Annotated in this window: 56 protein-coding genes (1 of these 56 cut by a window edge); 21 read left to right on the forward strand and 35 right to left on the reverse strand. The window is 46.0% G+C overall.

Going from position 1 to position 57,671, the window contains the following annotated elements:
- The first annotated feature begins 488 nt into the window (after positions 1-488).
- The 14 genes from B0D95_RS18435 (at position 489) to B0D95_RS20600 (ending at position 17,987) form a co-directional block, all read left to right on the forward strand.
- Positions 489-956, forward strand: a complete 468-nt coding sequence (locus B0D95_RS18435; protein WP_078045229.1) for a RadC family protein — start codon at positions 489-491, stop codon at positions 954-956.
- 106 nt (positions 957-1,062) lie between these two features.
- Positions 1,063-1,485, forward strand: coding sequence for an antirestriction protein (locus B0D95_RS18440; RefSeq protein ID WP_078045230.1), 423 nt, complete (start codon positions 1,063-1,065; stop codon positions 1,483-1,485).
- A gap of 8 nt (positions 1,486-1,493) precedes the next feature.
- Positions 1,494-1,772: a hypothetical protein gene (locus B0D95_RS18445; protein ID WP_078045231.1), complete on the forward strand. Its 279-nt coding sequence runs from the start codon at positions 1,494-1,496 to the stop codon at positions 1,770-1,772.
- Positions 1,773-1,860: 88 nt separating this feature from the next.
- The gene (locus B0D95_RS20705; RefSeq protein ID WP_210403649.1) at positions 1,861-3,093 is read left to right on the forward strand and encodes a hypothetical protein; all 1,233 of its coding nucleotides are present in this window, start codon (positions 1,861-1,863) and stop codon (positions 3,091-3,093) included.
- Between the two features lie 250 nt (positions 3,094-3,343).
- A complete protein-coding gene (locus tag B0D95_RS18455) occupies positions 3,344-3,892 on the forward strand; it encodes a DUF3275 family protein (RefSeq protein ID WP_078045232.1) in 549 nt (182 codons plus the stop codon).
- A gap of 2 nt (positions 3,893-3,894) precedes the next feature.
- The gene (locus B0D95_RS18460) at positions 3,895-5,007 is read left to right on the forward strand and encodes a DUF6094 domain-containing protein (protein WP_078045233.1); all 1,113 of its coding nucleotides are present in this window, start codon (positions 3,895-3,897) and stop codon (positions 5,005-5,007) included.
- Positions 5,008-5,017: 10 nt separating this feature from the next.
- On the forward strand, positions 5,018-5,671 hold the full coding sequence (locus B0D95_RS18465) for a hypothetical protein (RefSeq protein ID WP_078045234.1): 654 nt from the start codon (positions 5,018-5,020) through the stop codon (positions 5,669-5,671).
- Positions 5,672-5,766: 95 nt separating this feature from the next.
- Positions 5,767-8,106, forward strand: a complete 2,340-nt coding sequence (locus tag B0D95_RS18470) for an SNF2-related protein (RefSeq protein ID WP_078045235.1) — start codon at positions 5,767-5,769, stop codon at positions 8,104-8,106.
- Positions 8,107-8,449: 343 nt separating this feature from the next.
- Positions 8,450-8,560, forward strand: a complete 111-nt coding sequence (locus B0D95_RS21165) for a helix-turn-helix domain-containing protein (RefSeq protein WP_371453695.1) — start codon at positions 8,450-8,452, stop codon at positions 8,558-8,560.
- An 11-nt stretch (positions 8,561-8,571) separates the two neighbouring features.
- Complete coding sequence (locus tag B0D95_RS18480) at positions 8,572-11,811, forward strand: helicase-related protein (RefSeq protein ID WP_078045237.1); 3,240 nt, start codon at positions 8,572-8,574, stop codon at positions 11,809-11,811.
- On the forward strand, positions 11,804-12,631 hold the full coding sequence (locus B0D95_RS18485; RefSeq protein ID WP_078045238.1) for a DUF4391 domain-containing protein: 828 nt from the start codon (positions 11,804-11,806) through the stop codon (positions 12,629-12,631). Before B0D95_RS18480 ends, B0D95_RS18485 begins: the two co-directional genes overlap by 8 nt.
- Positions 12,632-12,668: 37 nt before the next feature.
- The gene (locus tag B0D95_RS18490; protein WP_078045239.1) at positions 12,669-14,738 is read left to right on the forward strand and encodes a site-specific DNA-methyltransferase; all 2,070 of its coding nucleotides are present in this window, start codon (positions 12,669-12,671) and stop codon (positions 14,736-14,738) included.
- Position 14,739: 1 nt separating this feature from the next.
- Positions 14,740-17,772 (forward strand): type III restriction-modification system endonuclease, encoded by a 3,033-nt coding sequence (locus B0D95_RS18495; protein WP_078045240.1) that lies wholly within the window; start codon positions 14,740-14,742, stop codon positions 17,770-17,772.
- Positions 17,773-17,831: 59 nt separating this feature from the next.
- Positions 17,832-17,987 carry a hypothetical protein gene (locus B0D95_RS20600; protein ID WP_168172374.1) on the forward strand — a complete coding sequence of 52 codons (156 nt, stop codon included), beginning with the start codon at positions 17,832-17,834 and terminating at the stop codon, positions 17,985-17,987.
- Between the two features lie 286 nt (positions 17,988-18,273).
- On the opposite strand, the gene B0D95_RS18500 is transcribed toward B0D95_RS20600, so the two are convergent.
- Together B0D95_RS18500 and B0D95_RS18505 are read right to left on the reverse strand one after the other, a co-directional pair.
- Positions 18,274-19,533 (reverse strand): Y-family DNA polymerase, encoded by a 1,260-nt coding sequence (locus B0D95_RS18500; protein ID WP_078045241.1) that lies wholly within the window; start codon positions 19,531-19,533, stop codon positions 18,274-18,276.
- Entirely contained in the window at positions 19,521-19,946 is a 426-nt protein-coding gene (locus B0D95_RS18505; protein ID WP_078045242.1) for a LexA family transcriptional regulator, read from the reverse strand. Before B0D95_RS18505 ends, B0D95_RS18500 begins: the two co-directional genes overlap by 13 nt.
- Positions 19,947-20,194: 248 nt before the next feature.
- Between B0D95_RS18505 and B0D95_RS18510 the strand changes: the two genes are divergently transcribed.
- On the forward strand, positions 20,195-20,680 hold the full coding sequence (locus B0D95_RS18510; protein WP_078045243.1) for an SOS response-associated peptidase: 486 nt from the start codon (positions 20,195-20,197) through the stop codon (positions 20,678-20,680).
- Here the strand turns inward: B0D95_RS18510 and B0D95_RS21170 are convergent.
- The 7 genes from B0D95_RS21170 to B0D95_RS18545 form a co-directional block, all read right to left on the reverse strand.
- Complete coding sequence (locus B0D95_RS21170) at positions 20,614-20,886, reverse strand: carbon storage regulator (protein ID WP_078045244.1); 273 nt, start codon at positions 20,884-20,886, stop codon at positions 20,614-20,616. The two genes, B0D95_RS18510 and B0D95_RS21170, sit on opposite strands and share 67 nt — an antisense overlap.
- A 145-nt stretch (positions 20,887-21,031) precedes the next feature.
- On the reverse strand, positions 21,032-22,465 hold the full coding sequence (locus B0D95_RS18520; protein WP_078045245.1) for a hypothetical protein: 1,434 nt from the start codon (positions 22,463-22,465) through the stop codon (positions 21,032-21,034).
- Positions 22,462-27,447: an AAA domain-containing protein gene (locus B0D95_RS18525; protein WP_078045246.1), complete on the reverse strand. Its 4,986-nt coding sequence runs from the start codon at positions 27,445-27,447 to the stop codon at positions 22,462-22,464. Before B0D95_RS18525 ends, B0D95_RS18520 begins: the two co-directional genes overlap by 4 nt.
- Positions 27,448-27,737: 290 nt before the next feature.
- Entirely contained in the window at positions 27,738-29,663 is a 1,926-nt protein-coding gene (locus B0D95_RS18530) for a UvrD-helicase domain-containing protein (RefSeq protein ID WP_078045247.1), read from the reverse strand.
- A gap of 8 nt (positions 29,664-29,671) precedes the next feature.
- On the reverse strand, positions 29,672-31,825 hold the full coding sequence (locus tag B0D95_RS18535) for an ATP-dependent endonuclease (protein WP_078045248.1): 2,154 nt from the start codon (positions 31,823-31,825) through the stop codon (positions 29,672-29,674).
- Between the two features lie 76 nt (positions 31,826-31,901).
- A complete protein-coding gene (locus B0D95_RS18540) occupies positions 31,902-33,122 on the reverse strand; it encodes a hypothetical protein (protein ID WP_078045249.1) in 1,221 nt (406 codons plus the stop codon).
- Between the two features lie 118 nt (positions 33,123-33,240).
- Entirely contained in the window at positions 33,241-33,720 is a 480-nt protein-coding gene (locus B0D95_RS18545; protein WP_149867950.1) for a thermonuclease family protein, read from the reverse strand.
- Between the two features lie 340 nt (positions 33,721-34,060).
- Between B0D95_RS18545 and B0D95_RS18550 the strand changes: the two genes are divergently transcribed.
- Positions 34,061-34,273, forward strand: coding sequence for a hypothetical protein (locus B0D95_RS18550; RefSeq protein ID WP_078045251.1), 213 nt, complete (start codon positions 34,061-34,063; stop codon positions 34,271-34,273).
- Between the two features lie 108 nt (positions 34,274-34,381).
- Entirely contained in the window at positions 34,382-34,603 is a 222-nt protein-coding gene (locus tag B0D95_RS18555; protein ID WP_078045252.1) for a hypothetical protein, read from the forward strand.
- 68 nt (positions 34,604-34,671) lie between these two features.
- On the opposite strand, the gene B0D95_RS18560 is transcribed toward B0D95_RS18555, so the two are convergent.
- Genes B0D95_RS18560 through B0D95_RS18570 form a run of 3 tightly spaced genes read right to left on the reverse strand, consistent with a single transcriptional unit; the run spans position 34,672 to position 36,148 of the window.
- Complete coding sequence (locus tag B0D95_RS18560) at positions 34,672-35,424, reverse strand: hypothetical protein (RefSeq protein WP_078045253.1); 753 nt, start codon at positions 35,422-35,424, stop codon at positions 34,672-34,674.
- 50 nt (positions 35,425-35,474) lie between these two features.
- A complete protein-coding gene (locus B0D95_RS18565) occupies positions 35,475-35,891 on the reverse strand; it encodes a type II toxin-antitoxin system VapC family toxin (protein WP_078045254.1) in 417 nt (138 codons plus the stop codon).
- The gene (locus tag B0D95_RS18570; RefSeq protein WP_078045255.1) at positions 35,891-36,148 is read right to left on the reverse strand and encodes a type II toxin-antitoxin system prevent-host-death family antitoxin; all 258 of its coding nucleotides are present in this window, start codon (positions 36,146-36,148) and stop codon (positions 35,891-35,893) included. Before B0D95_RS18570 ends, B0D95_RS18565 begins: the two co-directional genes overlap by 1 nt.
- Before the next feature lie 72 nt (positions 36,149-36,220).
- On the opposite strand from B0D95_RS18570, the gene B0D95_RS18575 reads away from it, so the two are divergent.
- Both B0D95_RS18575 and aroA read left to right on the forward strand, forming a co-directional pair.
- Positions 36,221-36,487 carry a hypothetical protein gene (locus B0D95_RS18575; RefSeq protein WP_078045256.1) on the forward strand — a complete coding sequence of 89 codons (267 nt, stop codon included), beginning with the start codon at positions 36,221-36,223 and terminating at the stop codon, positions 36,485-36,487.
- Positions 36,474-37,760: a 3-phosphoshikimate 1-carboxyvinyltransferase gene (gene aroA, locus B0D95_RS18580; protein WP_078045257.1), complete on the forward strand. Its 1,287-nt coding sequence runs from the start codon at positions 36,474-36,476 to the stop codon at positions 37,758-37,760. Before B0D95_RS18575 ends, aroA begins: the two co-directional genes overlap by 14 nt.
- Here aroA and B0D95_RS18585 read toward each other — a convergent pair.
- Both B0D95_RS18585 and B0D95_RS18590 read right to left on the reverse strand, forming a co-directional pair.
- Entirely contained in the window at positions 37,757-38,194 is a 438-nt protein-coding gene (locus tag B0D95_RS18585; protein ID WP_149867951.1) for a hypothetical protein, read from the reverse strand. The two genes, aroA and B0D95_RS18585, sit on opposite strands and share 4 nt — an antisense overlap.
- Positions 38,195-38,263: 69 nt before the next feature.
- Positions 38,264-38,560, reverse strand: coding sequence for a carbon storage regulator (locus B0D95_RS18590; RefSeq protein WP_078045259.1), 297 nt, complete (start codon positions 38,558-38,560; stop codon positions 38,264-38,266).
- A 225-nt stretch (positions 38,561-38,785) separates the two neighbouring features.
- On the opposite strand from B0D95_RS18590, the gene B0D95_RS18595 reads away from it, so the two are divergent.
- Positions 38,786-39,022 (forward strand): hypothetical protein, encoded by a 237-nt coding sequence (locus B0D95_RS18595; RefSeq protein WP_078045260.1) that lies wholly within the window; start codon positions 38,786-38,788, stop codon positions 39,020-39,022.
- Positions 39,023-39,063: 41 nt separating this feature from the next.
- Here B0D95_RS18595 and B0D95_RS18600 read toward each other — a convergent pair whose 3' ends face one another.
- The 21 genes from B0D95_RS18600 to traD all read right to left on the reverse strand — a co-directional run bounded on the left by B0D95_RS18600 (position 39,064) and on the right by traD (position 57,118).
- Entirely contained in the window at positions 39,064-40,740 is a 1,677-nt protein-coding gene (locus B0D95_RS18600) for a conjugal transfer protein TraG N-terminal domain-containing protein (protein WP_078045261.1), read from the reverse strand.
- Positions 40,741-40,749: 9 nt separating this feature from the next.
- Complete coding sequence (locus tag B0D95_RS18605) at positions 40,750-41,124, reverse strand: hypothetical protein (protein ID WP_078045262.1); 375 nt, start codon at positions 41,122-41,124, stop codon at positions 40,750-40,752.
- Positions 41,117-42,490, reverse strand: coding sequence for an integrating conjugative element protein (locus tag B0D95_RS18610; RefSeq protein ID WP_078045263.1), 1,374 nt, complete (start codon positions 42,488-42,490; stop codon positions 41,117-41,119). Before B0D95_RS18610 ends, B0D95_RS18605 begins: the two co-directional genes overlap by 8 nt.
- Before the next feature lie 29 nt (positions 42,491-42,519).
- A complete protein-coding gene (locus tag B0D95_RS18615; protein ID WP_078045264.1) occupies positions 42,520-43,476 on the reverse strand; it encodes a TraU family protein in 957 nt (318 codons plus the stop codon).
- Complete coding sequence (locus B0D95_RS18620; RefSeq protein ID WP_078045265.1) at positions 43,476-43,922, reverse strand: DUF1525 domain-containing protein; 447 nt, start codon at positions 43,920-43,922, stop codon at positions 43,476-43,478. Before B0D95_RS18620 ends, B0D95_RS18615 begins: the two co-directional genes overlap by 1 nt.
- Positions 43,906-44,109, reverse strand: coding sequence for a hypothetical protein (locus B0D95_RS20605; protein WP_078045266.1), 204 nt, complete (start codon positions 44,107-44,109; stop codon positions 43,906-43,908). Before B0D95_RS20605 ends, B0D95_RS18620 begins: the two co-directional genes overlap by 17 nt.
- A gap of 9 nt (positions 44,110-44,118) precedes the next feature.
- Positions 44,119-46,953, reverse strand: coding sequence for a conjugative transfer ATPase (locus tag B0D95_RS18630; protein WP_078045267.1), 2,835 nt, complete (start codon positions 46,951-46,953; stop codon positions 44,119-44,121).
- The gene (locus B0D95_RS18635; RefSeq protein WP_078045268.1) at positions 46,950-47,441 is read right to left on the reverse strand and encodes a TIGR03751 family conjugal transfer lipoprotein; all 492 of its coding nucleotides are present in this window, start codon (positions 47,439-47,441) and stop codon (positions 46,950-46,952) included. Before B0D95_RS18635 ends, B0D95_RS18630 begins: the two co-directional genes overlap by 4 nt.
- Positions 47,422-48,894, reverse strand: coding sequence for a TIGR03752 family integrating conjugative element protein (locus tag B0D95_RS18640; protein ID WP_168172483.1), 1,473 nt, complete (start codon positions 48,892-48,894; stop codon positions 47,422-47,424). Before B0D95_RS18640 ends, B0D95_RS18635 begins: the two co-directional genes overlap by 20 nt.
- Position 48,895: 1 nt before the next feature.
- Complete coding sequence (locus B0D95_RS18645) at positions 48,896-49,645, reverse strand: TIGR03749 family integrating conjugative element protein (protein ID WP_246841655.1); 750 nt, start codon at positions 49,643-49,645, stop codon at positions 48,896-48,898.
- A 65-nt stretch (positions 49,646-49,710) separates the two neighbouring features.
- A complete protein-coding gene (locus B0D95_RS18650; RefSeq protein ID WP_168172484.1) occupies positions 49,711-50,355 on the reverse strand; it encodes a PFL_4703 family integrating conjugative element protein in 645 nt (214 codons plus the stop codon).
- Positions 50,348-50,704 (reverse strand): DUF3487 family protein, encoded by a 357-nt coding sequence (locus B0D95_RS18655; RefSeq protein ID WP_168172485.1) that lies wholly within the window; start codon positions 50,702-50,704, stop codon positions 50,348-50,350. Before B0D95_RS18655 ends, B0D95_RS18650 begins: the two co-directional genes overlap by 8 nt.
- A 38-nt stretch (positions 50,705-50,742) precedes the next feature.
- Complete coding sequence (locus B0D95_RS18660) at positions 50,743-51,156, reverse strand: hypothetical protein (protein ID WP_078045273.1); 414 nt, start codon at positions 51,154-51,156, stop codon at positions 50,743-50,745.
- A gap of 15 nt (positions 51,157-51,171) precedes the next feature.
- Positions 51,172-51,408: a hypothetical protein gene (locus B0D95_RS18665; RefSeq protein ID WP_078045274.1), complete on the reverse strand. Its 237-nt coding sequence runs from the start codon at positions 51,406-51,408 to the stop codon at positions 51,172-51,174.
- Between the two features lie 2 nt (positions 51,409-51,410).
- Positions 51,411-51,707: an RAQPRD family integrative conjugative element protein gene (locus B0D95_RS18670; protein WP_078045275.1), complete on the reverse strand. Its 297-nt coding sequence runs from the start codon at positions 51,705-51,707 to the stop codon at positions 51,411-51,413.
- Positions 51,704-52,192 (reverse strand): PFL_4695 family integrating conjugative element protein, encoded by a 489-nt coding sequence (locus tag B0D95_RS18675; RefSeq protein WP_168172486.1) that lies wholly within the window; start codon positions 52,190-52,192, stop codon positions 51,704-51,706. Before B0D95_RS18675 ends, B0D95_RS18670 begins: the two co-directional genes overlap by 4 nt.
- Positions 52,193-52,209: 17 nt before the next feature.
- The gene (locus tag B0D95_RS18680) at positions 52,210-52,806 is read right to left on the reverse strand and encodes a transglycosylase SLT domain-containing protein (RefSeq protein ID WP_078045277.1); all 597 of its coding nucleotides are present in this window, start codon (positions 52,804-52,806) and stop codon (positions 52,210-52,212) included.
- Positions 52,803-53,573 carry a hypothetical protein gene (locus B0D95_RS18685; protein WP_078045278.1) on the reverse strand — a complete coding sequence of 257 codons (771 nt, stop codon included), beginning with the start codon at positions 53,571-53,573 and terminating at the stop codon, positions 52,803-52,805. The genes B0D95_RS18680 and B0D95_RS18685 overlap by 4 nt, the downstream gene beginning before the upstream one ends.
- Positions 53,573-54,274, reverse strand: coding sequence for a hypothetical protein (locus B0D95_RS18690; RefSeq protein ID WP_078045279.1), 702 nt, complete (start codon positions 54,272-54,274; stop codon positions 53,573-53,575). The genes B0D95_RS18685 and B0D95_RS18690 overlap by 1 nt, the downstream gene beginning before the upstream one ends.
- Before the next feature lie 22 nt (positions 54,275-54,296).
- The gene (locus tag B0D95_RS18695; RefSeq protein WP_078045280.1) at positions 54,297-55,001 is read right to left on the reverse strand and encodes a DUF4400 domain-containing protein; all 705 of its coding nucleotides are present in this window, start codon (positions 54,999-55,001) and stop codon (positions 54,297-54,299) included.
- Positions 54,998-57,118 carry a type IV conjugative transfer system coupling protein TraD gene (gene traD / locus B0D95_RS18700; RefSeq protein ID WP_078045281.1) on the reverse strand — a complete coding sequence of 707 codons (2,121 nt, stop codon included), beginning with the start codon at positions 57,116-57,118 and terminating at the stop codon, positions 54,998-55,000. The genes B0D95_RS18695 and traD overlap by 4 nt, the downstream gene beginning before the upstream one ends.
- 276 nt (positions 57,119-57,394) lie before the next feature.
- Here traD and B0D95_RS18705 point away from each other — a divergent pair, with 276 nt between their 5' ends.
- Positions 57,395-57,671 carry the 5' portion of a hypothetical protein gene (locus B0D95_RS18705; RefSeq protein ID WP_078045282.1) on the forward strand. The gene runs 131 nt beyond the window's last position, so only the first 277 of its 408 coding nucleotides appear in the window; it begins with the start codon at positions 57,395-57,397; the stop codon falls past the right edge of the window.

A 57,671-nucleotide genomic window follows, 5' to 3' on the forward strand; every position in this document is an offset into this window, starting at 1 on the left:
GCTGCTCTTTGTCACGATTCGTAAGCAGTGCTTTGACACAGCAATGTCGCTGTAAAAACGCTGCGTTGCTCTATCAGAGCATTGCTCACAGTCAATCAAACTTGCGCTCGTCCGCATCAAAATAGACGAAATCGTTGTGCAGATTTGACTGTGCTCGATTGTTAGGTTTGTGGCGATCCGACCCATCAATACAAACACAGCACTGCGCAGGGATGCGCAATCCCATTTTGAAATGCTATCCATTAATTGTTTGCCTGGCAGAAAATTAATGCATCGTTTTTCAGTTTAAGTACGGCGTCTTTCGCCGATCTTAATCACGATCATCCACAAGTGCGGCGATACCTCGTGTATCTGTGATGATCTCGCCGAAAGGCGGCACTTACCTTCAATCGGGGTTTACTCCCCGTTCAATTAGTTGGCCCGTTGGGAAAATCTATTCCCAGCGGGAGTCGGTTTTCTTCACGGGCTTTTTTTTGTGGAGAAAAACGATGGGCAGCCAACCAACATTTAATTATTCAACCGCTGACGAAGTCATTGATGCCGCAAAGCACATTATGGAATCCATGATGGAGCAGCGCGACACATTGTTAACCAGTCCGGACCTAGTCAGGCAGTATCTAATGATGCGATTGGGCAGAGCAGAGCGTGAAATATTTTGCGTTATATTTCTGGACAATCAAAATCGTTTAATTGCTGCAGACGATTTGTTTATGGGAACGATCGACGGCGCAAGTGTGTATCCAAGAGAGGTGCTTAAAGCAGCACTTAAATATAACGCGGCAGCCGTTTTGCTGGCACACAATCACCCAAGCGGGGTTGTTGAGCCAAGCCAAGCGGATCAGCGAATTACACAGCGATTGCAAGCTGCTTTGGAATTCATTGATGTTCGTGTGTTGGATCACTTTGTTGTTTCGGGCACTGAATCCACATCGTTTGCAGAGCGCGGTTTGTTGTAGTTTCAATCCAGGCTTCGGCCACCTTACCCCAGCGGGAATTAATCATTCCCGCACGGGCATGATGATTTTTCAATGGGTTTTAATTTTTATTCAAAGGAGAATCATCATGAGTACAGAAGTTGCTTCAACTTCATCAATAGTCGCCACTGTAGTTCCTGGTCATTTGCGCGCAGCTACTTTGCCCAAGAAATTCCCTGGCATTTTTTTAGTGTTTGAATCTCTTGTGTATCGTTACTTGGAAGTGTTTACAGATGACTACAAAGGCGGATACTGGGAATTTGTTGATTTGAGCAATGGTGGTTTTTACATGTCACTGAATTCAAATGCCCGGTTCTATTTGTCCATAGCCAGCAATGGTTTTGAAGGCGAGATGACGGCGGATGCAGCAAGCCTGGTAGTAAACATGTTTGCCATTGGCCAATTGGCTAACGAGCATAAAACAGACTATCTCATCGAGTTGTATCACCTGCTGCGTGAATTTGTGGGTGAGCATCCTGAAGCCAATCGAATCCTTTGTGCCATCGATTGAGGTGAAGTATGAGTGATCGTGTGCAGATCGAGGTTCGTGCGTGCTTTATTAATCAAAATACGGGTGATGTGGTTGAAACGACATCACCTGACCCAGCCTTAACGCCAAACTTGTTTGGTGTTTACATGCGTCCAAGCAATGGCGATCAAGACTGGGTTTGGTGTGCAGATTTTGCCACCTATGGGTATTTTGAATTTTTTATCGATGCTTTTATATTGAAGTATCACAATGATGGTTCTGGATTAGATTTGGACTTGAGCAAAATCAGTAACCATATTCATCGTTAAATATTTTTTTACTAATCCGCCCGGTGGGAATTCATTTCCCACCGGGAGTGGATTCTTCCGGGCTTTCTTATTTTCTCGGGAGAATGTTATGACTCATACAATTCGTGCTCAATATGACCTGATTGCCGATAAAGAAGCGTTGGCTTCAGATTTCGGAGCAATGTTGGATTGGCTTGAGCAATGGGATATGAAGCCCTGCAGTAGTGTTTATTTTGGTGAAGAGGTCAATGCTTTACTGGTGCGTAACTGGATTGCATTTCGTAATTCGTTGACTAATACACTAAATCAATATGAACGTAGCTTTCTTGAAGATTGCGCGCGTGAAGCATGTGAACCAGAGGATTTTTATGAGATCCAGGATTGCATGGATGAGATCACGGATGGTCAGCTAATGGCTCTTGGCCGTTTGTTTTATCCAAATATCGACGAGAGTGCAAAAGTATCTAAACAGATTACTTCCATCGCGGTTAAATGGTGTGTCGAAGATGTTCAATCTATTCGGCCTGACTTAACGGATGAGCAAGCTGGTGCAGTTTTACAAGCGGCTGATCGTTGCCACAATGCTGAGGTTGGCATTAATTGGGATGTACTGCGATTTCATGTGGATGAACTATTTCCGGAGGAGGACAGTGACCAGGCAGAAGAGTTATTGCCCGAGTCTACTGAAGTAAATAGTAAGTATGCTGATTCAATAATTGCGGGTAACCCTTCCAATTATGATGCCATTGAAGTTCATGGAGTTCGCAATATCAACGTCGCAGATGATCCTGATGGGACACATTACGAAGTTGATGATGAGAATCCTGAGCTTTATAGCGTGTATTTGCATTGTGTTGGAGGCGGCATCGAGTGTGTTGGTGATTTTTCATCGAATGCTCTCGCCGAGGAATATGCAAGCGAGCTTTCCGTGCTCTATTCATGGAAGGTCTTGCACTTTGCGCTAGTCGTTATCGATGATGAGGATGAATCGGCGGAAGAGTTATTGCCCGTGTCTTCTGAAGCGAGCACTGGGAGTGAATTTTCTCCTAACGATCTCCCAGTGTTCCGTTGCCTCCGGGGTTTCCATACCGAGCAATTTGTCACTGTTGATTGGGATTTAATTTACTCAATAGACCCTTTAGAAAGTTGTAGCGGCCAGGTAGCTTGTATTTTTACTGACAGCTACGACGATCTGGAAGGTGCGGCTATAAGTGGTGCGGTGTATTTTGGAAGCCAGCCAATTTGTAGTCGTGCAGAATTGGAGGGAGCATTGATTGGTCATGAGATGACTCTCAAGGCGACTGGTGTAAATTCAATTCTGTATTTTGTTAGAACGACTTAATTATTTTTGCCCCCGATTGCTTTTGCATAGGGGGCTTTATTCCAGAGTTTTTTTAATCCTACGAGAAGGCTGCGGAATAACGATTTAAGTACAGTCTCGCGCTGCCCTTAGAAAGCTGCACACAGATCTGCAATGCAGCGAGGCGAAAGCCTGATCCTACCTTGACCCCATTGGGAATAATCATTCCCAATGGGCGTGGTTTTTCTTACTGGGGTTTTTCTTTTTTCATCCCTAGCTAGGAGAAAACACCATGATTTCTGTACCCGGAAAAATCAACATTCGCTCAGTGCCCGGTCGCTTCGGTTCTTTTAACGTTGGCACCTTGGACTGTTCGCTTGGCTCATTCACCGTAAAAGACGCCACAATCGAAGAATTCGAGGAGGGTATTTATGAAGGTGATTTTGTTATCGAGAAAATCAAACCCAACAGCTACTTTTCAGGTGGCCGGATGGTGGTTGAAATTCGCGCGGCACTCAGTGCAATCATGATTGCGAAACATGCGATTCCTTCGCCTGCGCAACATGAGTCTTTAGAGCAAGATCCTTTGATAGAAGATTACAACGGTAATGAGCCTGAACCTGTTCCGCCTCCAGCAATACCTTTCGAGGTAAATGCTCTGGGTGAAGTGGATGATGACGAAGGGCTCGCTAAATTATTTGGCGCGCTTTGGCCTGTAGGTTCCGTTGTAAAACTTGATCCTACGGTGGGTCGTGCTTCATTGCGGCAGCAGTGTGATTACCTGAAACAATCAGGCTACAAGTATGACGCGCCTAATCTTACCTGGAAAAAAGGAGTGTAATTATGGCTCTTATTTTCCAGCGACTGGCACGCAACTTTATTAAGAATGGCTACTTTCCAACGGATGAGGCTTCAATCAGTCGCATCCTTGCCATGCTGGAAATCAATTCAGGCGCATTGCGCCTGATTGACCCCTGCTGTGGTGAAGGCATTGCATTAGCGGAGTGTGCGCACCTCTGCCGTGAGGCAGGTGCAACTGTATTTAGTTCAGGTATTGAATTTAATGCGGAGCGCGCAGCGAATGCGAAAACCTTGTTGGATCATGTCGTTCACGCTGATTTTAATGACTGCACAGTGTCATCGTCGCAGTTCAATTTACTCTGGCTCAACCCGCCTTATGGTGATCGCATTACTGACCAGGTGGTGCGTGATCAGGATCAGCGTGGTCGTGATCGTTGGGAGAAATACTTTCTCAATCGATCGCTACCCATGCTGTCGTTTGGTGGCTTGTTGATATACATCATTCCGCACTATGTGATTGATCGCCATTTAGCGAAGCAATTATCACGGTGTTTGGATTCAATCGGTGTGTATCGATTGCCTGAGAATCAATTTAGACAAATTGTGGTGATGGGTTTTCGCAGACGTGTTGAAGGGCAAGGCAATTCGGATTCGATCAATCTGCTGCTGGATGTGGCGAACGATCGTAATGTTGCACCGGAGCTGCCCGAAGTGCCCGACCGTTTTTATAAGGTCACAACATTGACAGCGGATCAACAAAAACGCCCTGTCGATATTCGCAGTAATGTGCCAACCCGTGAATTGGTGGCTGAAGTGATTGATAAGCATGCGTGCCTCTGGCACGACTTTGCGAATCACTTCAATCAGCGAACAACGGTGAAGCGCAGGCCTGTGCGGAAATTATCGGATTGGCACCTGGCATTAATGCTGGCTGCTGGTCAGGTTTCCGGTGTTGTTGAAAGCCCATCCGGGCGCCAACTATTGGTGAAAGGTGGAACCCACAAAGTGAAGGAAGTGGCGGTAGAGTTTTCGGAAGATGAGGATGGCAATTTGGAAGAAAAGCGTATCGCAACCGATCGCTTTGTTCCGGTTATCAAAGCCATCGATGTCACTCGACACTCTGCTGATTTCGGCAACATTTTTACGATTCGATAAGGGGCGCAATATGGAAATTTGTGATTCGTTATTTTCAGTTGTGGAATCCACTACGCCGTTATTTGTTGATGCGTATTTGATGGATGGTGATCGCTGGATCTTTGGAAGTTTTTGGGGAAGCGAAACCACTATGCAAGAATTTTTTGCGCGGCTAACACTAGCCAATCACGAACAAGGCCTTCGTTCATTCACATTGCAGTCTGCGTCCGGTGACATCCAACGCATTTATGCCGGGCGTGTAGGAGATCTCACCAAGGTCACTGGCAAAACACCGCCTACGACGGTACTGGGTAGTTTTTGTAATGTGTGGATTTTTGATCCTGCATTGCAACAACCTGACCGCACCAATGGTGAGTCTTACATTATTGGCAGGCCGGATGAAACCCGTGCACAGATGTGGTTGCGTGCCTGGTCTTCAGTTCAATCGCTAAGCCAAGTTCCGCTGTTGGAGCATTGGCGCAATGAGGTGATGGAGTTGTTGACTGTAAACGAGTGGTTGAAGCCGCTTGTTGGTGTGGGTGTGCAAGGTTTTCGAATTGCACTACCGGCTGAAGACTTCGAGCAAGCGGTTAGTCAGGGTGTAAAAACCGGGCTACTGAGTTTGGAGGATTCTGCTGAACCACAGGCTAATCAATCCAGTGCGCCGCAAGGTGTACTTTTTTAATCACGATTTTCTGTTTTGAAAATCAATCTGACCCCGAGGGTAGTACTTACCCTCGGGGAGTATTACGCGGGTTTTCTTTTTTGGAGATCCTGAAAATGCTCAATGAAACTATTAATACCCAAGCAGGCGATACCGAAACTGCAACACCTGTTCCTGAATTGGCTAATGAACTCCCTGCAAATGTAATAGCCCTGCAGGAATTTATTCGTGATTTTGGCGCAGATTTATTAGCGGCTGTTGAACGTGACAACCCACCTGTGTATTCGCGTGAGGTTGTTTATGAACAGCGCGACGCTGTGTTGCAAGGTTTATTGCGAAAACCGTTTGAAGCGCAAGCGGATGCGGTTAGAGCACTCGCGGCATTATTGTTCGACCAGAACGAGCGTGCTGCAATTTTGAATGCAGAAATGGGCACCGGCAAGACGATGATGGCGATCAGCTTGGCCGCCATCGCACTCAAGCAAGACATGCGACACGTCTTGGTCATTAGCCCACCCCACTTAGTTTACAAGTGGCGGCGCGAAATCCAGGAGACGATTAAGGGTGCAAGAGTCTGGGTGCTTAATGGCCCAGACACTCTCGGCAAGTTACTCAAATTGCGCGAGCAGTTGCGAGTAGCGCCTAGTGATGCACCCGAGTTTTTTATTATCGGTCGTGTGCGTATGCGTTTGGGGTATCACTGGCGCCATGCTGTGGCATTGCGGAAGTTTCGTCGCTTGGTCTGTGAAGATCAAACCGGCGAAGGCTCTCGCAAGTTTGCACTGGCAACAGAGCACCCAGCCTGCCCGCATTGTGGTGAGTTTGTGCGCGATGAAGATGGCGGCCTGTTTTCCATGGCTGACATCGAATCGCAAACTAAACAGCTACGCTGCCGCAAATGTGCAATGGGTTTATGGTCACTCATGCGCCCCAAATCCACATCATGCGATCAAGGCGAAGTCGTTAAAAAAGCCTTGTGCCAATTGCCAACCATCGGCCCTAAAACTGCCGACCGGCTAATCAGTGCCTTTGGTGCAAAAATGCTGGAAGGTATGTTGGCCGATAACATCTATGAGTTTGTAAACCTCATGGATGAAAACGGCGAGCTGGTATTTTCCGACCGGCAAGCGTCACGAATGGAGCGCGCACTGGCAACCACCGAGTTCAGTTTTGGGCAAGGTGGATACCAGGCAACCGAGTTCCTCAAGCGTTACATCCCCAAGGGTTTTATTGACCTGCTGGTGGTGGACGAAGGGCACGAGTACAAGAACGAAGGTAGCGCGCAAGGCCAGGCAATGGGTGTGTTAGCGTCGCTCTCGCGTAAGGTGTTGTTATTGACTGGTACGCTCATGGGTGGCTATGCCAGTGACTTGTTCTTTTTGCTGTGGCGAATCATGCCCCAGCGAATGATCGAGTTAGGGTATCGCTGCAGTGAGCGTGGCTCTATGGCATCCGCTTCGATGGCATTTATGCGTGAGCACGGTGTGCTCAAGGATATCTGCAAAATCAAAGAGGGTGACAACCATCGCACTGCGCGCGGTAAACGGATTACGGTTAATACCGTTAAGGGGCCGGGGTTTGGGCCACTAGGTATTGCACAGTGTGTTTTGCCTTTTACGGTGTTCTTGAAGTTGAAGGACATCGGGCAGAAAGTGTTGCCGCCCTACGTTGAGCGCTATGTTGATATCGAGATGGATAGCGACCAGCGCCAGCACTATGTAAACCTTGAGCGAAGCCTAAGCAATGAGTTAAAGCAAGGCTTAGCGAAGGGCGATAACAGCTTGCTCGGCGTGGTGTTAAACACACTTCTAGCATGGCCGGATTGCTGCTTTCGCCCGGAGACGGTCAAGCATCCGCGAACCAGGCAACTCTTGGCATTTGTTCCCAGTGTGTTTGATGAGCACAGGGAATCGCCGAAAGAAACCTGGCTCAAGGATTACTGCTTGGAGCAACAGCAAGCAGGCCGCAAAGTGTTGGTTTACACCAGCTATACCGGTAAGCGCGATACTTCATCGCGCCTAAAGGACATACTGGTAAACGCTGGGCTTAAAGTAGCTGTTCTCAAAGCAACGGTAGCCACAGAGAAGCGCGAAGACTGGGTAGCCGACCAAGTCGATAAGGGTATTGATGTACTCATCTGCAATCCGGAGCTGGTTAAAACCGGTCTGGATCTGCTGGAGTTCCCATCGATTGTCTTTATGCAGACTGGGTACAACGTTTACACCCTCATGCAAGCCGCTCGCCGCTCCTGGCGAATTGGTCAGCAGCACGGGGTGGAAGTGGTGTTCCTCGGCTATGCCCAATCTGCCCAAAGCCGATGTTTGGCGTTGATGGCAGAGAAGATTGCAGTAAGCCAATCCACCTCGGGGGATATTCCGGAGTCAGGTTTGGATTCACTCAATCAGCGCGGGGATAGCATTGAAATGGCGATGGCTAGGGATTTAATCGCCGCGTAACTGTTCAAAATTTAGCCCTCTTTTGAGGGCTTTTTTATGCATCGGAAAACCCAAGTCATCCGCTGTAATAGTATTCGACACATTTTGTCAGGTAGTATTTCTGCCACATTTTTACTAATCACTTGGCAGCACTGAATAAAAACAAGCGCTGCCAAACCAACATCAGCCGCTTGAAGCGCTTGACATTAATTGACTTGGCTGTCCAAATGAAGACATTTTTGTACTATCCTGACACAAATTAATGACCCTTAACTAACTGCGGATAACGCAAATGAGTGAGCAAATAATGACCGTCAAGGACGTCGCGTCGTACCTCAAGCTCAACGAGCGAACTGTTTATCGTATGGCAACGTCATCGAAGATACCTGCTTTCAAAGTGGGCACATCCTGGCGATTCAAACGCGAAGACCTCGAGAAATGGATAGAAGAACAAAAAAATGACAAACAACAATAGGGAATCTTGGGGTGTTACTGGATAACAAAACCAGCGGCCACGTTGGCAGCGAACTGAAAAAATACACCTTTGCAGGCTCCAGACTTTCTGTTCTGTCGAGCCTCTTTACCCTATTTGGTTTTGCCTCGCTGAAACACGAACTCAAACAGCTGGACTCTGCCAGAATCATATTCACAGAATGGGATTCGCTCAATCTGCAAAATCTGGTCGGCTCTGAATCAGACATCCGGCTGCTGAACCAACTACAACAAAAGCGTATCGCCAGCGAGTTCTCACAATGGCTAGCAAATAAAGCTGAAGTGAAAGCCAGTGTGCGACCCCAGCCAGGCCAGAACATAATTCATCTGCAGTCCCCGGAAGAAAACTTTGCCATCAGCGGCAGTGCTACACTCACCCCAACCGGTCTGGGTGAAGTACGTTCCGATTCATTGCAAATGAATATGGCACTGTCTGATTCGGAGAGTACCCGGCAGCTTCTAGCGTGGTTTGATAGCGTCTGGGCTGATGCGCACAATGTCCGTGATATCAAAGATGATCTTGTTGCCAGATTAGATGCGCTCGCCGCAGATCAACCGGCCAGTTTTATTTATTTCCTAACGCTGTTTCATCTGTTCAAAGACTTCCTCGAAGACATTGACGAAGACAATATCATTCGCAGTAAGACCGGGTTTAAAGACACATTGGTGTGGAACAAGCTCTACAAGTTCCAGAAAGATGGTGTACTGGGCGCGATAGACAAACTCGAAAAACACAACGGCTGCATCATTGCCGACAGCGTGGGCTTGGGTAAGACCTTTGAAGCCCTTGCGGTAATTAAGTACTACGAGCTTCGTAACGACCGAGTGCTTGTTTTATGCCCCAAAAAACTCCGTGATAATTGGACGATGTATGCGGTCAACGATAAGCGCAACTTGCTTGCTGCAGACCGGTTTAATTACGATGTCCTGAATCACACCGATCTGACCCGACCGAAAGGTTATTCCGGCGAAATCAACTTGGAGACACTGAACTGGGCTAACTATGACTTGGTGGTCATCGACGAATCCCACAACTTCCGCAATACACCGAGCAAAGCCGAAGGTAAAAGCCGTTACGAGCGCCTGATGAATGACATCATCCGCTCCGGTGTTAAAACCAAAGTACTCATGCTGTCTGCAACCCCAGTAAACAATCGCATGAACGATCTGAAAAATCAGGTCGCCTTCATTACCGAGGGTCGGGACGATGCTTTTTCGGAACTGGGCATTAAAAATATTGAAACCACCCTGCGCCTCGCCCAGAAGCAGTTTAACCAATGGGTGAGTGAACCCGTCGAAAATCGTACCACTGCTGCATTACTCGACATCATGAGCTTCGATTATTTCAAGCTGCTAGATATCGTGACTATCGCTCGTTCGCGCAAGCATATTGAAAAATACTACGGTACGGCGGATATAGGCCGCTTCCCGACTCGTTTGCCACCGAAAAATATTTATGCTGATATCGATGCATCCGGCGAGTTTCCTCCGTTAAAGGATGTCAACAAAACCATACGGCGTTTATCCTTGGCTGGTTACTCACCACTCAAGTTTGTACGCGAAGCCAAAAAGGCCGAATATGCCCGCCGTTACGATAAAGCCGTTGGCGGAGGCAAAGGGGTATTCAAACAGGTAGACCGTGAAGAAAGCCTGATTCACCTCATGCGCGTTAATCTGCTCAAACGCATGGAAAGCTCCATTCATTCCTTTACCCTGACGGCCACCAAACTGGCGCAGCAGGTAGATCGACTCCTGGCCAAAATTGATGCCCACGAATCCGATGAGCTGACCGAGCTCAATATCGAAGATATCCACGACGTTGAGCTGGAATCCACCGAACTGGAAGATTACATGGTGGGCAACAAAACCAAAGTGCTGCTGCAGGATATGGATCTGATCCGCTTCCGGCAGGAACTGGAAGCTGACCGCGTATTCCTTACCCACATTGCTGAAACCGCGCAAAGTGTGAATGCAGCCCGAGATGCAAAACTGGAGCTGCTGAAGCAAGCCATTGCGCAAAAAGTGCATCACCCGCTTAATCCAAGCAACAAAAAGGTCATCGTTTTTACTGCGTTTGCCGACACAGCTCGGTACCTCTATGACCATTTGGCTCAATGGGCTCAAACCGAGCTGAGAATTCACAGTGCGCTGGTCACCGGTGGCGGGCCCAATAAAACTACCATTACGGGCTTAGGCTCCGACCTTAACAATATTCTTACGGCCTTCTCACCCGTTTCGAAAGAGCGCAGTAAAGTAGACCCAACGGCAACTATAGAACTGGACTTACTGATTGCTACCGACTGCATCAGTGAAGGTCAAAACCTGCAGGATTGCGATACGCTCATCAATTACGACATTCACTGGAATCCGGTCCGCATCATTCAGCGTTTTGGCCGTGTGGACCGTCTCGGCAGCAAAAATACTCAAATTCAGCTCATCAACTTCTGGCCCAATATGGAGTTGGATGAATACATAAACCTGGAAGCGCGAGTATCAGGGCGTATGGTGTTGTTAGATATTTCCGCGACCGGTGAAGAAAACGTCATTGATGAAAGCGCCAAAGACATGAATGACCTGGAATACCGGCGCAGGCAGCTACAGCAACTTAAAGACGCTGTAGTCGATATTGAGGATATGAGCGGCGGTGTATCTATTACCGACCTCACCCTCAATGACTTCCGCATGGATCTGTCAGGCTATATGAGCGACAAAGCTCGCCTAGCAGCACTAGAACAAGCCCCGCTAGGGCTATATGCCGCAGTCAGTATTGACGAAGATCTGGCCGCAGATGGCATTAAACCCGGCGTGATCTTCTGCCTGAAAAATATCCGTAGTGGCAAAGAAGCAGTTCAGGTAGATGATAACTATCCACTTGCACCGTACTTCATGGTCTACGTGACCGGTGATGTCGAAGGCAGTATCGCGATTGAGCTGAACTTTACCCAAAGTAAAAAAATACTCGATCTGCTCAAACGTGAAGCCTTTAAACAAAAAACGCCTGATCAACCCGCCATAGCCGAGGTTAACCGTGTTACACGCCATGGGCGTGATATGAGCCACTTTCAGCATTTACTGGCCGTTGCTGTGGATAGCATTTCCGGCAAGAGCGAAGAAAAAGGAATCGAAAGCTTGTTTACCAAAGGCGGCACGGTGCTCACTGCCACCTCCAGCCAGGGTCTTGAAGACTTTATGGTGGTTTCTTATTTGGTGCTTACGGGAGGCGAGCATGGCTGAGCCGAACCTGAGTAAGGGATTGAGCTTAGGGCTACCCCATTTTGAAGCATTCCTACATAGCCTGAATGTGCCTGACAGCTGCGTGCTTAACAAACCCCTATACAAAAAAATGTTTCAGGAACACGCAGACCTTGATGCCAAAGACAAAAAAGCACTGAAAGACGATGTTGATAAAATCCGTTGGCTCTACACCTTAAAGCCCACCACTATCAATATAGCGCCATATAGCGACGACCTCCGTGATTATGGTGAGTTAGCCTTCTTGCAAGTCGAATTAAGCAACGGCAAAAGCGCTGAGCGTATTGGCCACCTAATCAACCGGGCGATACCTTACCCGGTGGTGATCTTTTTTTGTCTAACGGAAGCAAAAGAAACAGATTTGTCAGAAGCCTGTGAACAACTGGCCATCTGCCTTGCTGATAAACGAATCAACAAAGCTGACAAAGAAAAATGGGTGATAGAAGAGCTTCTGACATCGCCTTGGGTTTCATTGGCAAGAGTGACAGATACAGAGCAAGCATTTTTAAACAGCCTGATCCTTAGAGGGTTGCCACACAGCAATTTCTGGCAGTTCTATCAAACGTTGATGGCTCGCGTGCAAGCGTTGCAGTGTGCCGAAATCAGCGGACGTTTCCATTTAGTATCCGGCGAATCCGCTGAACAACAACAAGAACAACTCCAACAATATAAGAAAATCGAGCAAGAAGTTAAAAAATTACGCACCCAGATCAAGCAGGCCGAGTTCAGCCAGCAGGTTATGTTGAACACCCAAATTAAACATCTAGAACTAAAGCTCAAGCAGTTAGCTGAGCTCCTGTAACCGAATTGCAAACGCAGAACACTTACGAGGAAATACAGTGAAAAACGTCATTCCACAAATAGACGCAAAAAGCGCAGACAGCAAAAGCATGGATATCGTCGCTGACAATATCGAAAAATTAAAAGAGCTTTTCCCAGAAGCATTTACTGAGGGCAAAGTGGATTTCGATGCACTGAAAGAAGTGCTGGGTGACTACATTGATGGCCGCGATGAGCGCTACAGCTTTACTTGGAATGGCAAAAGCAAAGCCCGTATGTTGGCACAAACTCCAAGTACAGGCACCTTGCGCCCCTACAAAGAAGAATCCGTCGATTGGGCTAGTACTCAGAACCTGTTTATCGAAGGTGATAACCTAGAAGTTCTCAAATTGTTGCAAAAGAGTTATCACAAAAAGGTCAGAATGATCTATATCGACCCGCCTTATAACACGGGTAGCGACTTCGTTTATAAAGACAACTTTAAAGACAATATCAAAAACTACAAAGAGATTACCGGCCAAGTTAATAGTGAAGGCAGAAATCTGTCCAATAACCCTGAAACCAGCGGGCGCTACCACACCGACTGGTTAAATATGATGTATCCGCGACTGAAGCTTGCTCGAAATCTGCTTAAGGATGATGGGGTGATATTTATAAGTATTGATGATGGTGAGGTGGCGAATTTAACGAACATATGCAATGAAATATTTGGAGAGGAGAATTTTATTAATCAAATATCCTTAAACGCAAAAGTGAGCGCAGGAGCTTCTGGCGGAGGTGAAGATAGAAAACTGAAAAAAAACATCGAATATATTTTGATGTACTCAAAGTCATATTCTCATTGGGAGCCAATTTCTCCTGTCTATAAAGAAACAAAATTATTTGATTATATTGATCAAATGAAAAAAGACAAAAAAAGTTTCAAATACACCAATGTTTTGTATCGGTTAGATGGAGTGTCTCATTACAAGACAATTAAAGACGGGGAAGGAAATGATATTGATATATTCAACGTAGGTAGCTACGAAATAAAAACAATCAAACAGATTTCTAGCATTGAAGGTATTGACGAAGAGAGAGTTTACGAAAAGTATTATGACAAAGTAATGACTACAACAAACGCCCAGACTTCAATTAGAGACAGAGTTTGGGGTGCAACTGACTCTGAAAACAATATGTATATTGCTGAGTACCTACCTAAATCAGGGAAAAATAAGGGAGAGAAAACAAAACTTTATTTTATGGGGAAGCAGAAGGTGCTACTCATATGGCTTAAAGATACTTCCGTGATGATAGATGGGGAAATTTACAAGCGTGAAAAAATTGGCACTTATTGGGATGGGTTTAGTTGGATTAATGTTACCAAAGAAGGAAATGTAAAATTCCCCAACGGCAAAAAACCTATAGCTCTTATACAACAATTTATGAAGCTGGTCCCTAATAGCCAGTCGATGTATGTGTTGGATTTTTTTGCTGGCTCGGGAAGTACTGCACACGCATGTTTGAAATTCAACCAAGAATCGCATTCGGATGTACGTTTTATAAATATTCAACTACCGGAGCTAATTGAACCAAATACAAACGACAATAAAGATTATCTTAAGTACTTAGAAGAGGAGAAAATACCCGCCGTTGTTACCGAAGTCTCAAAAGAGCGCATTCGCCGAGCTGCTGCGAAAATCAAAGAAGAAAATCCGAGTTATAAAGGCGATCTTGGCTTTAAGGTATTCAAACTCGACTCCACCAATATCAAACCTTGGGAGCTAGATTTTGATCTTACCGAGCAGGATCTGGAAGATCAGATTTCCAATATTAAGCATGGCCGCAAGGAAGAAGATGTCCTCTACGAAGTGCTGTTGAAGTACGGTCTGGATCTGACCCTGCCGATTACCGAGCATGTTGTGGCAGGGCACAAGGTATTTGATATCGGCATGGGCGCACTGATGATTTGCCTGTCGGACGATATTACTCTCGATGTGGTCGAAGGGATTGCCAAACTCAAAGACAAGCTGAACCCGGAAATTATGCGGGTGGTTTTCAAAGACGCCGGTTTTGCCGACGACGTGGTGAAAACCAACGCGGTACAGATTCTCAAGCAGGCGGGTATTGAAGATGTAAGGAGCCTGTAACATGAAGATTCAATTCGATGCCAATCTGGATTATCAGCGCCAGGCTATTGAGTCGGTGACGGGCGTGTTCGCCGGACAGGAAATTTGCCAGACCAATTTCACCGTTGCTCCCTTGCAATCTTGGGAGGAAGGCTCGCTCTTTCATGGTACGCAGGAGGATACCTTGGGTATTGGCAACCGCTTGCGCCTGCTGGATGAGGATATTCACGCTAATATCCGCAAAATACAGCTGAAAAACGGCCTAGCACCGTCTGAGACTTTTGACTCGAAAGACGGAATTCACCTGACGGTGGAAATGGAAACGGGCACCGGTAAAACCTACGTTTACTTGCGTACAATCTTCGAGATGAACAGGCTCTACGGCTTTACCAAGTTCATTATTGTGGTGCCGTCCATTGCTGTTAAAGAAGGCGTTCAGAAGTCACTGGAAATTACCGCCAGTCACTTTAAAGAGCTTTACGAAAACATAACCTTCGACTATTTCACTTATGATTCCAGCAAGCTGTCGGATGTCCGCAACTTTGCCACCAGCCCCGACATTCAGGTCATGGTGATTAACATCGATGCTTTCCGTAAAAGCTTTGCAGATCCGGAGCAAGAGAATAAGGCCAACATTATTCACCGGGCCCATGACAGAATGACTGGTGCCAAGCCAATCGAATTTATCCAGCAAACCAACCCGATTGTGATTGTCGATGAACCTCAGAGCGTTGACACCACCGATAAAAGTAAAGAGGCCATCGCCTCGCTTAACCCTATGTGCACGCTGCGTTATTCGGCCACGCACGTTGAAAAGCACCATATGCTCTACAAGCTGGACTCCGTGGATGCCTATGAGCAAAAGCTGGTAAAACAGATTGAAGTCGCGGGCATTGAAGTTAGGGATGGTCACAACAAGGCCTATATCAAGCTAATTAGCGTAGATAACAAAAAAAGCCCAATCAGTGCCAAAATTGAAATAGATGCCCGATTGAAGAATGGCAGCATTAAACGCAAGGAAGTCACGGTTGTCAGTGGCGCGGATTTGCTGGATGCCAAGTACAGCGGTGGGCGTGACGTATACGATGGCTACATTATTGAAGACATCTACTGCGAGCAAAGCAATGAATACATCAGCTTTACTAGTAAGCCCGATACTTTGAAGCTGGGGCAAGCGCTGGGTGAAGTTGATCCAGATGAATTTAAACGCTTGCAGATCCGCAAAACCATTGAAGAGCATCTCGATAAAGAAATGCGCCTGCGCCCGCAGAACATTAAAGTGTTGAGTCTGTTCTTTATCGACAAGGTCGCAAACTACCGCTGGTACGATGAAGCCGGCAACCCGCAAAAGGGTAAGCTCGCCCTGATTTTTGAAGAAGAGTACGACCGAGCCATTCGTAAACCCAAATACAGCCAGCTGTTTGAAGGTGCCGATCTGGATACCGCCGCAGAGGGCGTGCACAACGGCTACTTTGCTATCGACAAGAAAAAAGATTCATCCGGCAAAGAAATGCTGAAAGAGTCCAAAATTGGAAAAGATGGCAAAGCCGCAAGCAGTGAATCTGATGGCAGTGCCTACAACACCATTATGAAAGACAAAGAATGGTTGTTGAGTTTTGGGTGCAAACTTAAATTTATATTTTCCCACTCGGCGCTCAAGGAGGGCTGGGACAATCCTAATGTCTTCCAGATTTGTACACTGAACGAAACCAATTCAGTCATCAAAAAACGCCAGGAAATCGGCCGTGGTTTGCGCATCTGCGTCAACCAAGATGGCGAGCGTGTACATGGCTTTGAGGTGAATACCCTCACTGTAATGGCCAATGAATCGTATGAACAATTTGCTGAGCAGTTGCAAAAAGAAATCGAAAACGAAGAAGGCATCAAGTTTGGTGTGGTCGAGCAACATCTGTTCGCCAATATCGTTGTGCCGGTGGATGACTATAGTCACGAATATCTGGGCGTTGATGCCTCCAAAACGCTATGGGAACACTTTAAAAGTGCTGGCTATATCGATAACAAAGGAAAAGTGCAGGATAGCTTGAAGGCCGCCTTGAAAAGCGGTGAGCTGGACTTGCCGGAAGCGTTTAAACCCCACGCAACTCAGGTGGCTGGTGTATTGAAGAAAGTTGCCGGTAATCTCAATATCAAAAACCGAGATGACAAGAAGAAGGTATCACTTAACAAAGCAGTGTTCCTGAGCCCTGAATTCAAATCTTTGTGGGATCGTATTAAGTACAAAACCACCTTCCGAGTAGACTTTGATGTCGATACGCTGATTGAAACATGTGCGGATGAAATCAAAGCAAACCTTCAGGTAGGCAAGGCACGCTTTATCTACCGAAAAGCAAAAACTGAGATTGACCGTGGCGGAGTACATGCGGAGCAAGTGCAGGAAACAGCGAGCGTCTATGAAGCGCGCTCATTCCAGCTACCCGATTTGATCACTTATCTACAGAACGAAACCAATCTGACCCGTCGCACCTTGGTTGCCATTGTCAATAAAAGCGGCCGCCTTGAATCTTTCAAAAATAACCCTCAAAAATTTATTGAGCAGGTCTCTAACATCATCAAGAATCAGATGCGCCTGTTTATAGTAGACGGCATCAAGTACCACAAAATCGGTGGAGACCAGTTCTACGCCCAGGAACTCTTCAGCGATAACGAACTGTTTGGATATCTTCAAAAGAACATGGTCGCAAGCAACAAGTCTGTCTTTGACCATGTTGTATACGATTCCGATATTGAGCTGGAGTTTGCTTCGGCATTCGAACTTAGTGACGATATCAAACTCTACGCCAAGCTTCCGGATTGGTTCAAAATCGACACCCCACTTGGAACCTACAACCCGGACTGGGCAGTGCTGGTAGAGGTAGACGGTAAAGAGAAGCTCTATTTCGTTGTTGAAACAAAAAGCACCTTATTTGCTGACGCCTTGCGACCCACCGAAAAAGCGAAAATTATTTGTGGTAAAGAGCACTTCAAGGCGCTTGGCAATGATGTTGAATTCGCAGTAACCAATTCAATGGACGAATTTTCAGGTAGGTTTGTTTGAGGAATGACGAAGAGCTGCTTGTGGCACGAGCGATGAAATAATTTGAACAGGAGGTTGCGATGAAACTTGGAGTGGATCTTGAAAATTGTTATGGCATCAATAAGTTGGTGCAGGAATTTGACCTCGCCAAAATTGATTGCAATAACAGTGTTTGCTCATTGTATGCAGCAAACGGAACATTAAAAACATCATTGACCAAGACACTGGGGCGCTGATGAAGGCAATCTTTCAATAGGTTACGCATCTATGCTTTTAGATGGTTTGTTAACCGAACCAAAAGCGCTCCACATCTATTGAAAAATATTTTTGAGCATAAACTTAATTTGCGGAATTATCTAAAAGGGACGACTTACGATGAGGTTTATTCTTATGCTTATTCAAAAGCCAAGAATGAAATAGAAAACCCTTGATATATAACTAGCCTAAATTATTTTGAAATAATTATACACCCCTATATTTTTTCAGTAGAAAAAATATAGGCTTCAATTTACTTGTGAGCTTTCAGATGCACATGATGGAAGGTAGCGAAGCCCATGACCCTGTGAATGAGGGCGACTTTTGAGTTTGTTTCATACCCCACTTCTTTTTCGTTCCTTCAGCCGCACAGAACAGCGTGCCCCGCCCAAAACTTGAGTTAACCTGGTCAATCAGTGACATTAATTTATCTGACCTCACCGATTGTACCGGTGTAAATAAATCAACTTGAATATTGCTCTTATCGGTAATGTCGATCAGTCCAACACCGGCTTTTTGAAATTGATAACCTTTTCTGTAAAGCTGCGAAATCGCAAATATCGCATAGGCAATTAAAACGCGAGTATCGTCCGTCGGGTACGGCAGTTTAATGGTCGCACTTTTGGAGTAATTATTTTCACCAAATGGCGATGTTTGTAAAAACACTAACATATTAGTAGCCAAACAGTTCTGCTTCCTCAGCTTTTCACCAGCGCGGCTTGCATAGAGCGCCACTGCTTGTTTGATTGGCTCTAATTCCGCCTGTTTTTCACCGAAAGATCGTGTGCAGTAAATTTGTTTTTTGGGTGATGGTTGTTCTTCTAGTTCCAGGCAACTAACTCCATTTAGCTCTTCAACGGTACGTTCCAGTGTTACATTGAATTGTGTTCGCAAGTGCTTTGTATTGGCGTTCGCCAAATCCCACGCGGTGTGAATCCCCATATCAGCCAGTCGTTTTGAGCTTCGTGAGCCAACACCCCACACGTCTTTGGTTGCTGCCTTTCGCAACAACCACTCGCGCTGATCTTCACGCTCCAGCACGCACACATGATTAAGTTTTGGAATTTTCTTAGCTGCTTTATTGGCGAGTTTGGCGAGTGTTTTCGTTTGAGCAATGCCCACGCCCACAGGAATTCTCACCTGTTTCCAAATAGCTTTTTTTATTTGTTGGCCGTATTCCTGGTAATTGCCAAACAACCCATCAATTGGCCGCACGAAGGATTCATCACAGCTGTAGACTTCTACATCGCTCGCAAATTGTCGGATGGTATCTACTACGCGCGCGGATATATCTCCATAGAGCGCGTAGTTTGATGAGAAGACGTGAACACCATGCTTCTTAAGTAACGGCTCCAGTTTGAAGTAGGGTTCGAGATCTGGAATGCCGAGCGCCTTGGCTTCCTTGGAGCGAGCCACAATGCAGCCGTCGTTATTTGAAAGCACAACCACAGGCTTGCCCCGCAGATCCGGGCGAAATATTTGTTCGCAGCTCGCATAAAACGAATTGCAGTCAATTAAGCCGAACACCGGTGATACCTCAGTGAATGTGTGACTACACCCTCGATGATCAAATCCATATCCTCCTTAATCGGTATGGGTGGAAATTGTGGATTCCCAGACAAAAGCTGGCAGCGCTTTAAGTCCAGCACCTTACAAGCCAGACCTCCATCGACTACCGCGATAACGACATCCCCATTGATTGCCTCCAGCGCACGATCTACGATCAATAGGTCGCCGTTATGGATTCCAAGCTGCTCCATGGAGTCGCCTTGGGCACGGACGTAGTAAGTGGCTGATGGGTGCTTGACGATATGCTCATTAAGATCAAGTCTGCGCTCTAAATGATCGTCCGCAGGGCTTGGGAAGCCAGCGCGCACCCGGTGAAGGTAAAGCGGTATAGGGAGTGGCGTGGGTGGGTCAAACGGAAATACTATGTCCATGGCTAGCGCTACTATACTGTTGTTATATACAGTATAGCGTCAGGTTGACCATGGGAGTCAACCGAATGCTTAGAACTCTTGGGAGCAAATATGTGCAGCCGTATCTTTGTCACCCCCGGCAAGCCCCTCAAATTACTTTTGGCGCAGTTCGGGTTGGATGGGGTAGATATGCCGGACCTAAATAATCTTGCGCCAACAGAGGCGGCTCCAGTGATTTATCGGGGGAAGATGGTTTCAATTTATCACCCATGCGTTGGTGGCTGCATCCATCATGGTCACCAGAGCCACCCAATCAGAGATTCGCCATGTTTAATTCCAGGATTGAGACTGTTCTCACCAGCCGCGCATTTCAGGGGCCGGTGCGCCACAGACGCGCGATAATCCCTGTGTCTGGCTTTGTGGAATTCAAAACCCAGGGCAAACAAAAGCAGCCGTTCTATGTACAGGCTGCCTCCGGAGAGGCGCTGGCAGTTGCCGCGATGTGGGAGTGCTGGCAGAACCAGGTCTGGAGTACCACAATGATTACCCAAGCGGCAAGTGTGTCATTTGCAGAGGTCCATGATCGGATGCCCCTGTCACTGAATGCAGAGCAGGTTGCCCGCTGGATGAATCCTGAGGAGGATGTTAAAAACCTCCTGCAGGAATTGCGTGGGCAGTCAGCAGAGCTTCACTGGTGTCCGGTTGATCCGCGAGTGAATAATGCTCGCAACAAGGAAGGCGTCGTGTTTATTTGAGGTTGCAGCAGGGCTTCCGGCTTGCTTGCGTACCGTGGAGCCTCATCGGGCTCGTCTATTTCCTCTCGCATAATCTTTACGTTGGCAGGCGCAACAAAACCCAGTCTCGCTTGATTGGAATTACAATAATTGAGATGAACTTCGATTATGCCATTGCTAGTGTGTATGTGGATTACTTGGTTCGGGCGGCGCGTTAAAACAAGCATAAAAACTCCTTTTAATTTATTGGGTAGATTTGTTGAAGAAATTTTTCTTCGTTTAATACTCTGTTACCTTTCGGCTAATAGCTGACATATGAAAACAATTTTTCTATCCATAGCTGAACTTTAATTCCACTGTCTATACTTAAAACTAACGTTTAATCTCGATCTTTTCTAGGGGACCAAGGTTTCTCGGGTTGTTAAAGGAGATCATTCCATTTAAATAATCTTTAACCAGTTTTGTCACCACTTCTACTCGATTCTTATCCGTCGTTACATAACCAACAGGGAGACTAACAGGTAGGCTTTCAGGTTTAGAAATATGGTAGCTAACTACCGCCATGTATCCGGGTAAGAGCAGCACTTCAACATTGCCATCCAAAAAGCCTTCAACGAGCCCAAAGACCCCCTTGTTTTGCTCAGAAAACTCTTGCTTCCAACGCCCAATAGCTTGTTTATCTTCTGAATCCCGAACGGGCAAGTAAAGTTTTGGATCATAAAGCTTAACCGAAGTCTTTCCCTTGGTGATGGACCGATCAATCAGTTCACTAAAAACTGAAGCAGTACGAACGCTTTGCCCCCAGTAGCCATCTGATGGAGCGATCCATAGCATTTCTTCGGCTCGATCTACAGTTTTCTCAATTGCGTCTAGCTGAATTTCTAAATAATCGACAATCAACTGCCAGTTGGCTTGTGAATAGAGCGGTCCAAGAAACGGAATCCATGCTCCGTCATTGAGCTTACCTGACTGTTGTAAATCCAGCAGTAATGGGACATTTATTGAATATTCATTGAAGAGTGTTTTCGTTTCATCATCCTCAAGCGCGGCCATTGCATGGGCAACTTGCTTTAGATTCATAGGCTTCTGAGAAGAAACAATCGCGTCCGTAATCAACTCTTGTACGATTGAAGAGTTGTCAAGTGCATCGAAGTCGCTTCGTTCAACGGGAACCCCATCAGGATCAATGGAAAGATAACAGGTTAAACGCATAGGCTCTTGCCCCAACTTTTCGACGGCTCCCATCGTGTAAATGCTGGGTCTTCCTGGTTTTTCTTCGCTGGACTTATGCTCCCAAAATCCTTTCTCTTGGATCTTGTGAAACTGCTCCTGAAATTTCTTTTTAGCGAGCTGCTCGCTGTTGGCAACAGTTTCATTCGCTACATCTAACCGCAAGCCGGGTGCCCACTTTTCATTGGTTCGTTTTCTACCTAGGCAGTTAAAACTCGCAAGTTCAAACGCAAATATGCCGCCACTTTCCACCAATAATGAAACCATTGGTGTAGAGCCCAAGCCTACAAAATATCCACGCGATTTAGATGTGAGTTCTATTTTTCCGCTTTCCGAAAATGCAAGATCCCCCTTTTCAACCAAGTCAGTTAGAGCCTCATCAAGCTCCCGTTTTGACAAGCCAAAGTAGGTAGCGATTTCAACAGGGCTCATTGGAGAAATATGTATTAGCCTGAGCACAAATTCTCGGACAAACGGCAACCCTTTTTTTGTTACATAGGAAAACTGAATATTGAAGCGATGAGCAGGGAGAAGAAAATCCACCTCATGATATGCAACATTTAATTCTTTGTTCATTTAGTGCGTTTTCCCTGTCCGTTAACCAGTTCGGCTTCAATAAATCGGTATCCTGCTTCTAAACCTTTAGAGTCCATAAAACTGGCAACACGACCAAGCGGTAGATGCTTGTTGTTAGAACGCCACATCTGTACTGAACCAACAATTACCAATCTATCCATTGCCCGAGAAAGAGCAACATTGATTCTATTTGGCGCCTTCAAAAACCCAGGACTCTTAAGTTTATCGCTTCGGGTCAATGATAGAATAATGATTCTGTTTTCTTTACCTTGATAACTATCTACCGTATCAATTTTCACGAGTGTCTTGAAATCCTCACTCCACTGAACCTCATTAAACTTTTGCCTCAATGTGTGCTTCTGTTCGCCGTACATGCAGATCACACCAATAGCTGGCTCCTCTTCTTTTACTGAAGCTCTAAGCTCATAAAGGAAGTCCATATCTGTTGATAATTGCTTCAGCAATGTGATGATTAAATCTGCTTCAAACCTATTATAGATACTCATTCCTTTATCGTTTTGATGGTACGCTCTGTGCCCTGAACCCGATGTATCCAGCCAAGTCACAGGTGACTGGAGCATATCCGGTAAACGACTATAGATATCGGGAATCACACGATTCCCATTACCCAACTTTCCATCGTAAAACACACTCGAAACTAAATTTCCGATCTCAGGAGCCATGCGATATTGGGTCAATAACGTCGCACCAACTTGATTCCCATATTGTGATTCGAAGGCGCGAGCAAAGTCACTCTGAAGTAAGAGGTCTAAGTCATTTTCAGAGGAAGAAACACCTAAACGACGTGCAAGTGCTCGCTTATGCGGGGTAGTATAGAGCGGCGGCAACTGCTGATGATCACCGACCAGCAAGACTCTCTTGCCCACCTGCATCGCGATTGCGAGTTCACTAGCAATTGATCGAGCTGCCTCATCAATGATGACCCAGTCGTATTGATTATCTTGAATACCGATATGACGCTGGCCGATACCGACGCATGTACCCGTTACCAATTGACGAGATCTAGCGAAAAACTCGTCATAGTTCACCTCGTCAGTTTCTAAGACATCCAGCATATCCCTGGAAAGCCTTGCTAGAGCAAGGGCTCTCAATGACTCGTCGGGGCGAACCGCGTAATCGCGATTTAATTTCTCAATCACTTTTCGCTTTGCATCTTCGAGTTCATCCTCAGAGCCCAGCTTAAGCTGGAAGTCATCCCATATCGTCGCGCGGATTGATTCGTTCAGCTCAATAAGAGATTTTTTCAGCTGCCGCTCATCGTCTTGCTGCATATCCCTACCAGTTAAAGACTTCAAAGATGAAACAAAATGGTCGATTTGCTTGAACAACTTCAATTCAGCAATTACAAGAGCAGTTAGATAGTTAGGCTCTAGGCCTAACGCCCTACCCAACGCAGATACTCTATGTCTAACCTCTGCTCGAAAAAGCTCTCGCTTTTCGGACACGATAGAGCTTGCGTAAACGTCTTTTAAGCCAGTTGAAACAGCACCCTCTCGGTTGCTAAAACGAACCACATCAAGAGGCGTATACAACCTAGCGCAATGGTTACGGATTCTCTCGGCAGCAGTATTCACAGCTTCGTGAGACTGACTAACTAAAAGCACTCTTGTCACCCGTTGTTTCTCGATCAAATAGTGCACGAACGCTGCAATAAACTCAGTCTTACCAGTGCCTGGAGGGCCCTGCAATAACGAAAGCGGACCATTGTTTATGAGCTTCTGAAAGGCTTCTCGCTGCTGCTGATTTAGGCTAATTTTATTGCCTTGTTCATCAAGCCGGTCGTATCTGGCAAAATCTTCCTCGCTAATCTCAACGCCATAACTTATTGCAGGCAATGAACAGGTAGGATCGAAATAGGAAACGAGGTCGCTGATGACCCCCTCCCTATCCAATAAACACTTAAGCGCTGCTTTCCTCTTCTCGTAGGAGGCGCGGTCTTGTTTGGTTCTGAAGAAAATCAAATCACCATCTGAAACTTTGCGAGCCTTCATGCTCAATTTAGATAGTCGGACCTCATTAAGGGCTGATTGCTTTAAAACGACTTCACCGAGCGATATTTCCTTCTCCCCTTGAATAACTAGCGCTTCGATTACATCGGTTTTCTTAAAATGACCTAAGGCATCAATGTCAGCCTGATAAGGCATGATTAGCTGGTCTTTATTGTCTTTGACTTCTCGTGGGTTATCCGAAATTTCAATATAGGGGTAGGATTCCGTTTCAGTTTCAAGAATCGCACTCCAAAGTTTTGCCGTCGTGATTTTTAATTCTGGCTCGATGATGGGAGCGACAGTTTGATCTAATGCATCAAATGCCTTTTTTAGCTCAGATGTCAGCTCGTCGGTGTGGTTAGATTCAATTTCGTTTTCTTTCAGAGCAAGCTCAATCGCTAAAGAAAATGCCTCATTTCCCTTCAGCTTTTTCGTTAGCGCAGACAGGTCATATAGATCGCCGGACTGAATGGCTATTGGGAAGTCTAGTTCCAGCTGACTGTTGTCTGCATCAGACCTTTTGATAGATGATCTCGCTCTTGGCTCAAAGCCAACAACAAAGGCTTGATTTCGCGAACTGAAAACCAGATCAACGCTTCCTCCTATACCATGCACCCGAACACGAGCGTCTGACTTCTCTTTCTTACTGCGTTCAACCTGAAGGTAAAGGTGACCGTTGTCTGGATAGATCGTAATGGGATCAAAATCACCTTTCAGTATTATTCTTACAGGCTCTACGGCGTTGCTGTCTGGGGCTTCGATTGCTGATTTAAAACGGGAAAGACCCTTAAATCCATATAGGGTATCAGTTAGCTCCTGTATAACCGCAGCAGCGATTTCCTTATAGGCATCTGAGGCGCTACCCCAATCGAGCCCTAAAAGCTCGCAAGCCATTTTCATTACTGCAAAGTTATCCCGCTCGTAAGCAGTGCAGGTATCTAGATTATCAGGGCTGTATTGGTGGTTGCGTGGTTCGACAGATTCGATACAGTAGTCGGGTATATCAATTAGCGACAGCGAGTAACCGCTATCACGCTTAGCTAGGATAATATTTTTGGGGTGGAGATCTCCGTGAGCGACGTTCAACGTGTGCAGATGTTCTACTGAATTGATTAATAACTTAATAACGACGAGCTTATCTTCTTGACCAAGCTCCATCTCATCCCAATGACATCCCTCGGCCGTATCCATCACCAAGTACAGGCTGGAGGACTTTGTCGCGATACCGAAATCCCTAATAAATGGAATGTATGCCAGGGATAGTGCCTGAAGCTTTTCGATACGCTTTAAAAAGTGAAGCAGTTTGTAACCTGTAACCGCGTTGTCGTCGGCAAGACTAATGTTAAGCCATGCTTTAACAACCTGTCCGTTAGAAAAGTAAACTTCTCGCTCCTCAGTTTCTACTAAAAAGTCATCGTCCTCCCTGAATTGTCTAGTATGACTAATCGACTTTCTATATGGATCAAGCGCGGATTGGTCAAAATCCATCTCTTTGTCATTTACAGGTTCGGCGTCGATAAGGGCCTCTAAAAGCTCCACAGCACTTGAAAAGCAGTTACCCTGTAGGGCTTTTAACAACACAGGAGCATAGAGGCTGTCACTTGCCTCTATAGCTGAGTCGATAGCATTTACGCTTTTGGGTGAGATGCGTTGTGAAGTTAGAATATGCCAAGACAACATACCAAGAGCGTATACATCCGCTTCGAACGGCGTTGATGTTGCGTCTTGAGCGGTTGCAACACAGACATCATTAACGGAAAGTAGTTGCCGATAATCGCCAACAGTTCCAACTGGCTTGTGATAAGCGGCAATAAAACTAGAGAGAGCCACCTCTTTACTCGGCGATATCCAAATACTGTGGTCACCAAGATCTCGGTGCGCCACTTTTATTTGGTGAAGGTCGGCAAACTTAGCCACTAAAAGCTTAATCAGATTTACTCTGTCTCGCTCCGAGAAAACCAGCCCATATCGACCGATAAACTCGTTAAATCTCAAATGATTTGGTGGAAGCTCATAGATCTCCGAATATTGAGTAGTCACCTCATCCTTTTGAGGGCTGGTTAAAGAACGCAAGCAATGTTTATATAGGTCATGGTCTTGGTGTTTAATGAACTGAAGAACTTCGCGCTCTCGGGACACAATATCAAAGCGACCATTAGAAGTCTTAGCCTTAACACCCTCTAGCTCATCGAAGTTCCACAGCCGCAGTAATACTTCATCTTTCTTAGAAATTTCAGATACAGCCTGAAACTCTTTATAGATTTTTTTTGGGTGCTCAAAGATTAAATCAGTAGCCTTGTAGCCATCAATGCGAATGTGTTTCGGAGCAGTATTATTGCTACCAAGAAATAATTTATCGAAGATAGGAAAGTCCTTATTCAGAACTTTAGAATTGGGGTGAGGCCTAAATCTCTCGTTGAATTTTCGCTCGTCCCTTAATTCAAGAAATTCCGAAAGTCTAATTGTATGGTTCTTTTCCTGGTCGGTAATTTTGGAGAGAATCGCATTCCCGGTCATTACAACAAGATGATGTATTTGCGGTGTATGTCCTGCATTGCTAAATTTGTGTCGAATTCGATCAAGCTTATTCTTCAGCAAGAAAACTTTATTTTGGGTAATACTGACAGGAGACCGCCCCATATCTGAATCGTTTTTATACCATCGGTCTCCACGGGATACGACTTCACCGTTATTCCAATCTTTAAGTTCAACAATTAGTACATTACAGTGTGTGACAATGACTAAATCGAACTCACCTTCATTGCCTTTTGCATCGACAAATCTGAACCCTGCGTAACCCTTCCAAGGTAAAATCGAATTGGCCCCCAGGCCATCCAGCTGATCCCTGATGGAACCACTTTTGGCAGGTTTCACTTGGTTAGAATTAGGCATGGAGGAAAATGCCTTTTGAATTGTATCAATCGCTTTAATTTCTTGCGATTGCAACCCACCGTCCCAAATCTTAACTTCCATACTTATCTATTCACTAATCAATTGTAATTTTTGACTGAATCAATTCGGAAATTTCTTATTCGTTGCACCAATTCGAATCCATTATTTTTCACGCTCAATCCGAAACGGCATATCCGCTATGGGGCACACTGGCGACTTAACGCTGTCTTCGAACAAATCAAAAGTCAATTACGTTGTATAACGGCCAAGAGAAGACATAGCAGATGGTAAACGATTATGATTTTGACGGCTAATCAAGACACGAGTGGTTGAACTTTCCAGATAACCTAGACAAACAGAATATTGCCTCTCTAAAACTCGATAATCTCATCTTCACGTGCAAATTTTTTCTCAACAAGACTTGCTTTTACCCTAGCCACGTCGGATGTATAAATCACATGTGCTAAGCTATTTTTTGCTCGCGTTGATGTCACATAGAATAACCTTCGGGTGCGATCCAAACCAACTTCTTCACCTGCTTCGCGCTTTCTTTGGCTGTCTATGGAAAGATCTTTAGCGCCAAAATACTGCTCATAGGAAAATAGGAATCCTCCCGCCTCATCATCATCCATGATAACCATAACGCGTTCAAATTCATTACCTTTAACGCCTTGATGGGTGCGGAATACCGAGCGGTTCTCTATATAATTTTTATAATTTCTAATTTGAAAAAAATCAGTTTCCAGCGCTTCAGCCCAAGCGGTAATCTCATTGTCTTCTATCTCTTTCGATTCCTCTTCTACCACCTGCAACGCTTTTTCCTGGACTGGCTTCAATTGGCCATCACCCTCTTCGGTCGCTGCTACAAAAGGCTGTAATTTCGCAGGAATATTTAGTAATTTGTGTGTAGCAATTACCTCTAGAACTGTCCGAAAGCTGACCGTATGATTTAATACCACGTCTCTGAAAGCATGCTCGGCGGTTCGAGCAAGAGCAAGTGGGTCGTCCTTATTTGCCTCTAGTACGCTAGCCTCCAAAAGCGGTGACTTGCATTCTCTCATAATAGACATAAGCTCGGCTCGTCTTTGATTCCGACTTGCCTCTGCCATGGGAAAAACAATGTCAGAGAAAAATTTCAGCTCACTATTTGAGCCATCAGAAATTTGATCTTTAATTTTTCCTGATTTTGAAAGCGTTTCCCAAAGAGCATCAAAACCAAGCCGTCGTCCAGCCATTTTGTGCTCCAAAAGTAAGATTGCAGTTTCTTTGGAATGCACGTCCATCCATAGAGTGTCCCCCGTAACAGTCATCATGGTTTCACGAATATTGGTTTCGACTTCTTCTTTGTTTGAAATACCATTGGGCAGTAAAAAATATCGAACATAACCATCAGCGGCTCCATCACGAGCAAACTGTTTACGTTGGTCATCTTCATTTCGAATTTGATTGCCTAAGCCAACAATACGTCGCGCTGAGCGATGATTCATTCTTTTGTCGAAGGCTACCCAACCGATCGGCTTAGTTTTACCTAGCTTTGGCTCTCCACCACCAAAAATGCGTTGCATCGTATCTCCAAATAAGCCAATAACCACCTTATCAGATTTGGCATCTTGCAATCCAAAGAATGCATTTATTACGTCTGAATTTGTATCCTGGCTTTCGTCGATGAAGATGAAAGGAAACATGTTTACAATAACATCTGCCATCAACGGCTTGGCAGTCAAAAAACTAGAGAAAATTTTCAATACATCAGTGTGCGACAACGCATTTTTCTCAAAGTTGGCTCCGTTTGGATCGTAAATAAATGAGCGCGGCTGTGCCAACCATTCCATTTTATCTTTTAAACGAACGATTGCTTGCTTTCTGGCATCTGACGCCTTTCCAGCTCGACCACGCTTTTCTAAGTCTTCGAGCTCCGCAAGCTCCGCAGGGATTTTATTTATATACCATTTTCGAATATCTTCGTTAAAACCTACAATTGCAGACCAGCAAAAGCTATGTATCGTCGATACTGCAAAAATTGATCGCTGTTCAATCCGATGTTTGATCTCTTCAGCTGCATTGTTTGTAAAAGTTACAACAGCAATTTTCTTTCCTTGTGGAGACAATACACTAGAATATTTTGCATTTAGGAAATCAAGAGCTTGTTTTAGTGAGTAGGTTTTTCCTGATCCTGCTCCCGCAAAGGTAATAAAACTTTTTCCACTACCTATTTTTAAGCACTCTTGAATATTTTTATCTACGTCATTGTCATGATTATCTGGTTTAGTTTCTGCTAAATAAAAATTTTCTGACATATCCCCTCCTAGACTTTTGGTGAAAGCTGGCTTTCTAACCAAGAGAGGCCATCGCATATGTACCCAGGGGCGTTGAAGCTATTTGCCTCATTATCCGCTAGATGGAAGATGCAGCTGAATGCAAAATCACCCTTCTTTAAACCTTGAACATAATCATATAGCGAATCCGACAGAGATTTAGTACTGCTTTCAAATGCAGCTTTTATTTTGGATTTTCCTTGAAAAAAATCATTTTCGAAGTTGGCCAAAATTAATGCATCCTCAAAAGTACGCGACAAAATTTCTTTCTCTGATATCAAGGTTGACTTTTGGTACGCAACGTATAGCGGTGTGCCATTACTCTCTATCGCATGCTGATGCTTTGGTAAACTCACCAAATCGTCCAGCAATTCTTTTTTTGGATGCCATAGTCTCAAGGTATCATTATTCGTTTTTAGGCCTAAACCTTTTTGTGGGGCGCAGGATTCTCCTGTTAAACCAACTGAATCTATATCTGTTAATACTAAGGTTGTTACACCAAGCTTCTCTATCAATTCTCTATACATATGAGTGTGAGCACCGCTCACCTCAAGTAGAGATATATACCTATTTGACAGTTTTGGAAAACTACGCGAGATAAATTCAGGCACAAGTAAACGCTCAGCTTGACCTTCTACAAAAATAACTCCGTCGGCAAAGAAAATATCACAGTGCGATAGCTTCAAATGCTTTTTAACAAATAGGATCTCATCTTTTACCTTCGAAAAGAGATCTGACATATTTGCAATTGACGTATGATCCATCGCAATGGCTTTGTTGGCTTTATTTCTTCGAAAGTAACGTAGATCTTTGAAATCGATATCATTAATAATATGACTGGAGTGGGTGCTTATGACGAGCTGCGTTTGGTATTCAATCTTATCCTTTTTTGTGTCATTGTCGCGCAAGTCAGGGTGATTACGAAGAGTATCATAAGCTTTTGATACAAAAACTCGCTGAACTTGCGCGTGAAGATTAACCTCCGGCTCTTCAAGCAAAACCAAATGAATTGGTTCAATCTGTTCGCCAACATTATCTCCAGCTGATGCCGACTTCCCGACACGCATCCACTTGTCTCTAAATTCTAGCAGCCTAAAAGTTAAATAAATGAGATTTTGGTAACCTAGACCTAAATAGCTTTCTGGAAGAAACTCATCTTCATCTTTATCAAAACGATATTGAATCGAAGACGCTTTTTGTAATGCGTCGGTACCGCTAATTTTAGCGACAATTTCAACAGATGGATTACCGCCAATACCTGGATAACCCATGCCTTTTAGTTCATTAAATGGCGCTTGGAATTGTTTATTTAGCCTGTCTGAAAATCCCTTTTCTAATACTTGTTGTTGTCCCAAAACTTCAAGATCTTGCACTTCTGGAAAATCTTCAGGATTTAGAATTCGATCATAATATTCACGAAGCAGCTTATTGAGTCGTTGCTTTTCTGAATATGGCCCTTTTTGATCCGCATTATCTTCAGTGCCTAATCCGCGCTGTTCGGATATCACGTCCACTCGAATTAGTTTTTTTAAGGCTTCAGATTTTAGGGGTTGTAAAATTTCAGTTTCCGCTGCCTCCGGATCTTTACTCAATATATAATGTTTTTGTTTAATAAACTTATTGAAGTTCCGCCCTTTCTCTAGAAAATCACATAGATCTTTAGGCCACAGACTTACCTTGTCTTTGTGTCCAGAAACCACTTTTCTGGTGTCAGAAAATTCACGCAAAAGATTAACAATATCGGAGGCTTCATAATTTATACGAACAGATAATGCTCCTCCTCGCCATTCCAGATCAGGAAGAATGTCACGAACCTTGTACGCTTCGCTCGCATTTGCAGTGATAGTAAGCTCTAATCTCGGCAATAGACTAACGAAAACATTCGACAACTCTGTTATAGCCTCATCTGTAGGGAATGTCTTTTCAATTTGCTCGCCTATTTTTTGTATTTTTTTCCAGTTTACCTTCGATATATCTCTAATTCTCAGATTGTCCGGACTTTTTAGAAATGTATGTAGAGCTCCAATACATGATGTTTTTCCGCTATTGTTCGCACCGACAATGACAGTCGTTTTATCATCAAGCATTAAAGTTACATCGGAAAGCCGGCGATAGTTTTTTAAAATGAACGAAGTGATTTTCATACAAAAACCTTACAAATATGTTTTCATCCAAAAAAAGAAATCTGACTCTGAATAAATAAGTTATCAGGATCAAGTGCTATCGGCTCCGTTTACGAGATGCCTGCGCTATTTTCCTTGCGCGTTTTTTCTTTGACTTGACACTATCCTTTTTACTTTTATTGCGATCTTGCGTTATTTTTCTTAACTCGCGCGCACAATATTCGGGATTGAACCTTTCGAAGGTTTCGGCTTTTAAATGATTGATCAGTACAGCAGGCAAGAGGTTAGTGTGATAACGCGAGACAATTAGTGGATAATTCCCCTGCTGATAGGGCCCGTGGAAATCGCAGGAAAACTGAGCTAACCGAGAAAACAACTCCATATCAAGTGAGTTCTTGGCATAGGGATTATGAAACACATATAAGCCGTCTAACAGCATTTCCGGATTGTCCGATGTTACCTCGTGCAGCCGGAACCTAGGCTCATCTGGTAGGTGCCTGATACTTAAAATGGTATCGAGGCTAGGGTTTTCAGATTTGTATAAAGAGGCGAGTTTTCCAAGAGTGAGCGTACTGCTGAATATGACAGCTGACACCTCATGGTATGAAGCATCGTTAAACAACCCCAGTTTTATATCTGCATCGGTTCCAGGCTTTTTGATTGAGGATTTAATAACGTAACTTTTAGTGAGCGGGTCAAAATATTTTCCATACAGCAAAGCAAACATTGAATATATAAATTCTCGACCGTAAGAAATTTGGTCGTAAGAACAAATTGCTACGATATAAGGCTTGTTTGGATCGACCCAGTCGAGTTCAATATAGCCCTTGATTGGTTTGCCTTTTTCCTCAAATCCGCGGTATTTTTTGAGCTTTTTGAAGAAGGAATTGGAGTGGCGTACGATAGCTTCATCAATTAGCTCGGAGAACTCTTCTCGCGTGGTAATAGGATATAGATTGCGCTCAACATCTTCTATTGTTCGTAATGTTTCAGGGACTCCACCCTTACTTATTTCAGAAACAACTGCTTCAACATATAGTTCGGAAGGTTGTTGAATGATGAAGTCAGGCCTGTTATGCAAGACGGAAGTGACAAATCCCAACTCCTTGAGCGCGGCATGAATATATAGCTCCCAAAATGTCGAGTGAAAGGTAGTTTGAAACTCAGTCTTTGCCTTAAAATCTTTGTCATAAAAGTCTTGGGCCCATCCCGAGATTATTTCCTTAGCACCACGGTAGCCGAGCTGGTTGTTCAGGTCATTGAACTTTGGGTGAAGGCTTTTCAGGTCGATACTGTCATCCACTGCAAAGAAATCCACAAATTTTGTCCTTATCAAGAATAATAGTTGACTTAAAGATACGCCAGGCTGAACAAGTATTCATTGCCTGAGGTGAAGGTCTGCTTTGGGCACACTCCCGGCTGTGAAGGCTAAGCTTTTATTTGGATTTATGTCTCCACTCCCAGGGCGGGGTTATCTGATCTGCGCTCAATGACCACAATCCAACTTTTTGTTTTTTAGCATGATCTTGAAGGAGAAAATATTCTTGGTCCTCCACATATTTGGTGTACGCCCATGCATTGCCATTTTGAACCATTAGCTTATTAATATTTTCCTCTTGAAGGTAAATGATACCGAGAGTTCTGCCATACCTGTCTTTGCCAGTGGTGCTGACTGTTACGTTTTTGGTGGCTATGAGCAACGAGAGGGCTTGTTTGGAATTGTTGCCCCAAGGTTGATTGGTTTCGGGGGCATCTATTTCGGAGAGGCGTACTTTGATGGTTTCAGAGCCGTTCACAAGGAGGGTGACCGTATCGCCATCACTTACTTTGACGACTTTTCCTGCAATTTGGTCTGCAGCGGATACTGACTGGGTAGCGAGAAGAAGCGCGAGGAGGGAAACCTTTAATATATTCATAAGCATCCATGTTTGAGCTTTATTACATTTAAGAGAGGGAGATTACTTGCTGTTATGTGTATGTCAATTACTCGATATTACGCAACAGATACCCATTCGTCATCCTTTTGGTCTTAAAAATCCAGCTGAGATATTGCACCCTACCGAAGAACAAACTATCTTTATGGGGCTATATGCCCAGTGACATCTTCACTGACCCTTAATTTAGCTGCACACAGGTCCGCAATGCAGCAAGACGAAAGTCTGTCCTAATCCTTACCACCCATCGGGGAGTCTAATCCTCCCCGCCCGGGCTGGCCTTAGCTCCTTCGATTTATTTATTTAAATCCAGGAGCGCCCAATGAAATCCACATTCAATCTTTCTGAATTTCGCACTGTTGAAGCAGAGTTTGGAGTAACAATCTCCATGGTATCTGTTGATTCTCGCGTTCCTGAGAATCCGTTTAAAGCCACAGGCCTAAAGCTTGAGGAATATAACGAGCGTGTTGAATTCTTGAGAGAGCATGACCACCTCTTTGGAATGAACATGGCCAGAGAGAAGTTTTGCAAGTAAGTTTGAGCTTTCCCTGATTTCGCTTTCGGCGATTAGGGAATCCTCCTAAAGGCCTTTTAGCAGGACTTTTAGGGGGATTCCCTAATCAACCAAGCTTGGAGTTTAATCATGGTAGACGCAAACAAACAAACTTTCGATGTGAACAGTCGTCATGTGATGAGTGTAAATTTCAACGGCACTAGTGGTTTGTGCGATGTGGTTGTAAGCGAAAAGCAAAGCGACCGCACCTTTATCAAATCAATGGTGCTAAATCAGTACAATCAGTTGGTAGACTGGCTTCGTGAAAACGATCATGGGTTTGCGATGAATTCAATTCGCACTTACTTTTGATTGTTTGAGGTCGGTATGCTGACAAATATAAAAGCCCCTTTTCTCACGATTAGGGGCTTTTTATTGGGTTAAAGATTTACTTCCCATTGTGCTATTTGCTCCGTTGTCACCACCCCTGTTTCAAGAGCGGATTTTTTCAATGCCTCTCGAACTTCATGAGTTGATAAGTGCTCATCCAATCTTAGCTTTTTCAAAAGCTCTGCCCGAAACACAGGATCATTGTGAAATGCCTCGCGCTCCATTGCACAGCGATAACTGAATCCGCTTGGATCGCCAAACAGTGTTTCGTAATAACTGATAACTCCTTGGCGGGTGCCAGGATACTTGCGATGAAATTCTCCAATAATCTCACCAACCAAATCGGTGTTGGCCAGCTGGGATTCCTCCAGTATGCCATCCTGCAGATAACTGCGCAGAACCTGCTTGCGGTATTTAGGTGAGTTGAAAAACTTAAAGCGCAAACGCTTGTGGCGAGCATCCAAAGCGCTTTCATCACCATAGAACCATTCATAACAATTTATTGGGTCTATGCTTGGCTTATCGTTTTTTGAAAGTGCATCAAGCTTGTTGAGAAACTCCATAGGTCTAAGTTCTGCACCCGTATTAAGCTCAATCACTTTCTCACTCTGTTTTTCTGCAAGCCGCGTCTTGCGCTCGATCTCCGACTCTTGAAAAATTTCAAACTCAGGCGCATCAAGTGCGAGCGCCCTTCCTGTGTAAGCCATAAACATGCTTTCAGCCAAGCCGCCCGATAGGCCGCGCTCTTCGTAAATTGTTTTGCTCACAACGGCGTATTCATTATTGCTCAAAGGACGGTACATATTAAAACCTCTGTGCTTCTAGCCTAGTAGGCATTTTAATCCATCGTTACTCATAGCCAAGGGTTCAGGATTTTGACCCCCAATCCCTCAAAGTCAGCAGTGTTTCTCGTAACGATCGTCATCTTGTGAACCTCTGCGGTCGCGGCGATAAGCGCATCGCGGGCGGGACGCGGATTAGGGATATAGTATCGCGCACTTGCAAGAGCAATCTCTCTCGATACGTCCAGCAGATTTTCATTAAAAGTTGGGATTACATACCCCTCAACCCAAGCCCTCAATATTTCACCTTGCCTGGAATCTTTCCGCTCAAGAAGAAGCACACCGATTTCCAATTCCTGAAGCGTGATAACCGATAAAAAAACATCCGCACCATCAATCGAACTAAACCAATTCTTCACATTTGGATGAGCCTTGCCTGGATAAACTTTCCGTAATTCCGAAACAACATTGGTATCCAGTAAATACATTATGAAAAATCCGCAGGTCGAGAAAAGTCATTTGGCAGCTTAGGGATGTCAAACTCAATATCTTCTGCGCCAGGCATGAACAGCAATTCGGCCAGGTCTTTCTTTTTACCTGTTAACCGCCGGTACTCCTCTGCCGTCATCAATACAAGTGAAGGTCTTCCCCGATCTGTAATAAATACCGGCCCCTTCTGGGCAGCCTTTTTCGCCCCCCCTCTGTCGTGGTTGAATTCTCTACTGGTGATAGTGGTTATGCTCATAGAATATCCTCAAAAGCTCAATGTAAATACATTACTACATTTTGAGCTTGATTCAAGTGGGTATACCAGAAAATGAATATTTCTTGGCTAGAGACCAATGAGCTTCACCAGAGCAATATCGATGTATTGGGGCATATCGCAAGTCAGTCCTCGGGTGAAAACTCCGCAAGAATTGCATTAAAGGGCCTGCTCGCATGGGAGCAGGCTTTAAGAGAAACAGGCAACTTTTTTAGGACGGGCACTTACTTGAGCGGTATGATGCGCGTTTTTAATGCGCTCCCAATTAATCACTTATTTGCAAACCATTACCGTAGAAAGGTTCACGATGGAATTTCTTGATCTCGCTCCCGTTACCCGCGCCCAGGGCACAGTGCAATTGCCTGGCTCCAAGAGTATCTCCAACCGCACGCTGCTGCTGGCGGCGCTGGCCACAGGCGAGACGGATATTCGCGATCTGCTGAAGTCTGACGATACCGACCGCATGCTGGAGGCCTTGGCGGCGCTGGGTGTGGGTGTGACTAAAACCGGCGAGAACGATTACCGCGTAGTTGGCACTGGCGGTAGTTTCCCGAATAAAGAAGCGGATCTTTTCCTCGGTAACGCCGGTACTGCTTTTCGCCCGCTGACGGCGGCGCTGGCATTGAGCGGTGGTACCTATAAGTTGCACGGCGTAGCGCGTATGCATGAGCGCCCGATTGGCGATTTGGTGGATGCGCTGCGTCAGATAGGTGCGGATATTACTTATCTCGGGCAGGAAGGCTTTCCGCCGCTGTTGATCAAGCCTGCGCAAATCGCGGCTAGTGGCAGTATCAAAATCCGCGGCGATGTCTCCAGCCAATTCCTCACCGCGTTGCTGATGGCATTGCCGATGACCGGCAAAGAAACCCAAATCGAATTGGTGAGTGAGCTTATCTCCAAGCCGTACATTGAAATCACCCTCAAGTTGATGGCGCAGTTTGGCGTAAATGTTCAGCGCGATGGCTGGGAGCGTTTTACTGTTCCGGCGGCGACCGGTTATAACAGCCCCGCGACTGTGTATGTGGAAGGCGATGCGTCTTCTGCTTCATACTTCCTTGCGGCGGGTGCGTTGGGTGCTGGCCCGCTGCGTGTGCAAGGTGTGGGTGCCAAAAGTATTCAGGGCGATGTTGCATTTGCCGATGCGCTTGCAGAAATTGGTGTGACCATTACCAAAGGCGAAAACTGGATTGAAGCCTCCGCTCCATCATTACCGCTCAAAGCCTTTGATCGCGATTTCAACCATATTCCCGATGCAGCTATGACGCTCGCTGTGGTTGCGCTCTTTTGCGATGGCCCATCGCGTCTGACCAATATCGCCAGCTGGCGCGTGAAAGAAACCGATCGCATCTCTGCGATGGCGACTGAGTTGCGCAAACTCGGCGCAATAGTGGAAGAAGGTGAAGATTGGCTGCGAATTACGCCGGTGAAAAATTTAATTCCAAATGCGGCGATTGATACTTATGACGATCACCGCATGGCAATGTGTTTTTCGCTCGCTACCTTTGGTGGTGTACCTGTGCGGATTAATGACCCGAAATGTACCGCTAAAACTTTCCCGACCTACTTTGAAGTGTTTGGGTCAGTGGTGAACTAAGAAATATTTTTATCCTGCAGCAACCTCTTCAAGTCGATAACGGGTTTACTCCAGTTTTTTGAAGGCAGTTCCGGCTCTCCAGGCCAGGCTGCCCCAGGAAGATTTTCAAACTCAAACTTCTGAACAAAGCACTTCATTGCATCAGTAAGGACGCTGATGTATTCAATTGTCTCGTAACCATATTTGCCGCTTAATTCAACTAAAAGCGCCAGCAATGCAGTTCCATGCCCTACATTTTTTTTGGCAAAAGAAATTGCTGTTATGGAAATTTTCCTTTCAGAAGCATCCCAAGACAGAGTGAGCGTATATTTGTGACTGCGTGCGTTAATTTTGTTGTGCCAAGAATTGCAATATGGCTTTTTATAGTTAAACCGGCCGCAATAGAAAACATTTAACGCTGCACAGAACTCGTGTATATCGCTTTCGATCATCAAAGCTTGATGGTTCTCCGAACATAAACTTCATTAATCTATCTGCGCTTACTAGTGAATAACTCACTCGACTTAATCCGCCCTTCCAGCTCGTTGCGAACTGTAAAGGGTTCCCAGCTTTCGCAATAAGGATTTAAAACCAAGCCGGGACGATTTGTGTTGCGCGCGCTTAAACCTTTCGGTCGTTGCTGATGGAAGAAAATTCTCTGCAGAGGCATCAATTTCACTACGAAGGATTGTCACCGCATCCGGCGCCTCAAAACCAAGCTTTACGTGTCGATCATCCAACTTTGTAATTAGAATTTCTATAATGCCATCAGTAGTATGAATACGGATGGATTGGTTTTCGCGGCGGCCTAGAACTAGCATAACAACTCCATTTGTTTGAGGGGGTGAGTGTCACTAAGATTAAATTTAAACTCAAAAACTATTGTATATCTTTAACAAACTTCTTCAATGGTAGATCAGCAATAGAATCACGCAATTAGTTGATAAATACGACAATCTTGGCAAAGCTCTAACTGTTCACTTTCCATTCACCCAAGAACTGCTATATATTTATCAAATAACCCTTGAATCACAGGCTATCCAAAAATGGACAACAAAGCTCTTGGCACAAAAATCATTAAATCAACTGCCCTATTTACTGGAAAGGCGGCTTGGTTTCTGTTGTGTAAAGTATGCTTGGCTGTCCTGTTGGTCATAGGATTTATTGTTGATGCGATGGCATCCGAGCAACAAGGGCATCAAAGCGAAACAGATCGAAATCCACTATCCGATATCGAGTTTGATGACCCACAGAGCCCGCACTTCTTAAATGAGAGGCCGTGAAAAATCCAGCTAGTTCAGCTGGCTTCATCACTTTAATCCTGTCACTTCCTCGCCATTTCTTTTGTTTTTGAAATTGAATTGCTCTGCAGTTTCCCTGCGAATCCTGAAGATTGTCCTGCAGCACCAAGGCCTGCCTTGTTTACCGCACCGGTAATTTGAGTTCCTGCTGACAATCCGATTGCTCCTAGATAATACGTGAATAGCAGCGGCAACAACCAATAGCACATCCGTACCACCCAGCTAATTGCCATGGCATCCGGATTGTGAACTGCATCTGGCATTACATATCCCACAACGGTTCTACCGTCATCGCCGAAACTGAGTAATGAATCCAGCAAAAAATTGTCGAGCCATGCCGCAAAAGCAAATAGGAATGACCAAAAAATAATGCTGAACTGAAGGATGCTGAGCGTAACCAAATTGCCGAGACTAAAGGAACCCAGGGTAAGCAAGAACGGCAGCACAATGATAAATATCATTAGGGTTATTGCTTGTATTGCGGGAGCAAGTTTTCGGTAGGATTCTGTTTCTACTGCATTTGGAATAGATGTCATTGCTGCACCAAGGAATGCAATCCCGGTCTTAATCGCACCAACCGTATCAGAAGCAAGGCTATCCCCTCCGCCCGATAATCCATTGCCCAGGTTTAATTCCATAGCGCTCTGGGAATTAAAAAGTGCCGTTTTAATCAGGGCATTATCCTTATCTTCCGTTGTCGCAAATTTATCGGCTGACCAAAAATTCCACCAAGCACCTGTGCAATCTCCACAATCCTCTTCAGCGCCATTGGATTTCACGTTATCGAGCAGGCGAGTCCGTAACCCATGATCCGACCCTAAGCTTACACCGTCTGCCGGATACCCCATCCACCACTCGTGGCATGTTGGATAGCCACCAATTTCAACCCCGTCCGGTGGTGGCGGCAATATCGCTGAGTCACGCGCTTCTGAGTATGGAAAGTGCTCTGGTGCTAATGCTTTCGTCGCACGCAAGGTGTCGTAATATCCCGCGCGAGACAGGAAAAACTTTGATCCTGGCCACGCAATATCGTCATAAATTTCCCCATTCTGGAATTGCGATGGCAGCTCTGAATTGGGCAGGCGCTGACTGCCATACAGGTTCACGGCTGGTCGCCAGCACTGATTGTAAAAATCCCCTAACTCATCTTTCAGCGTCTTATCGGGTATCTCCAGTTCGGACAATCCCGACACCATGGTTCGCAAATCAGCCTGGCATGGAAGCTCTTGTTTGGCAGACTGAGCGATAGCATGGTTTAAGAGAGTTACTAGATACCACCACAGGGGCGCTTTAGGAGTATGACCATCCAGCATGGCATTAAACGCCCCCGCTTTTTGATCCAGTGTTGAATTTGAATTACCGAATTCTTTTTCGGAAGCCGTTTTCTCCAGCACACCGCTTTCTGTGGCTTCACACCGGTAATGTGTATAAGTTGTTTTATTGAGCTGCACATAAATCATTGGCTGCGCAGCCATGAATACAACGAATAGCATTGAGTAAATTCGTGTTTCCAGAATTCGAATAATGCTGTCCGAGTCGATGTCTCCATTGGCTTCACGCAAAGACAGGAGTGTGTTTACCAGGGTCGCTACAAATGGAACCAACACTAGCCCGGTGTTCGTCAGTAATGCCCACATGGCACCATAAAGATTCCAGGCCAGCACACTGGTATATAGCTCTAAAACACTACCAACGGGCATAACATTTACCTACTGAATGTATTGAAGAAAGTTGGAGGCAAAGAAGACCTCGTAACAAATAATTAGTACCAGCAGTGGTCGCCGAGAAGACCTCACCAGTTCATCCGTGACGGTTGGCACACGCAGTGCCAACACGCTTTTCCAATTGCGCCACAGAAAATAGTAAATACACAGCCTAAACAGCAGCAGCCAAGGAGATTGCGAGAAGTTATGTAGGTTTTGGATTCTCTCACCATCACCCGCCAGCATAATTTTCATGATGATGACGCTTGCGAATGCGGCGATAAAACATCCGGCAATCCACATAGTGATGCGTTTAAACCGGGCGAGCCGAGGCGAGTTAATTTGTGGTTTCTGAGTGAAACCTTGCTCAGCGTTATTCATTAATTCCGCCCTCGGTCATACCTGGGCGAGCAGGTCTGATTCGCACAAAATCGGTGAAGCGTTGATTGTCTTGGTTACGGGCAGAGCCGCGTTGAGCGATGGTGCCAGCGGCGTTGGTAATAATCTTTTGGCGAACTTCTGATTCAAACAAAACGTTGTCAATTTCTGCCTGCAAGCGTTGGCGAGAGTAATCAATTTCAGTCTGTGCCACCTCTCCGGAGGCGGATATATTGGGTTCCTGTGCTCCGGCATTCATAAGGTCGCGCGCGATCAGCGCTTTTTCCATGGTTCTTGCCAGGGAAACTTCACCGACTAATTTATTTGCCAGGATTTGTTGTTCATCGGTCGGTGCTCGACGCAGGTTCTGCAGCGTCAAATCGTTAATGGTCACGCCCATACCAGGTACGGAAAGTTTGTTTAGATCTTCTGACGTGTAACGATAACTGGCTGGTTTGGACAGGAGAGTCTGGAGATCCGCCTGAGCTATATCACGCTCTTTGCGGTATTGATACCGCAGACCTTGGCCGACTTTGGTTCTCAGTTTTTCACAGTTAGCGCAGGTGCGAACAATGCGCTCGCCCACCACTTCCCGAGTCCATTTCGCTGCTGCAGCCGAATCCGAAAAAACTCGGGTAATATTGGGATCGCCATTCACACCATCAGCATCCTCCACAGCAGCGCCACCGGCAATATGGTCATACCCAGCACTAATCGTGTCTTCCACAATCCGAATGGGCTCCTGGTTGAGTCCGCCTTTGGCGACACCACCGGCGAATTTGATACCTGCATTGCCTGATGACTCCTCAATGGATTGTTCAGCGGATACAGGATTGTCACCATTCATGCTGGCTTTATCCCACGAGCTTTTACGTGTAACGGCGATCCAGCCCTCCACGGGATCGCGACCGGCGCGCAGATCGGCTTTTGCATCGCGACAGGTTTTCAGGGAGAGCGTGAAGCTTTCTTTTGCATCTTTTAAGCCTTTTGTCAGCGTGTCGTAGAGGCCTGGCCAGTTTTCTTGTATCTGGGACAGCCCCCAAGCGGAGAAAACGGCTGTAGCGGCTCCCAAGACGTCCTCTGTAAGCCCATAGACATTGTGCTCGATGTCAGAGAAGGTCTCTGCAATACCGAAACTGGGATCAAATGAGCAGCCTCGAAACAAATTCCAATCTGCGGCCGCTGATAGGTTCAGGTGGGTTTTATTCGACTGGTTGTAATACATGTAGGGATCACCACCACCAATCGCGTAATACCAAGAACCGTCACCGGTTGGCCTGACGATATTTCCATCTGCTGTAGCCGTTTCTGATAGCAGGCAAGAGAAAGCGAGTGTTGAGAGCGCAAGCGCTTGGTTTATAAATTTCATTCCAAAATCCTCATGCTTTGTAAGCAAGATTAAAAATCTACTTTGGTGATGTACGCGCCTTCTCTTTCACAGCAGGCGTAATAGCGCCACAAATTCCACATATAGCTTTCCCGATTTTTCCGTCGTCCATTTGCCCAAGACGCTGGGCCACCAAAAGTCATATGAGAGTTTTCCACCCAAGGTGCTACCTGCTGGAATCGATTATCGTTCCCGCCAATGCTCACAGGATCTGGCCGCCAGCACCTGTTCTCACATGAGCCGTTGGCTGGGAGGTAAACGTGAGGCTGTAAGTCTCGGGTAACGATCTCAGCAGCTCGGTGTGCGGCTACGGCAGCATTAATCGCATCATAAGGATGTGCGCCCCAACCACAGCGAGGATAAAGGGGCGCCCAATAGCCATCACCTAAAATGGGAAGCCAATTACCAGTCGTTATTTTTGGTGTGCCGAATATCGATTGCGGAAAAATCTGCTCTATTCCTGGATCGTTCCAATTCGGATCGAAGCTGGACAGGAAATGCGGCAACATGGGAATGTCGTTTGCAGATTCACAGAAGAATTCGCTTGAACCCAATGCGTCAAAAATCCAGGTTGCTGGATGTGAAATGACATCTACGGATTTAAAATCCAAATTGGTGTCTTGGTCTTTGGAGGACTCGCTTCGGGTGATGGCACCGCTCGGATTATTATTCCAGTCAGTTGTTGCATCCCACTCGCTCTGAAAGGTATACGAAGCAATGACCAGCTCTGGAATATAGTGGCCAACTCTCCACGATGTTTCTATATCGCAACTAAATAGAGAGCATCTTAACCAGAAGCAAATTCCCAGAAGCTCCCACTCTAAACAGTCAACACAACTTATTGCCGACTCGATGATGTCAAGCGTAGATAAATTGCCTTCTTTCTCTCCGGTAGGAACTGATTGCGCATGGGTCGCCGAGGAAACTATTGATAGATACAGAAAAATTACAAATACATATTTCAGCATTAATCATTCTCTCCATCTGTTCTTTCTTCGAGGGTTGCCAGATAGAGTCTTCTTGCATCAAAAACATCCGTTGATCCGTAGACAACGTACTTGCCTTCATCGAAAACAATCGCCGGAACTTTTTTTATCTGGTACTTCATCATCTTTTGCTGGCCACGCATGGCAGCACGCATTTCCGATTTAAACGCTTCGCCTTTTGGTGTTGCAAAAAATGCATTGGCCATTTTCATGGCCTGCTCCTGGTTGGGAGGCAGCTTAGGTAATCCAGTTTGTTTGAGCCTGGATACCTCACTCAAATCGTAATGAACGGTTTTAACATCCGTAGGCGCATCGATGAGTGCGGGTAAATCGGTGAACACCTCGATGAGGGTTTGTGCTTGCGAAGAAGAGGCAGCAAAAACCAAAAAGAGTCCGGCAAGCATTATGCGATTAGCGATAAATTTCATGGGAAATGCTCCACACTAATTGGTGATTTACGATTTCCGTAAAGGGTTCTCCGGTTGCCTGGAGCAATTCGCTTTTGGCTCCTTGGGAAACCATATAAAACACGTCCCCCTTTTTTAATTCGCTAATATGGCAAGGTGTTTCTTTGTCCCGATCTATACGAAAGGCGTATCGAATTTCTTGATCCATTTTCTTCACCTATGCCACCGCTTTGCGGCGTCCCTTAGCAATCATTTCACCGATCATGGCGGCCGCTTCCAGTTCTGAAATGTTGTGTTGTTGCATGAGTTTGAATCGCGCGGTTTTTTCTTCTTTCTCGGATTGTCCGAGTGCTAAACACAACCCGGGTGGCACGATGCGGAATAAGCCTTGAACGGTGTCACTCATGATGACGCCCTCGGTGTATTTCCGAGGTGCCTTTGTAGTGGAGAGCAGCATGGTGCGCTGATCGGGTGTGAGTTTTCTAAACCGCTCGATATTGGCCAGCTCGCCTTGATCCACAAACAGGCACATCCACCACTCAAACATCGCTAGCATTTTTTCTGCATCGTCTGGGTAGTCCTTCATGTTCTGGGTGGCCTGCCACAACCACAGCCCCATGCGGCGACCTAACAATTTGGATACCACAACGAGATAGGACGCGAGTAATTTGTCGGTAGTAATAACGTGGGCTTCGTCAGTGAGATTTATCGTAGGACGACCATCGCGCTGGGTGCGCTGCGCCCGGGCGATGATTTGATTCACGATGGAGATATAAGCGACCGACAGCTTGTCTTTGTTAGCGCCGCCGGAAGCAAGCGTTCCCATTTCAATGCGAATAAAATCGGCATCGGGTAACTCACTACCTGGTCTATCAAATAGTTCGCCTGCAAAGCCATCTGTAAACAAACTCATGGCTTCAACCATTTCATCAATGCGACCGGCGCGCTCGGTCTTCTCTGATTTAAGCGCCGCAAGTGCCGCAATAACATCACTGGTGAGCAAATCCTGTTCGCCTGCAAGTTTTGCGGTTCGTGCTGCATTGAGGATGGCTGTTTTAAGCAGGCCAACGTCCGATCGGCTCATGCGATCTTCTTCACGCGCTTCTCCGCCTGTGACCATGAGTCGAGCGATGATTAACATCTCACCTAGAATGTCACGCTGACCACCATCGGCTGCCTCAGTATCTTTGCTCGCGGTTTCCAGCTCTGCTTCGCCCTCTAGCACTTCTTCCATCACTGAATGCGATTGAATTAAGTTGCCATTGCTATCAATCAACTCCAGCGCAGGTTTGTAGGGTGGAATCGAAGGCGCCATACCTGGGCGAAGAACAATATCTTCAACAGACTTGCCCCACTTTCTGAAAAACTCTGACAGCAAGTTAAAGCTGTTACCGGCTTCGATGACTACCCAGCGCGGATTGTGAATGGCGGTGATGAGCATCTGAAGCCATACCAATGTTGCCGATTTACCAGCTCCAGTGGGGCCAAATAAAAACAAGTGTCCGTTTTTGGTTCTGTCGCCGGTATACAGTGGATCACATAAAAAACCTTCACCACCGCGATTAAAACCAACAACACCTGGATTGCCAGTGCCCACGCCACGGCCATAGACAGGTAGCAAATTGGCGAGGTGGTGTGTGTATGCCAGGCGCTGGCGAATTTCTACTTGAGCCAGTGCAGGATCATAAGCACCCGGCAGAAAGCGAATGTAACGATCGAGGCGTACCTCATCGTATTCTGGATCGATGACTTGCAAGCCATTCGCAGCGAGTTTGGTTTCGACGGTCATAATGGCGTTATCAAGCTCGTCGTCATCGGCAGCGCGCAGTGCGATGCCTATGGCGTAGGGATAAAGTTTATTGCCGCGCGCAATTTGACTGCGAGCAAAGTCCACTTCTTCACGAGCTGCTTCTGCCTCGGGCGTATCCCCGCGCGAGTTTTTGGCCAGTTTTTCTAAATGCTTACGTACCGCGCTCTGCGGTTTCACCACGATATTGGTAATGACTAGCGAGCCTTCCGGTAGCTCATCAATCAGGCATGTGATGCGGGCATTTGCTCCACTCACTTCTTCTTCACTGACATAACGCTCTGCAGTGAGTTGTCCAATCTTTGGTGCCTGATTCATTTGCTCAACGGATAACACCGTGTGCGGCATCCCGTCAAAATACCAGGAGCGCGTTTTTGCATCAGAGCGCACGTCTCGCGTCATTACATCATTGGATAAATCGTACTCGGCGGTTTTCTCATCCTCCGTGTGTGCATAGGGATTCATGCGCAGCCATGCCTCAGTATCCCCCTGTGTTTGGCGTGGATTTGGATTAAACCAGCGGAATAACCAATCTCGGATTTCACCGCCTTTTAATCGGCGACCATTAAGCCCCGCTGCTTTGAGCATCTGGTGAACGCGATCGCATTGCGTATCCAATTCACGCTCGGGCGTCATGCCTTTGCGCCGCGAACTGGCACCGGTGTGGCGACGATAAAAAACCATATAGGTTTTGCGCTTCGAGCCCCCCCAGTTTCTGTCGTTTGCGAGTGGATCAGTGAAGAGGCCACCTTTGCGCGACATATCCTCGATGTGTTCACGAAAAATCGTATCGATGAAATAATTGCTGTACTCGTCAAGCACTGCATCACGCTGCGCATGTACATGCATAGCATGATCGCGCACCCGATCAACAATCGATGTAAAAGACGCTGAATCCAGCCACGAATAGGTAGTTATTACCCACGGCGATTGGTTGTGCTCTTCAAATGTGCCAGTAATAAAATCGCGTATTTGATTGCGTTGCTGCGCCATAAAATCTTTAGAGCGCGCTTCTGTTGGTACTGGTTGCACTTCAAACACGGCAGCAACACTTCGGCCATCCTCCAGGAGCAGTTTGTCGTCCTCGATAATATCCAGCCAAGGTAAATAGCCTGATATTGGAGTGCGCTGCTTATAGCCACGCTTCAAATCATTTGCGGTAATTTCTTTGCCGTTAACGGGTGCTCCCCGAAAAAAATAATCTTTGAGTCCTGCGGCTATTTTGCTCTTTAGGTCGGCTGTCATTCGTGAAATAACTCCCGCTCATAATTATTTTTTTTAGCTTTTTGATCCGCTTTATCCGCAATCACTTTAATTTTGTGGTCTGTAATAATCCGAGCAGCATCCAGGGTTTCTCCCGGAAGTGCATAGGGTTGACGTTCATACATGGAGAATCGAGTTATGTAAGCCGGTACAGGCGCGCCGGTAACTCCCACAGCATGTGGGCGTACATACATGAACAAGTCTGGATTGGGCAGCCGTGGGTAAAGATGGTCTAGACGCTCGGGGTAGGGTGGCAGCCCAAGCTGTAGATAGACAGACTCCACTGCAGGACGCTGCATCAGCAGTGCTTGACGGTCTGCGATCGCTGATTGGTTTGTTCCTGTGTAATCCTCATAAACCTGTTTCATGGTGGGCGCGTTTGGATTCGTCACATCATCCAATTTTGATGCGCAGCCAGACAAGAAAATGACCGCTAAAACCAGTGGTAAATTAATCCAGTGCGTTAACATTGCGACCTCCATTGTTGTAGGCGAGTTTGCGCGCATCGCTGTGGTAATCGATGTATAAATCTTGAGTGATGTTTAATGAGACTTTTGCTGCTGGATCGACGTAAATCACATCAAACGTGTCGCGCATACGCTTGCTGTAAAAATCCATTACGGTATCCATCGAGTCGGAGTAGGTTTGGTTATTGATAAAGGCAGCTTGGTTGCCAGTAACACTGGTTGACCCACCACCCAAAGGGTTATCGGTCGTCGTCGTCTCTGCAGCGGCCTTAGCATCGAAATAGCTCTTTGCTGCGCCCAACATTCCCATGGTGAATAATTGTTTATGTGCATCCGTCACACGACGACCTGGTATGCAGGGAACGCCTTGCGGGTTGGTGATGTAGCCAATACTGGCTGAGGCCTCTCCCTCGGCAAAAGGAGAATTGGATTTCGCTGCTTTAGAGCCACCGCCACCGTTTAATGCCTGGTCATAACGCATGTGCTGAATGCGTCCATCTTGGAATGTATAGGTGGCCGCCGTGAGGCTTACTGCAACACAAGAAAGATTCCAATTGCCGCGCGCAATACCTTCAAAAACAATCCCTTTTAAACCAGGAATGCGAAGACCATTTGTTGCGAGGTTTTCTTCACCAACAATAAATTTTGCAGGGAATGGATCGTTGACCTTGCCACCCAATGGCACAGTGCCAATCAAAGCAGTCATCGCCACGGATTCAAAAATCGTTCCTCGTGCCGGGATGGTGTAATGCGGTGTAATCTCTGGCGCAATTTTGCCGCCAGTCTTTTTCAGCGTATTGGTAATACCTGTTTTTGAGCCAACATCAGATACACCAGCAGCACCCGCCGCCATTTTTTGCTTAAGCGCTGACTCAGCAAGTTTTGGATCAAAGTTAAGCAGCTGAGAGCGAGTCATCGGCCTGATAGTGACGTATCCAGGTAACGCGGGTGATTGTTCAATGAGGCCTTTTTTGTTGGGCTTTGCGCTGCCCGTTTGTCCCCAGCCTAAATCCTCTTGAGTGACTTCGTACCCATTATTTTTTGCGGCTTTTTCCTTGCTCTCTTTCAGCATATTTTGAGAGAGCAATTTAAAATCCTCTTTCATAGCAACAAGCTCTGAACTCATTTGCTGAAAGACTGGGTTTTCCTCAACTTTGGCCGCATTCCCTGGTGCAGATTTACTGCCTTCGAGTTGTGCCAGTCTTCTTTCGAGCAACTCCTGGTTGTCTTTGAGGCGCTTGTTTTCGTCTACCTGAGCGGTATAGCGTGCCGAAACCTCGCGGATGGTTTCCGCAACGGTATCGCCGTCCTCTGATTTTGGTGACGTTTTTTGTGGCTGAGCTGAACCCTCGGTTGATACTTTTGGTGTTGGTTTGTTGTTGGAGTTGATCACCGTCACAACCACACCAATGGCCAGTACAGCAACCAGTACCCAGGTCAATTTATTACTGCTCATACTAGTAGCCATAACCATCCTCCATGACTGCTGCGGTAAATGGAGCATCGGAAATCAGATAGAGCGTGGTGCGATCTTCAAGTGTGCCAGCCGCACCCAAATACAAATGCTGTGCAGTGATATGTGTGAAATTTCCATTTATCAGGCCGGGGTTAATCTGTACTGACACAGGGCTTTTGTTTTCCACCATAACTGCAGTGATAAAGCGACCGTATCCTGCCCAGGCACCTACTATCGAGTATTGGTACTGCTCTCCGGATTGTGAGCGCATGAGCGGAAAATTTGCCGTAATCGTTGGAACTGGCTGCGCATTAATATCCGGATTTACAGGCATGAGTCGGCGCGGCGCGTAGAGCGTTTGAGATGCAAATCGGGTCAGTAATATTTCTGGTGGGTCGAGCTGCTCGATGGAGGGTGATGTCACTGATTCGCTCAAGGCCTCAGTCTGTTGCGCAGCCTTTTGAGCAATAACCCTATCAGGATCTTCGATATACAGTGGTTCAGCGGTTGCACCATGCTGCCCCACTAAATCAATCAGATAAACCGAATCATTATCGGTTGCCGTGGCGATAACGCGCACAGTGTCAAAAGCCTCTGTCGCCTTCCAATAAACCACACGTTGATTCGGCGCAAGTGACTCCAGGCGTTCGGTCACCTCCATCGGCACTTGTAAGGTAATATCGGTGGGAAAAGAAACACGGATCTCTTCGCCGACTGGCAGCACAATTGTTATCGGAAATTTATTCCACACAACTGTTCGTTCAGCGAATGCGTGTAACGGAATCATTGCGATTAATACAATCCACATTATCTTTTTCATTGATTTCTTGCCCTCGCTTTTTTGCTATTTTCTTCAGCTTCTTGCTCTGCGCGGGTCGGATCAAACATAAATCCGTCCAAGGCCATACCCATGACATTGCATTTGCGTGAGTCAGGCACAACACGAATGGAATAACTCATGGCAACATCTTTAATAATCACGCCTTTGACTCGCTCTTGAATTTTCAGCAACAGGGCAACTGAAAAAACATTTGAGCCAAGCTCTGTGACCGTTTGGGGATGGTAGGGCGATATTTCTGATAGAACGCGTGTTCTATCCAGTTCGCCTTGTTTACGTTTTAGTGCATGGTTTTTACGGAGCCATTGCTCGAACTCTGGCGTTACTAAACATTGATATTCATTAATCAGGCGCTCGTAATCTTCTTTGCCGTTAACGCCCCAATCATTTAAGTTGCGCCAGACATACATGGCGAATGCGTAAGTATTCGCAGCCTGCAGTGCACCAGGTTTTAGCGTGGCTCCTTTTGATAAGTCTGGCGGTACATGCACAGTTATTTCATTTTGTCGTGAGTAAATAACTAACGATTGGATAAATACCAATGCAGCCAGCACGAACACCACAATGCGCAATGTCCAGATGTGTGAATCGTTTGAATGTAGGATGTTGCGTGCATCACCCACGGCGTGCCCCCTTACCAAATCTCTCTGTGTGTCCAATATATTTTCCTGATGCCATTCCCAGACTTAATTTGAATAGGAATATTTTTTCCTTAAACCAAGTCAGGTAAAACTTCTGGCGAATATGTTTAATCCAGTTCATGGATAACCAGCAAACACCCACCGCAAGCATCAACCCAATGATGATGCCGAGCATGAAAAAACCTATTGCAATACCGACGATAACGCCGATCACTAGTCCAGTAGCGAATCCGATAAATATCGAACCCATCAGTTCGCTTTGGGTGCAATCGTTATAAACAATTGGCTCTTGATTAACCGCATCTGCAAGCCGGTTTTCATGCTCGGACATGTTGGGTCTCCATTGAATTGAGCGGATGAAAAGCTGAATTAGCTCAGGAAACTTAATACCCATGTGCCAACGGCAATTACAAAAATCACCATAATTACGCTGCCCAGTGAATCACCAATCACCGCGCCCCAGCGACCTTGATCATTTGATTTTTGTTCATTCCAAGATTTCAAAATAGTTTTAAGTGCCACAAAACCGGAGTACAGCATTGCACCCCAAATGGCGATTTTTCCAAGGTATTTGAGAATGATGATGATAATGTCAGCGCCATCAGAATCTTCATCTATGCCATCGATATCAACGGTTGGCATTGTGATTTCTTGCGCATTGGCACTGGCAATAGCAACCAAACCGGTGAGCAACAGTAAGGAAGGAAGGAATTTTTTTAATGCCTGTATTTTTGCGCGAGCGCGAGCACTCAATAATTGAGGCAATGAAACCAGCTTTAACATACAAACTCCGATAGATTAATTGGACATGAATAGCGCTACTAGCAGCAGCAACAGAAACAGTCCTCTCAACACTACCCAGAGCAAACGAACATCATCTTTATTTCTATCTTCGCTTCTTTCCTGAAACGCTTTGATTGTTATGATCATCCATGTAATTCCTAGCACTAAAAACAACAATACAGCGAACGCCGTGTAAAGCGTGTAAGGCTGTCCAAAATAGGCGATAAAAACATCTTTAGCTGCATTGTTCATGCTTAGTTCTTGCTCGCTAATTCAAGCGATTTAATGTTGCGCGGTGAACGAGACGGTTTTGTGATGTGCGATTCAAGTGCACGTTTCATTTCCTGCAAATCATTGCGCAATGCCACATAGTCCAAATTGATACGCGCGTGGGGATCAGCTTTGTTTTGTGCTTTAGCTGCCAGCTCATCTAGATGCGCAAGATCCTGGGCAATTTTTATCAGATATCGACGCTCTTCCTCAGTAGTAGCATCGGTATTGGCAACGCTAGTCACACTCACTAACAGGCCAAGCAGTAGCATATATTTCATTGGGTAATTTCCTCTGTGGTTATCAATACGGGGTAGCTATCCACATCAAACTGTTCTGCAATGCTCTCTACAGGCATTGCTTGTAACTCAATGGTTCCGGCGTACTGCTGTAATCTCGCAAGCTCTGCCGCTGATCTCACATTGGTCACGAGTCCCAGTGCATTTATTTCCTGCAAATGATTCAGGTTGGTTTCAAGCCACTGCGCTGAATGCTCGTCGTAACCAAGAATAAAAAATGGTCTGGACACCGGTTTATCATGCTGCTTGGTTTCGATCACACCGACCGATAAGTCAGATTCAATAGGAAAGCGTTGCAGCAATCCGTTCTCTGCTGGTGCCTGTGGCACAGGCATCCGGTTAGCCAACTCGCGTATTTGCTCCTGCGGAGACTTAAGCCCTGTTTCGCGGCCGCCATAATCAGCCAATACCTCCGTCTCGGCATGAATAATGGGACAAGCCATTAGCCCCAACAAACAAACGATCATTTTTAGTTTTCCCTGCATCAGTCATTACTCGCCAAGGCTTGATGAATCCCAAGTGCGGATCTGCCGTATTCGTTACACCGGACACTAATTTTCTGGCACTTTCGGTAAACCAATTCGCGATACTCTTTTGCTAAGGCATGATTGCTTGGACTGTGATAACGACCTACTGCTTGCCACCAATCCGGTGAGCCTTCTCTCCAGGTATTTACAAAATGCTCGACCAAAAGCTGCGCCGCGTAGTTGAGGTTGATTGTTGGATCTAATGCTTCAATGACTGAATCAAATCGGTGCGCATGTGACGGCATGTAGATTTGCCCAATTCCCACGGCCACTCGCCCAACTTTTCCCTCACGTGCCGCTTTATCCATAGCTGTTAATAATGCTATTTCGGCCTCTTCTCGGGTTTCAAAATAGTGACCCTTCTTGTCGATATTCAACGTCCAAGGCCAAGGTAGAAATTTATCCTGGCCAGACTTTCCACTTTCTTGCAGTGCGATGGCGAAAAACACATCAGCAGGAATGCCGTATTGGTCTGCAATGATTCGATACGCTCGCGGAATTTCTGCCATGACAGATTGCGCAGTCATCAGCAAAATAAATACCCATACCTTCATATCGCAACAACCTGATCACCGCCTGCGATCTGCCTAAATAATCCCGGCAATTTGGGTGCGGGAATTCCGAGGCCGCTGGTGACTAAATGAAAAACGCCGTTATCGTGATTGAGCGTAATTTCTTTCGTTCTCACCCGTTCAACCGGAATTCCGGCACTTTCCGCCCATCTAAAAATGTCCTCGTCCGACTTGGCACCGGAGATATAAATATCGACCTTGGCTTGCGTTTTTAACACTCGCCCCATGAGTGACCGGCAGTGTGCATCGCACGCACCGAACTGAATAAACAATCTCAATTTGTCGTAGGGTTTGATGGTCGCCAGTGTTGGTTTGCGTTGCTCCATCCACTCCACATAGCGCGCATGAACAATTTTTCGTTCTTTGTCATACAGCGTTTGGAACTCCGTCACTCTGTATTGCCGCCACGTATCTATTTCTGCAGCAATTCGCGCATATCGCCTGCGTTCCTCGACGGACGGTGCGTAATGCCCCAGTATCGCCAAGGGTGAGGCGTCATTTGCCCACTCAGACCACGGTGATTTGGTCTTGAGCAATTGATATCTTTCCCATTCCTCGGAAGTGAGCTGCCAATACTCATTTGGCTTTGCGTGTACCTCCGAATAGCGAGCGATTAGGTCGTCAGTGTTCGTGGCAGGAGTAAACACAACATCGCGATTATCGCTTGCTTGATAGTCCTGTGAGTTGGCTGTTCCTATTAGTGCAAGAAACAAGAGCACACTCGACGTGATGGATGTTAGGTTCATCATTAAAGTGTCAGCTCTTGAATTTTACCGGCCACCTGAAAGCGTGCTTTTTTTGCAGCGACGTCAGCATCAATCAGCGTCCAGCCTCGCCAGCTATCACCTGGCATTAATAAATCTGATCGATCAAGACCATCCCTCAATGCAACAAGGGATGTTCCCGCTTGCGCACGGATAGAAACCAACACCAGCGGAATAATTGGCGCAGGCTTTGGTTTGGCGGCAGCGACTTTCTTTTGTTGTTGCACCATTTCCGCTTGTTGTTTTTTGCGATGCTCCGCGATGCGGTTTTCCAGCTCAGAGGTGAAACGCTCGATTGTCGTCACTCGCTGCGACACCTTGCCCACTTCAAACGAGGCTGCATTGCTACTTTCAGTTAAATTGCTAAGTGCTTCATCTAATTTTGATAATCGTTGGTTTAGTTCTTCAATCACCATCTTCTGCTCAACGAGCGCTGCGTTCATTTTTAATTCCAGCGTCACCTCTGGGGCAGCACCCAGTCTAACCATCAGCGTATCTTTGGTGATGATGGGGATAAAAATGCCAGCGATCGTTGCCACCACAATGCAAATCAGGCCAGTTACAAACAGTGCTACTCCTGAAAATCCATTCCGATTAATGTTTGTTTTCTGTTTCAATCCAGAGTCAACACGACCGTCGTCTTCTGCTGTTAATCCTGGGATATCGGGTAGTTCATTTGCAGTCATAGATGTATCAACCTGTGTCGGGTTATAAAAACTTTTTGAAGGTTTTTGCGGTTATAAACAACGCCATGCCGAATAAACCCATCACCGGCAAAAAAACAATGGTCGGATGGATCGATACTGGTGCTGTGAGATAGCCGCCGAACGATAAAAAAATAATGGGTACTAACATGCGTTTGGCGCGGTGATAGAGCATTGCCGATTCAATGCCGCCACAGGCTTTGCGTATATCGCGCTCTACCAGACCATCTATAAATGCGACAAGACCAACTAATACAAATCCAGTGATTGCGCTAATGCACACAGCAGCTCTCACCGCGAAAATAAACACGGTGTTGACGATGGCATCAATGCCGTAAATCGCAATCTGAGTGGCACCACCAACCACACCATCAGCGAGGTGCGACGATATTTCTCGCAACTTCAGCAATGACACAACGCTGTCTGCAAAGCTGATAAATCGTGCACCCAAATCGGCCGGATATATCCCGGTTAAAAAGTTTTGGTTGTATGCCCCGAGATAAGTTAATTCCAATTCAAGAATTTTCTTGGAGTGGTCTGGCCCCCAGAACCAAACCATTCCTGCCCACTCAATCAAAATGGAAACCACTATGGCTGCCAAAGACCACCACACCAGTCGAAAGCTATTGCCGATGGTTGTATCAAATAACCAACTCCACACACCTTTTTGTGGTGGGCGAGCTGGACGTTCACGTTGCGCCGTTGTCATGCAGCAACCCTCACGTCTGATAAGTTAAACCACTCATCATTTGCGCCATTTGTTTCGTATTTGGCCTTCATTTGTTTGCAGAGGAAGTCCAGGTTTTTGGGTAATTCGCCGGTCTCTTTAAACAGCGGCAATCTGAGTTTGTAGAGCTTTCCACCCAGCATCGCGTAGGCATGACCTTTTGGCAGGCGTGTTAAGTCGCCCGGTGCAACCAGCGGAACTTTTTGTGTTGAGATACGTTGTTGTGTGTTTGAACCGAAATCGTTTGGTGAATCCGGATTGGTATCATCCGAAGTGCCAGATACCAGTGTGAGTTGATTGACTTCCGCATCTTGCAGAAGATCGGTTAACAGCTTTGCAGTGGCCTGTTCTTTCACGCGCAACATGATGAGGTTGCCGAGGTTGCCAATGACCTGTCCGGCTTTTGCATCGTCGCCAAAGCGTGCTTTGATATCGCTAAGCGTTTGCGTGTAGACGGTCAAACGGAAACCTGCACCACCGGCTTTGTTAGCCATAGGCACAAATTCCTTGCCAACTAATTCATTAAATTCATCAGCATGAATGCAAATCATTCGACGGGTTGCCATCTGCGCCAACTCAGGCGAAAGGCCGTGTGTCTGACCAAACTTATAGAGTGCACCGGCGCGAGACGTTAAATCGGCAAACATAGAATTACCAACGGCTTGCGCAACTTCGGCATCCGTCAGGGCATCCAGTCCTACGTAAACTATTCCACCCGTGCGGATAATTTCGTCCCAATCAAAAATAGGGCGAGGGTCATCCATATCAAAATAATCGGGAGACAGCAGTTCGGCAGTTGGTCCCGATGTGAGTTTTTCCAGCAGCGGAAAAAGTGATGCAACCAGCTTGTCGTAAAAACTTTTTTCGTATTCGAAGGTTTTAATCAGTGCGCCTGCGACTTGATCCATCAGGCCTGCATCTTTGTAGAGTTCAGCCATTGCCCACGCTTTACGATCGCGTGATGCCTGGGCTTTATCTGCTTTTCTATCGGACTCGACTAACGCCTGCACCGACTTGCGCCAGTTTTTATGTCCGGCACGATTCAAGGCCTCTTCAGACGATGGAAGATCAAAGACCAGCGAAAGGTATTCATACAGCAGCGGATCTATGTTCGAGCCGTAGTGCAATATGTTGTCGTATGTGATTGGCTTGCCCAGTGCTGTTAGCGCCTTTGCAATCACATTCACATAGCGCCAGGCAAACTCGCGGAAAGCAGCACTATTGCCTTCACCTGGTAGTTGGCCTGCGATACGCGATGCTGGTTCAGTAATGCGACTGAATGAGCCAACAGGGTTGTAGCGTGCGGATAACTCCGGATAACCCAAGTGGAAACAATAAAACTGATGTGCGCGACCGGCTTTCACCGCCTCGATGTAAGTCCGCTTTAATAAATCCGCATCGCCTTTCGGATCAAACACAATAACTACTTCGTTATTGTGAATATCCTGGGCAATCAATACTTCTGCCAATCGGGTTTTGCCTACGCGAGTTGTTCCCACAACAAACGTATGCGCGACTCGCTCCGACTGCCGTTCATAAACCGGTACTTCACCTTCCCACAGGCCCACGGCATGAATCGCAGGAATACCCTCAACGTAAGGAACTGGCGCTACGGGGTTGAACCATGCCTGCGCAGAACTCGCCCAGGTTATCCATGCCGTTAATGCGGATCTTTTCAGAATTTTTTCGAGTGCGCGCGCGGTTTTGTACTTGCGGGTTTGATGGCGGTATTTATGCCAGTCGAACTCCTGGCGATCAAAGTCCACACGGCGCTGCGTATGCCTCGCCGTCCATTCAAATCCTAAACCTAAGAATAAATTTTCTTTCGAGACGGGAATGTCGTTGCTGTCGATTTCATAGGTCGGCAGGACATGCATTTCATATTGATATTTGAGCAGTTTTCTTGCTTGCAGAAAGCGTTGAGCACAGCGAGCAAACATACCCGCCGCAATCCCGTAGGTCAGAGATGGCGTGCTGAGTGCTCCCATCAATACAGCGGGTGACAACAGCGTCAAGGTACCAGCCAGACCGTATGCGGCAGCAGACATAGTCTCATAGGCGGGGCGCAGCAGATTTTCAACGGGATGCTTTCTGTTCATGCGGGGGGATGATAGCCATCCAGAATTTCCCGTCAGTTATCAAATTGAACTAGCCGTGTGCAATTTGTTTGCTGCGCGAAAAAGTGAAAAGCACTACAAAGCGCACACCGCGGCTAATGGGCTTATCCCAGAAAAAGCGCGCGCCACCTCCCGATAAATCGTCCGGCGGCGCGCGCGCTAAAACGCTAGGGCTAAGGGATCACAAAGGGTTAAGAGAGTGAAGGGATAAAGGCCATGAATGGTTAAAGAGCAACAGACTAAAAGGCTGAAAAAGCAATGACCGAAATAGATATAAACTTTGATAAATCCCTGGCAAATCTTCTCTCGCAGTTACACAAAAACGAATGGGCGACCCCTTTAAAAGGCCTGGAAGAAAAGTTTCGGCAGATTCCAGATGATGACAGTAGCTTCCGCGTTGAAGTCATCAACATGCTCCACCAGCTAAGCGATGCGCTATCTCACGATGCAGAGACACCTATCACTCAACTGGCAGCAATTCGCCTATCGGGTTTTAACTGTTGGACATACCGGTTTTATCGCGACGATAGCGCGG

The organism is Cellvibrio sp. PSBB023 (assembly GCF_002007605.1).
Classification (GTDB): domain Bacteria; phylum Pseudomonadota; class Gammaproteobacteria; order Pseudomonadales; family Cellvibrionaceae; genus Cellvibrio.

Coding starts and splice junctions, on each gene's coding strand:
- B0D95_RS18435 (WP_078045229.1), top strand. CDS start 489: ATGGGCAGCCAACCAACATTTAATTATTCAACCGCTGACGAAGTCATT.
- B0D95_RS18440 (WP_078045230.1), top strand. CDS start 1,063: ATGAGTACAGAAGTTGCTTCAACTTCATCAATAGTCGCCACTGTAGTT.
- B0D95_RS18445 (WP_078045231.1), top strand. CDS start 1,494: ATGAGTGATCGTGTGCAGATCGAGGTTCGTGCGTGCTTTATTAATCAA.
- B0D95_RS20705 (WP_210403649.1), top strand. CDS start 1,861: ATGACTCATACAATTCGTGCTCAATATGACCTGATTGCCGATAAAGAA.
- B0D95_RS18455 (WP_078045232.1), top strand. CDS start 3,344: ATGATTTCTGTACCCGGAAAAATCAACATTCGCTCAGTGCCCGGTCGC.
- B0D95_RS18460 (WP_078045233.1), top strand. CDS start 3,895: ATGGCTCTTATTTTCCAGCGACTGGCACGCAACTTTATTAAGAATGGC.
- B0D95_RS18465 (WP_078045234.1), top strand. CDS start 5,018: ATGGAAATTTGTGATTCGTTATTTTCAGTTGTGGAATCCACTACGCCG.
- B0D95_RS18470 (WP_078045235.1), top strand. CDS start 5,767: ATGCTCAATGAAACTATTAATACCCAAGCAGGCGATACCGAAACTGCA.
- B0D95_RS21165 (WP_371453695.1), top strand. CDS start 8,450: ATGGCAACGTCATCGAAGATACCTGCTTTCAAAGTGGGCACATCCTGG.
- B0D95_RS18485 (WP_078045238.1), top strand. CDS start 11,804: ATGGCTGAGCCGAACCTGAGTAAGGGATTGAGCTTAGGGCTACCCCAT.
- B0D95_RS18495 (WP_078045240.1), top strand. CDS start 14,740: ATGAAGATTCAATTCGATGCCAATCTGGATTATCAGCGCCAGGCTATT.
- B0D95_RS20600 (WP_168172374.1), top strand. CDS start 17,832: ATGAAACTTGGAGTGGATCTTGAAAATTGTTATGGCATCAATAAGTTG.
- B0D95_RS18505 (WP_078045242.1), bottom strand. CDS start 19,946: ATGGACATAGTATTTCCGTTTGACCCACCCACGCCACTCCCTATACCG.
- B0D95_RS18510 (WP_078045243.1), top strand. CDS start 20,195: ATGCGTTGGTGGCTGCATCCATCATGGTCACCAGAGCCACCCAATCAG.
- B0D95_RS21170 (WP_078045244.1), bottom strand. CDS start 20,886: ATGCTTGTTTTAACGCGCCGCCCGAACCAAGTAATCCACATACACACT.
- B0D95_RS18520 (WP_078045245.1), bottom strand. CDS start 22,465: ATGAACAAAGAATTAAATGTTGCATATCATGAGGTGGATTTTCTTCTC.
- B0D95_RS18525 (WP_078045246.1), bottom strand. CDS start 27,447: ATGGAAGTTAAGATTTGGGACGGTGGGTTGCAATCGCAAGAAATTAAA.
- B0D95_RS18530 (WP_078045247.1), bottom strand. CDS start 29,663: ATGTCAGAAAATTTTTATTTAGCAGAAACTAAACCAGATAATCATGAC.
- B0D95_RS18535 (WP_078045248.1), bottom strand. CDS start 31,825: ATGAAAATCACTTCGTTCATTTTAAAAAACTATCGCCGGCTTTCCGAT.
- B0D95_RS18545 (WP_149867950.1), bottom strand. CDS start 33,720: ATGAATATATTAAAGGTTTCCCTCCTCGCGCTTCTTCTCGCTACCCAG.
- B0D95_RS18550 (WP_078045251.1), top strand. CDS start 34,061: ATGAAATCCACATTCAATCTTTCTGAATTTCGCACTGTTGAAGCAGAG.
- B0D95_RS18555 (WP_078045252.1), top strand. CDS start 34,382: ATGGTAGACGCAAACAAACAAACTTTCGATGTGAACAGTCGTCATGTG.
- B0D95_RS18560 (WP_078045253.1), bottom strand. CDS start 35,424: ATGTACCGTCCTTTGAGCAATAATGAATACGCCGTTGTGAGCAAAACA.
- B0D95_RS18565 (WP_078045254.1), bottom strand. CDS start 35,891: ATGTATTTACTGGATACCAATGTTGTTTCGGAATTACGGAAAGTTTAT.
- B0D95_RS18570 (WP_078045255.1), bottom strand. CDS start 36,148: ATGAGCATAACCACTATCACCAGTAGAGAATTCAACCACGACAGAGGG.
- B0D95_RS18575 (WP_078045256.1), top strand. CDS start 36,221: ATGAATATTTCTTGGCTAGAGACCAATGAGCTTCACCAGAGCAATATC.
- aroA (WP_078045257.1), top strand. CDS start 36,474: ATGGAATTTCTTGATCTCGCTCCCGTTACCCGCGCCCAGGGCACAGTG.
- B0D95_RS18590 (WP_078045259.1), bottom strand. CDS start 38,560: ATGCTAGTTCTAGGCCGCCGCGAAAACCAATCCATCCGTATTCATACT.
- B0D95_RS18595 (WP_078045260.1), top strand. CDS start 38,786: ATGGACAACAAAGCTCTTGGCACAAAAATCATTAAATCAACTGCCCTA.
- B0D95_RS18600 (WP_078045261.1), bottom strand. CDS start 40,740: ATGCCCGTTGGTAGTGTTTTAGAGCTATATACCAGTGTGCTGGCCTGG.
- B0D95_RS18605 (WP_078045262.1), bottom strand. CDS start 41,124: ATGAATAACGCTGAGCAAGGTTTCACTCAGAAACCACAAATTAACTCG.
- B0D95_RS18610 (WP_078045263.1), bottom strand. CDS start 42,490: ATGAAATTTATAAACCAAGCGCTTGCGCTCTCAACACTCGCTTTCTCT.
- B0D95_RS18615 (WP_078045264.1), bottom strand. CDS start 43,476: ATGCTGAAATATGTATTTGTAATTTTTCTGTATCTATCAATAGTTTCC.
- B0D95_RS18620 (WP_078045265.1), bottom strand. CDS start 43,922: ATGAAATTTATCGCTAATCGCATAATGCTTGCCGGACTCTTTTTGGTT.
- B0D95_RS20605 (WP_078045266.1), bottom strand. CDS start 44,109: ATGGATCAAGAAATTCGATACGCCTTTCGTATAGATCGGGACAAAGAA.
- B0D95_RS18630 (WP_078045267.1), bottom strand. CDS start 46,953: ATGACAGCCGACCTAAAGAGCAAAATAGCCGCAGGACTCAAAGATTAT.
- B0D95_RS18635 (WP_078045268.1), bottom strand. CDS start 47,441: ATGTTAACGCACTGGATTAATTTACCACTGGTTTTAGCGGTCATTTTC.
- B0D95_RS18640 (WP_168172483.1), bottom strand. CDS start 48,894: ATGAGCAGTAATAAATTGACCTGGGTACTGGTTGCTGTACTGGCCATT.
- B0D95_RS18655 (WP_168172485.1), bottom strand. CDS start 50,704: ATGTCCGAGCATGAAAACCGGCTTGCAGATGCGGTTAATCAAGAGCCA.
- B0D95_RS18660 (WP_078045273.1), bottom strand. CDS start 51,156: ATGTTAAAGCTGGTTTCATTGCCTCAATTATTGAGTGCTCGCGCTCGC.
- B0D95_RS18665 (WP_078045274.1), bottom strand. CDS start 51,408: ATGAACAATGCAGCTAAAGATGTTTTTATCGCCTATTTTGGACAGCCT.
- B0D95_RS18670 (WP_078045275.1), bottom strand. CDS start 51,707: ATGAAATATATGCTACTGCTTGGCCTGTTAGTGAGTGTGACTAGCGTT.
- B0D95_RS18675 (WP_168172486.1), bottom strand. CDS start 52,192: ATGATCGTTTGTTTGTTGGGGCTAATGGCTTGTCCCATTATTCATGCC.
- B0D95_RS18680 (WP_078045277.1), bottom strand. CDS start 52,806: ATGAAGGTATGGGTATTTATTTTGCTGATGACTGCGCAATCTGTCATG.
- B0D95_RS18685 (WP_078045278.1), bottom strand. CDS start 53,573: ATGATGAACCTAACATCCATCACGTCGAGTGTGCTCTTGTTTCTTGCA.
- B0D95_RS18690 (WP_078045279.1), bottom strand. CDS start 54,274: ATGACTGCAAATGAACTACCCGATATCCCAGGATTAACAGCAGAAGAC.
- B0D95_RS18695 (WP_078045280.1), bottom strand. CDS start 55,001: ATGACAACGGCGCAACGTGAACGTCCAGCTCGCCCACCACAAAAAGGT.
- traD (WP_078045281.1), bottom strand. CDS start 57,118: ATGAACAGAAAGCATCCCGTTGAAAATCTGCTGCGCCCCGCCTATGAG.